The following is a 57671-nucleotide window of genomic DNA, read 5'->3' as shown; positions in this document are numbered from 1 at the left end:
GGCCGACGACAGCGATTCGATCTGTTTCAATGCGTAGGCGACGCGATACTCGTTGATGTATTGGTAGAAAGATTTTCCGGCCAAACCATTCAAGGTCTCCGAGAGGTGGTATTTGTTAATGCCCGTCAGGCTGGCCAGCTTGTCGAGGCTCAGGTCGCAATCGGTGAAAAAGTGGTGCCGGTGCATTTGCTCTTCCAGCGAGGCCCAGATTTCCTCCTGTTTTTCCGCCGGTAACACTGCTTTTTTGGACAATGCCGCTTCCGTCGTTTCGTTTTGCAGCAACTGCGGCGGTGCGGTCGTACCTGTGGTGATCTGTTCGGAAAAAACCGTAACAGCCGACGCTGCACCCGCCACATATTTGTAATACACAATCAGGACGCAGATTCCGCTCAATGCAGTGTAAGTAACGATCCGGACGGGGATCATCAGGTCGGCGTGAAAGAATGTGTTGGCAAAATAGACCGGCGCGGAAATCAGGACCATTCCCAGAAAGCACCATGCAATAATCGATACAATACGTTTCTCCACGACTTTGCTTGCTTCAAAGCTGTTCCGGAGCCGCAGGGCGAGCGTCGCGTAGCCGATGTCGGACGCCAATATGCAGGCGTAACTACCCAGGTTATACCATTTGAGCAGCTTGTACCCCGATGTACCCGAAAACAGGATAACTCCAGCGATGGTAAAATAGGCGATTGCGCCCGTGATGAAGGGGAGGAACACATACCAGCGCGTGGCGGGCACGAAGGTGTCGTCACTTACTTTGCGCGCATACAGGTACACGAGTGGCCCGTAGCAGAAGCCGATAAACGTATTCATCTGCTGCCTTACCTGCTCGTCGCTCACAAAGTTGTAAATCACAAATTTGATCGAAAGATGGCAGGCGATACATGCGATAAACATGATCAGCAGCGTGTCGGCGCTCGTCCGCACTTTGCCTTTCCATAGCATACCCGCGGCGACCACCGCCTGAAAGATGCCGATTGCGATAATGTGATGCATGTATGGGATAGTTGCTCACCTGCAAAGGTACATGCCGAATGTTACCTGGGTGTTAACGAACCGCTTGTCATCAGTTTCCGGGCTGCTCCATTTTGTTTCTTAATGATTTATTAATAGTCGGACAACTGGTTGTTATCCAGTGTGATGCTGGTATCAGCCCAACGAGTGGGACGTTGCTCCGTACCAGTTGTTGGCGTGGGTTGAAGCCGGGTAGGCGCTCCCGCACCTTTGCCGGAAACAATTTCGGACAACGATGTACACTTTTACAAAAAACGGCCCCCTCACCGGAAAACACTTCAAATACCTGCGGCTATCGGCGGTGCTGGTAATGCTCTCATTCGGCCTGCATGCGCAGACGATCAAAGGCGTGGTGATCAGCAAGGAAGGCAGCCTTCCCGGCGCGACGGTCGGGATGCCGTCCCACCAACTGTTTGCCTCCACGGAAATCGATGGCTCGTTTACCCTGAATGCGGCCCGGGAGGGAAGCTCGCGGCTGGTCATTTCTTATGTGGGCTACGGCAGAAAGGAAATCGACATTACCATTGGCAAAGGCATTACTGACCTTGGTAATATCGAACTGCGGCCCGACGAGCAGAATACACTCGGCGAAGTGCTCGTGACAGGCAGCATGGCGCCATCTCAGATCAAGGCGATGAGCATAAAAAGGAACGCGAATGCAATCATCGATGTGATGGCCTCGGACGCCATCGGGAAACTGCCCGACCGCAATATTGCCGAGGCGGTACAGCGCATGCAGGGCGTCGCGGTGGCCAGGTACCACGGCGAGGCCGATCAGGCCACGGTTCGCGGCACGCCTTTCGCGTGGACATCCACACTTTTCAACGGGAGCCGGCTGCCAAGTTCGAATGTACTCGGGAACCGGTCGTCGGTACTGGACGCCGTCCCTTCGGAAATGATCCAGTACGTGCAGGTGGCAAAAGCTGTCACGCCCGATATGGAGGGAGACGCCATCGGGGGCGCTATTAATTTCATCACGAGAACGGCCCCGGCTTACCGGCAGCTCAATGCAAGCCTGGCGGGAGGCTACAATTCGTTTTCAAAAAACGGCACTTACAATGCGTCGCTGATCTATGGCGACCGGTTTTTTAAGGACAAGCTGGGCGTGGTGGTGGCCGGCGCGATCTGGGACCGCCAATGGGGCGCCGATGCCTTTGATGTAAGCTATAATACGAGCCTGGCCGATCCTGTACAGAAGAAATCCATCAATTCGGTGATGTTCAAACGGTATATGGGGAAACGCCAGACCATGGGTTTGAGCTTAGGCATGGAATATAAACTGAATGGTGCCAATAAGCTGTTTTTCAGGGGGATGTTGAATAAATTCAATGATATCCGTCCGGTATCGGAATCCTACATTGACTATTCTAACAGCCGTTATCAGTACAATTACCGCTATTCGCATTACCAGACCGCTATTCGGGGCGGCGAAATCGGCGGGGACCACCAGCTTTCGGCCAGGCTTAAACTGGATTGGTCGGTAAGTGATTATACTTCAAAATACTTCCTAGAAACCCCGCCTACCTACGGGACCAAAGGCTTACCGATCGCGACTTTCCGGCAGAAAATCACGGGCGGGTTCAAGAACCTTTCGTCGGATGGCAAACGCTACTGGGGCTTCGATTCACCCGACGGCTCAGGAGGCGACCCGATGCATTTCGATGCCGGGTTAGCCAATGCCTCTGAAACGATGGACCCGCAAAAATTGCTGCTCCAGCAACTGGTCATCGCGCAGCTCGATAACAGCGAGCACGACCGGAATGCCCAGCTGAATGTGCAAACGGAAGTTTCGAAAACGATCAAACTCAAATTCGGCGCGAAGTACCGGCACAAATACCGGGAAAGCACCTATGGTTCGAGCATTGTGTTCATGCCAGGAGCGGCGCTTGGTGTGCCCAACGCCCCGGCGATGCTGTCCCTGGCCGGTTTGCAAACGGCTAAACCGGCACGCGGAACTGAATTCTTTGGCCAAATGCCCGGCAGCCATAACCAATATCTGATGGACCCGCTGACGAAGGACCAGTTGTTTAACCTGTACCGTACGGAATCGCTTTCGAAAAACGGGTTCGTCGAAGTGACGCCGAAAACCAACCCGACGGCACTCTACGAAGGCTCCGAGCAAGTGGCTGCGGCTTATGTGATGGCCGAATACCAGCTCAGCGACCGGCTTCGCGTCGTGGGTGGCGTGCGCAACGAGTACACCTACATGGACCTCGAGGGCTCGGCAGCTACTATTGCCGGCACGCCGGCCACGACCGTGATCACGCCTACCAACGTGGTGAACCGTTATAATGCGCTGCTGCCGATGCTGCACTTCAAATATGCGGTGAATGCCCAAACCAATGTGCGTGCGGCTTATACCAGGACTTTCATCCGCCCGAACTTCGGCGATATGACGCCGGGCACTTCCATCGACAATACCAAAACGCCGATGACCATCAGCCAGGGTAATCCCGATTTGAGACCTACATTTTCAAATAATTTCGATTTGATGGGCGAGCATTACTTCCGGAATATCGGCCTTCTTTCCGGCGGGGTTTTCCATAAGCGGATCGAGGACGTGGTGTTCTCCAATATGGGAATGCAGAAGATCGACGGGAACGATTACCTGGTGACGCAGGCCAAAAACCTTCAAAATGCGTCACTACTGGGTTTCGAGGCGGGCATTAACAGAAGGCTGGATTTCCTGCCCGGTTTCTGGTCGGGATTCGGGGTGGAGGTCAACTACACATTCATCGACAGCCGCGTAAAGGTGCCGCGGGGGGTGGAAGGGAATGTCAGCACGGACCGTACCCAGTTACCGAACCAGTCGAAAAACCTGTTTAATGCCATCCTGTTCTACGAAAAGAACAATGTGATGATACGGCTCGCCGGGAACTACCGCGGGGCGTCTGTCGAAACCATCAACCAGCAGCTCGGGCCTGACTATTACATCTGGACCGACGCCAATTTCACCATCGACGCTTCGGCCACCTATACGATCAACAAGCGCCTGCGGGCATTCGTGGAGCTTAACAACCTGAGCGATTCGCCTGTCAAAATGTATATAGGCGACCGCCGCCGGACTACCTCCACGGAATGGTACGGCCGCAAAGGACAAGCCGGGCTGCGTTGGGACATCATCAAGTAATTAAATCCATTTCATTAATACTGACTCATGAAAAAACTGATTTTCTGTTTAGCATTTCTCATTCCCCTGATTTCATTCGGCCAGCTCGCCGACAGCACACGCCGGCTCGTACACGTACGCGGGGCTGTTAACTTCCGCGATGTGGGCGGTTATAAAACCACCGACGGTCGGCAGGTAAAATGGAACAGGGTATTCCGCAGCGCATCCATCCAGGGACTGACACCGTCGGACCTCGATACGCTACGGGCAAAACAGATTTATACCGTTATCGATTTTCGCGGCAAGCAGGAATCCGCCCAGGCGCCGGATCGTCTGCTGCCTCAAACCGACTATTTGCTGAGCCCGGCCGGAAGCGACGACGGTATGATGTCGAAAGAGCGTATGAGCCAGATGTTCAAAGGGGACGGCTTTCTGGAAGAGTTTTATGGAAAAGGAGGGATTAAATACTTCGGAGAACGGTACCGGCCTCTTTTTCAGAAATTGCTGGTCATGAATGACACCACCGCGATGCTTTACCACTGCACCGGTGGCCGCGACCGCACCGGGATGGCAACCGCATTGTTTCTGTACACGCTCGGCGTTCCAAGGCAGACAATCAATGAGGATTTCACCGCATCCAATATTTATCTGCGGCCCATGATGGGACGAATGATGAAACCCCTGGCCGAACAGACGGGCATGAGTGTGGAGCAGCTCAATAAGAAAATGGAACTCCGGCCCGAACTGCTGGACATTTTCTTCGAGGCCCTGAAATCCGAATACGGCAGCGTGGAAGCATTTATGCAGAAAGAACTGGGGATTGGGGAGAAGGAACTGGGGGTGCTGCGAGCTAAATACACCATTTAATGCGATACCAAATAAATCCGCCAGCAAAGCTGATTTGCCGGCGGATTTCTATTTTCCTCGCGCGGAGGCGCCTTCATATTCCTTCAAACATGTATCCAGCGGCTTGCCCTGGTTGTAGATGCAGTCGCAAAACTGTTGGCAGGCTTCCGGGCTACTGTTGCCCGGGCAGCCATTCGTGCATTCCTCGGCGGAATTACCGGGGCGGATGTCGTACATGTAAAGGTTGCCGATGATAACCGCCGCAATGACCGCGATCACGAGACCGAAGAATGCGAAAGGGAATTTGTTGCTGCCCGACTTGTAGGTCGGTATGCCCAGGTTGGTCGTTTTAAATGGCATAATGTACCGGATCCTGTCGAAGTACCAGCAAAGCAGGTAGCTATTCGCGAGTAAGATTAGCGTGACAATGCGTGTACCTTCGAAACGGGTGGCATGGACCAGCACGAATATATTGAACATGATAGGGAAAGCCATGAGCGCGCCCAGCACAGCCGTACGCGGAATGAGCAATAGGGCAGCGGTGATCAGTTGCCCGGCGCCGATGAACGTATAATAAAAGCCGGTCAAATGCAGCGCATCGAAATAATGCCCCAGCGGATGGTTGGAGGGCAGTGCCGTGAACCTTTCTCCCATGACCTTCACCATGCCCGAGGGAATAAAGGCCATCGCCACGCCAATGCGGCAGAAAACGGCGAAGTAGCGAAACCATTTGTTCCCTTTCGCTTCCAGGTAAAATGCAGCCAGGCGGTTTAGAAGACGCATATCGGTTTTAAAATTTTTCAAATATTTAAAAAGTACTTTGCAATTCAAAGTAAAATGGAGAAATCTTTTTTGATTCTTGAAAGATAGCATCATGCTTATTGTCTGTGGCGAATTTTCGACAATGAAATAGTATTAATTATTACTCAACTGGTGGTTACAATGGCCTAGATTAGCGGGTCGCAGACTTCTCTAATCAACCGTCATATGCAAAAAACATTTTTACGAACCGCGCTGATAATAACCCTCGGATCAGGCATTCTCAGCACCACGTATGCACAGGTGGGCATTGGCACGCAGACGCCCGATGCCAGCGCGCAGCTAGACATCGTTTCTACCGCCAAAGGCCTGCTCGTGCCCCGCATGACCTCAGCCCAGCGGACAGCCGTGGTGAATCCGGCCGAAGGTTTGTTGGTGTACGATACAGACAGCAAACACTTTTGGTTTTACACGGGCGGAAACGGCTGGGGCAAGCTGGACAATGAGCCGTTCACATTGCCTTATGCCGCCACGCAGAGCAGTGTTCCCGGTTTGATGACGATCACCAACCAGGCTAACGGATATGCCGCAAGTTTTAAGGTGGACCAGATTCTGAGTACCAGTGCGGCCGTGCGAGGGGAAGTGAATTCTCAATTTGCCAATTTCGGAACAGCAGGTATTCTGGGGATTGCTTCGGGCGGAGCCGGAACGGCAGGGACTTTTTACGCCAATAATCCGGACGGGAACGGGGACGCGGTTATTGCGAAAACGGATGGTGACGGTGATGCCATTCTGGCTCAGGCGGGCAAAGAGGGCCATGCAATTCATGCTTATCACGCGAATGCAGGAAATGCTATTACGGCAACCGTATTAGGTGCAGCGTCGGGAAAGGTGGCTTTCTTCGAGAGCACGGCCCAGAACAACACTAACAACGTTGTCGAAATCAATACGCGGGGCAAGGGGAATGCCTTCCTGGCTAATCACAGGGGGACGGCCGGCAATATAGCCGTTTTTCAGACTGCCGGGGCGAACGTCGCCCGCATCGACAGGGCAGGTGTGGGGTATTTCAATGGGGGCACGCAAAACTCCGGTGCCGACCTCGCAGAAGCTTTTGAGGTAACGGACAACATTGCCGACTACGAACCGGGCGATGTGCTGGCAATCGCCACGGAAAAAGACCGGACGGTCGAGAAAAGTGCCGGTGCTTATTCCGCATTGGTGCTGGGCGTGTACGCCACCAAGCCCGGCGTGCTGCTCACAGACCAGCCGGTGGGCGTGGAAGCGATCGGCAGGGTACCTATGGGTGTGGTGGGTGTGATCCCCACAAAGGTGTGTACCGACGGCGGGGCTATTCGCCGGGGCGATTTGCTGGTGACGTCCTCGCGCCCGGGTGTGGCCATGAAAGCCGATCCCGGGCAGGTGAAACCGGGACAGGTGATCGGTAAGGCATTGCAGAACTACGCCGGGGATGGGGTCGGGAAAATCAATGTATTTGTCAATGTCAAATAGGTAAAAGGGCTGCCTGACAGCCGGCAGCCCTTTACTACTCGCTTTTCAGGATTTTTGCCGGATTGCTTCGCGCGGCCCGGGCGGTTTGAGAGCCGATCATGACAAGCGCAAGTAACATGACGATCAACGCACCGCCGAGCATTTCGGGAATGCCGATGGGCTGGCGATAAGCAAAGCGGGTAAGCAGCACTTTGTCGAATAGCAGGTAGGTGGCAGGCAGGGCTATCAGCGCAGCGACGGCCAGCAGCGTGATGAAGCCCCGGCAAAGCAGGTACATCAGTCCCGGCTCACTGGCACCCAGTACTTTACGTATGCTGATTTCCTTCAACTTGGTTTCAGTCGTGAATACGACCATGCCGAAAAGGCCAAGTGTCGCGATGCAGATAGCCAGGAACGCCAGAAAGCCGATGACTTTTACCATCATCGAAAACTGGCTGTATGCGTCTTCAATCTGGTCGTCATAAAAATTCGCTTTCAGCGGGTGTACCTTGTCGAACCGTTTCCAGGCCGCTTCAATTTTTCCCATCGTGCTTTCGAGGTCGGTGGGAGCGATTTTGAGGTTCAGGTAGCCCCATGGTTCGCTTTGGGAATAGCGGAACATCACGGGTTCGATTTTGTTTTCGACGGTTCCGTAATGAAAGTCTTTCATCACACCGACTATCGTCAGGTCTTGCCCGTCGACCGACAAAACATGCCCTAATGCCTTCTGCGGATCGCGCCCGCCTATATTAAACCGTTTCAGAACCTGCTGGTTGACGATCAACTCGCTTTCTTTTCCTTTTTCCGGACGCAGCTTGAAGTTGCTGCCGCTCATCAGTTTGTGTTGGTGAATAGGAAGATAGTTTTCGTCTACCGTATTGACCCAAATCAATGCGGAATCTCCGGGCGACGTGTTGCTCGGACGATATTTTACATCAAAACCATACATGGATCCCACGCTGGGAACCATGCTGGAGTGAGATATCCGTGTCACTCCGGGGATTTCAGAGAGTTCTTTTTTCAATATCGCTGCGTCGGCACCATTAAGTTTGATATTCAGGATGTTTTCGGTCGTGAAGCCAAGGTCGAAATTCAGGAAGCCCTTGTACTGGCTGTACCCTACGAGCGTGGTGGCGATGAATACCAGCGAGAGGGTGTATTGTGCCACAATCAGCACCCGCCGTAACCCGATGTGTTTGAAAATCCGGAGCCCGGAAGCATCTTTCATGGCAGACAATGCATTGATTTTCGAAAAGAAAACCGCCGGAAGAAATCCTGCGACCAGGCCGGTAATGATTGCCAGCGCGATAAACGAAAGCACGGACGGAACTGAAAGGTCGAGTTTGAATATTTCGGGAATATGCGGATCGAGCGCCAGGAATTCACGCCGCAAAAGCAGGTACAACCCGAAAGAAAAGAGCAGTGCCAGGAAGGCGATCATGACCGCCTCGATCATGAATTGCCCCAGTACGTGGCTCCTGTGCGCGCCGATGATCTTGCGTACGCCTACCTCGCGCGAGCGCCTGAGCGACCGTGCGACCGACAGGTTGGTATAATTGAAGCAAGCCGACAAAATGATCACAAAAGCGAGCCCGCCTAATATCCAGAGCGTAATAGGCTCCATACGCGGCCCCATATTGTTGGACAACTTCCGACCCAGGGCGATATCTTTCAACGGTTGGAGCGACAATGTTACTTTTCTATGTAGCAGGGCCTTGTTTTCTTCAGCACTGATTTGATTGAGTGCCCGCTGTATGGCTGCTGTACTGCCGTTTTTGGAGAGGGTCATATAGGTATAGTTGGACCATACATTATCCCAGTTATAAAATCCATCCTGCTTTTTGCCCATCGTTGCATCCGCGCTGGCGAACGACAGAAGGGCATCGAAATGGATGTGAGAAAGATGTCGAACATCCCTGGCGACGCCGGTAATCTGGTAGTCGAGCGTATCGAAGCGCACAGTCTTGCCCAAAACATGGGTATTACCGAACAACCGCTTTGCCGTTTTTTCTGTCAAAACCAGCGAATAGGGCTCTTTGAGCGCCGTTAGCGGATCGCCTTCGACGAGTGGAAAGGTAAATACCTTAAAAAATGACTGATCTGCCCAGGTACCTTCGAGGGGGAACGTGTGTTGTCCCACCTTGGCATCCCCTGAAAAGCCATTCCGCAGTATCGTAAAATTCTCTACACCCGGAACGTCGCGGGCAAGCCTTTGGGCGGTTCTTATGGAGGTGGACGCGAGGTCCGTCGACGCATTGCCGTCGTTCTGATGATGGGTGATAACCCGGTAAATGCGGTCCCTCTTTTCATGGAAATCATCATAGGAACGCAGGTCGTTCACGATGGCGATCACCAGCAACCCGACCGACATGCTCACAGCAAGGCCGACGACATTGATGAACGAAAAGAGTTTGTTGCGGACGAGGTTACGTCTCGAAGTCCTGAAATAGCTGCCGAGCATCATGAAATAGGTTAGAAAAGTGAGAGGTTCTATTTTGCGGATGGTATAAGGCCGCAGAAACTTGATTACGTCGAGCCAATAGGTCAGCCGGGCGCGACGGAGACCTTTCCGGCCCACATTCCGGATAAAGTACTCGTAGAGATCGCCTTCCAGATCTTCGAGCAGCCGGGGCCGGCAATACCATCTCAGGAAAGCCGTGGCCCATTGCGGAGGTTGCGGATCCTTGTTCATATCGAGCCTTCCAAGTTAAAGCCGGGGATATTCCGCCAGATGGCCTCGCGCAGCTCCTTCGCCCGCATGAGCGCTACCTTGCCCGCATGCGTTACTTCATAAAAGCGCTTCCGTTTGCCGCCCCTCGTGGCGCTGGCATCTCCAAGATGGCTTTTAGCCAGCCCTTTTTCTTCCAGCCGGTTGAGCACGGCGTGGACCACACCCAGCTTGGCCGAGCGGCCTGTATACCTCTCCAGTTCATCACAAATCGCCACGCTGTACGCTTCGGTACTGAGTGCTGCTATGGTGAGTAATACCAGTTCTTCAAACTCGCCAAGGTTAGTCCCTTTCATCTGGCCGACAGTATGTTAGTCTATTTAGTCATTAAATGTATGTATTATCGAAATATAAAGTCATGTTTTGTATGTAAAATATTTTTTTGAAACAGTCATTTATATCATCTGTTGATCCTTATCATCTTTATCCCCGGTCTGATGGGATGGGGCGATGGGATTTGTGCAATGGGGTAGGGGCAAAAAAAGAGGTTGCCGATGCCGGCAACCTCGCTGTCAAAAGTCACTATTCATGACAATACATAACTATATCTGACTATTCCTGACGACACCGCACGCTACCAGCCCGGATTCTGGCCCAGGGCCGGGTTTCTGATGCGATCGGGTTCCGGAATGGGGTAGAGGTATTTCTTATCCGCCCATTCGCGTGCGCCGGGGTTCCACATTACCTCACCGGAAGTGCCTTTCGACAGCTGGATACGACCCACGGCTGTCGACGGGCTTACATCCACGAATGCAATACCCGGAGTGGTCGAAGTAGGTTTGGTACCCTGATAGAAATACACGTCATTCTTGCCGTCGCCGTTCAGGTCGTATTCGCCGAGGGCTGGCACATACATCCCGTTCATCGGCGTATCCTGAAACAGGTTACCCAGTTTCCATCTTCTCAGATCGTCGGGACGGAGGCCTTCGAAGACCATTTCCGTTCCTCTTTCGCGCAATACTTCGAGCAATACCGCATTGTTGAACTTGCCGCCGAAGAACGACACCATATAAGGATCGGCTGTGGTAGGAAGGCTCGTCAACGTCGCGCCTGTGATTCCCGCACGTTTGCGGAGTGCGCCGATGGTGCTGGTCCATTCCGCATCGGTCATCTTGTCAAGCTCGGTCAATGCTTCCGCTTTGTTCAGGAGCACTTCTGCCCAGCGCATGATGATATGCGCGTTGTCGTTACGGCTTTCATCGTCGAATGGAAAGCGTTCGTCGTAGCACCATTTGATCGGCTGGTAGCCTGTGTAGGTCTGGCTGAAATTAGGCGGAGCAATAACAGACACGCCGTTTTCGGTACGCGTGTAATCGCCGGTGCGGATGGTTTGCTTCAAACGCAAGTCCCGGTTCTTGACCTCTTCCACGAAAGGAGTTGTTTCGTAACCCTTTTTGCTGGTGAAAGGCGTACCATCCAGGTTCAGGTAGGTGTTTACAAAACGGCGGGTCAGGCTGGGACGGTTGCCGTAGGTAGGACTGATGAACCGGCGGTTGGCCGAGCTGTACACTTGCAAACTGGCGCTCAATGCAACCGAAAGAATGGTTTCGTCGGCGAACGCGCTTTTCGCGATGAACAGTTCGCGGTAAGCCCTGTCCGGCGAGGTCGAATGCAGCGTGTAGCCGGTGATCGCATTGGCTTCCTTCACCACTTCCTCATACCAGGTATTGGCGGTGGCCTGCTTGTTGTCCTCGGTATGGTATTTCCGCCACGATGCCTCGAACAATGCAATCCGCGTTTTGTAGGCGCGGGCCACGTTTTTGGTAATGCGCGTCACCGACGGGTCGGAGGTGAGCGTAATGTTCGCGATCGCGAAGTCGAGGTCCGCAAGTACTTTGTCCATTACTTCGTAACGGTTCATACGCGGGCCGTACAAGGTAGCATCGTCCTTTACGTCGATCGTCTTTTCGATCCAGGGTACATCACCGAACCTTTTTACCTTATCAAAATAAAACAAGGCCCGGAAAAAGCGCGCCAAGCCGAGGTAATGGTTTTTGGTAGCGACGGTGCTTTTTTCTGTGTTTTCTATAAAATAGTTGATGTTGCGCAGCTGTGACCAGCTCCACCCGCTACTGGTGATCGGGCTCAATGCATTCACGGCCAGGTAATCGTCTACGCCATTGCGGGCTACGAGGTCGGAGTTGTCGTCGATCTGAAAAACCCCTACATCCGTGTTGGGGAGCAGGTCGTAAAAGGAGGTGGCGTACAATTCCAGGCCACCTTCCGAACTGAAAACTGCTTCGTTGGTAGCAGTATCTACCGGTACCTCGTTGAGGTCGCAGGAGCTTGCCGTAGCGAGCAGCATGACGGCAAGGGTATAGCTAAGTATTTTTTTCGTCTTCATAAATTCCATTAGAAATTGAGTGACAATCCGACCGATACGGACTTCAACATCGGGTAATTATATCCATCGCCTGAGCCGCCGCCGCCGAGGTCGCGGTCAGATCCGTAAATACTCGTCACGTCGGTGTCGCGCGTCCACTTGTACAGCGGTGACCATGTCCAGAGGTTTTCGCTGGATACGTAGATTTTTAGGTCGCGGGCGTGGATTTTCGAGGTAATGCGCTCCGGAATGGTGTAACCTATTTGCAGGTTTCTCAGACGGATATAGCCTACATTCTGCATGTAGCGATCGTTGGCCACCTGCAAGGCACGGCCCGAGCCTTGTGCGATATAACCTACCAGGCGCGGCAGGTAAGCATCGAAGTTACCCAGCTCCTCGCGGTACATATTATCCTGCTGCCAGCGTGGGTACGAGTTGTAAGGGCGGTTGTATTGCCCCCAGAAACGCGCTTCCGACGATGGGTACCAGTTTTGTTTCAGTACCCCCTGGAAGAAAGCGCCGAGGAAAAAGCCGTTCCAGTCGCCCGACAGGTTCATGCCGTAAGTATAACGTGGCTCGGAGTTACCGATAATGGATTTGTCGCCGGAGTTACCCACGCGGTTCAGTCCCTGGTAAATCACGTTGTCGCCATCCAGGTTCTGGAATTTGAGGTCGCCCACGTAGTTTTTGCGGGTGTTGGTATTGGGGATGTTCGCTTGTGAAGGAGATTCGGCGATTTCAGCATCCGACCGGAACAGGCCCGCTACTTTATATCCCCAGATCTCACCCACACGCTGGCCTTCGTAATAGTCGGTCAGGTTTTTGTCGGGGTTGTTATATTTGGTGATGGTCGCTTTGTAGTCGGCCAATGTGAAGCGGACATTGTAATGGAAAGGCTTCGAAGCCATGTTGAACTGGTCATCCCAGGTGATGGAAAGCTCCCATCCGTTGGTCTTCAGATCGGCGTAGTTTCCTTTTGGAACGGTCGTTCCAAAAACTGCGGGGACGGTTGGTCCTACCGTGAACATATCGGTCGTTTTGCGCTGATAAATGTCTCCCGAGAATTGCAGGCGGCTGCTCAGCGCATGGAAATCAAGACCAAAGTTGGCGGTCGTAGATGTTTCCCAGGTCAAACCGTCGGGTACGACACCCGGCATGCTGGTAGCTTGCGGACGGATACCGTTGATCACACGTCCCGATTGCGAAATGCCGAATTTCTCATAGAATGCATAGGGATCGATATTACCGTTGCCCAATGAACCATAGGAAGCGCGGAGTTTCACATTGGAAAGGATTTTAGGGCTTACCTTCCAGAATGACTCCTCGGATACCCGCCATCCGGCTGATACCGACGGGAAGAATGCCCATTGCTGGTCGGTCGGGAATTTGGAAGAACCGTCGTAACGTCCGTTGACTTCGAGCAGGTAGCGCTCGCGGAAGTTGTAATTCAAACGGAAGAATCCCCCCGCAATGGCCCATCTACGGTAACGGCCGGCCGTTGTAATGCTCTGTCCGAGTGCTAGGTTGATATTGTCGGCGTCGCTGTAAACGATACCGTTACGCTGCGCAAAAATACTGTCGGCCCGCGACCTTTCGTAGTTGAAACCGGCCAGCAAGGTGAAGTTATGCGCGTTGTTGAATGACTTCACATAATCCGCATAGAAGTTGGTAGCGAGGTAGTTGATCGTGTTTCTGCCTTCCGCGATGTCGTTGGTGTTGGTACCGGTGTAGCCGATCACCCCTTTGGCGCGGCTGTATGGCACCGGCACGCGCACCTGGTGCGTAGCAAGGTCGGTGTTTTGGAAGGTCATATTTGCCCGGAGCGTCAGCGCTTTTTCGAAAAACTGGGCTTTCAATGCGGTCTGGTTTTTCAGGAAGCGGCGTGTCTGGTCCTGCGCGTTGCGTCCGTAGTAGTAGTCGCCCACGGTATAAGCCGCCGAGAAGGAGAGTGTTCCGTCCGGGTTGGTCAGCGGTGCCAGCGGGTGGCCTTCGTCGGCGATGTTACGGTAAATACCGCTTCCCTCACCGACGTTCAGCGGCTGGTGGTATTTCATCGACGAGAACTCGGTGTTATTGTCCACGCGCAACCACGGGGTGAGCTGTACCCCGCCTTTACCACGGAAGTTGTACATGCTGTATTTGTCGGTGTTGTAGCGGAACAGACCGTCCTGATTGTTGAAACGGCCGCTCAGCAGGTACGTTGCCTTGTCGGTACCACCCGCGATGGAAAGTGCGTGGTCCTGGGCGCTGAGGCGCTTTTTATACAACTGTTTGTACCAGTCGGTGCTGTAAAAGTATTGGTATTCGCCGGTGTTGGGGTTCACTTCCACGCGGGGCAGCGACTGGTCCTCGTATCTTCTCTTGATCTCGGCCAGGTAAGCAGGAGAGAAAGCGATGGTCTTGTTGATCGCCGTCGGTGTGCTGCCGTTATCGTTCCAGCGTGACCATGCGTCGCTGAAACCCTGCGCCCAGGGATAAGAATCCACGATATTGTCGGGCACTTCGGTTGGAGCTTTAATAGAATAGTTAGCCGAATAAGAAACCCGCATTTTACCTTCGGGAGCCGGTTTTGTAGTAATCAATACCACCCCGAATACCGCACGGGCACCGTAAATGGAAGCCGAAGCCGCGTCTTTCAGTACCGAAATGCTCTCGATGTCCTGCGGGTTCAGCATGCGCGGGTCACCTTCCACACCGTCGATCAGCACCAATGCGCTTCCGTTCTGGCCGATGGACGTCGTACCGCGGACGTTGAACGAGGGCGATTGGGTAGGCTTGCCGTCGAACATCCGGATGTTCAGGTTGGGAACCGTACCTACCAGGCCTTGTGCCAGGTTAGGGACCGGACGGTTCTGTAATACTTCCTGTCCTACTTGATCCACGGCGCCGGTCAGGTTCACCTTCTTTTGGGTACCATAACCTACCACTACGACTTCGTTGAGCGACTTGCTGTCTGCCTTCAATGCAACATCAATGGTCGACCGTGTACCGGTCGCAACTTCCTGGCTCGCATAACCTACATACGAGAATACCAGTACGGCGCCGCCGTCGGAGATTTCGAGGGTATAATTACCACTTGCATCGGTGACCGTACCGGCCTGGCTGCCCTTGATAACGACATTCACGCCGGGGATACCGTCGGGAGTGTCGCCATCCGTTACGCGACCTTTAACCTGGCGATCCGCACTCACAATGCTCTTGTGTACGTTACCGGGTAGGGTGCCGGTTTTAGGGGTCGGGGTTGCCCAGGTCGTGCCGCCGATCATCGCGAGCAGCGCCGCATGGGCAATCGATTTTTGTAAGGTGCCTGCGCCAAGCGGCCACCTTTCTTTACATCGATACATATGGGTGTAGATTTTGGGTATGGTGAATGAATTGAGTTAGTTCCGGTTTTGAGGCGACAAAATTGGGCAATCCGCATTATTTACGGCTGCCGCGAATCGCTATTTAACAATATCATAATCTGGATTGACAGACGCGTTAGGGGGGATTTACGCCTCCAAAAGTCAAGAAAGGCTGAACAAATACTGTATTTGTTTAATTATATGGTGAAAAAATAGTAAAAATAAAATAGAGGAGTGCTCTGGCGGTAGCAATGGGTGACATAGAGGAGAGCAGGTGCGGAGAGGGGCGGTTACGATTGGGAGCCTGCGATAGCGGGTTCTCTACGAATGATTGTTAATTTTAAGCGTGTTTAATGATTAAACTAAACCTTATGCAATTTAAATCAACCTCGCTGGCAGCTGCGCTGCTCCTGTTACTGACTGTTAGCTTCCAATCCCTGGCGCAAACCGGCCGCCCCGATCCCGAGAAGAAGCTGACCGAATTGGGCATTACGATACCGAAAAAGAACCCGGGAAAAGGGAACATTCTGAGCGCGGTGCGCGTGGGTAATCTCATTTATCTTTCCGGCCACGGCCCGGACAAACCGGGTGGCGGGCAAATTCTGGGGAAGGTAGGGGATGACCTCACTGTTGAGCAGGGAAAAGAAGCCGCCAAACTTTGCGGTATCGCATTGCTGGCTTCCTTGAAACAGGAGATCGGCGACCTGAAAAAGGTGAAAAGAATCGTAAAAGTATTGGGCCTGGTCAATTCCACGCCCACTCTGACCCAGCAACCACAGGTCATCAACGGCTTCACCGATTTTATGGTGGAAGTTTTCGGCGAAAGCGGCAGGCATGCCCGTTCCGCGATTGGTGTAGCGTCGTTGCCTTCCGGTATTGCTGTGGAGATCGAGATGATCGTCGAAGTGGAGCCGTAAGCAGTTTTTTTGTTGGAAAAACCTTATTATTGAGTGTATTAATCCAAAACCACCAGCACCATGGCTACCGTAAACATTTACCTCACTTTTAACGGCAACTGCGAAGAGGCCTTTAACTTTTACAAATCCGTTTTTGGCGGAGATTTTCCGTATGTAGGCCGTTTCGGGGAAATGCCACCGGGCGACGCCTCATCGGGAGAAGATGGCAAAAGTATGAGTGACGAGGATGCAAACAGGATCATGCATATCAGCTTGCCGATCAGCAAGGAAACGATCCTGATGGGTAGCGATACCGGCGGAGAATGGGCGGCGGGCTATCAGCCTGGGAACAACTTTTCGATCTCGGTCAATGCCGAAAACCGAGGAGAGGCCGATACCCTTTTCGCCGGACTTTCGGCGGGTGGGCAGGTGACCATGCCGCTGGCTGATATGTTCTGGGGGGCATATTTTGGAATGCTGACCGATAAATTTGGGATCAACTGGATGGTCAATTACGACGATCCGGAAAAAATGCAGGGTAAATGACCGTCGGACAGGTACTAACACAACTTGAAGCGCTCGGATCTGAAAAAGTGCGCGCCATGAACACGAAAAATGGCGCGCACGCTAATCAGTTCGGGGTAAAAATGGGCGATATCAGGGCCATCGCGAATAAAATCAAGGTTGACCATGAACTCGGTCTGGCTTTGTGGGAGACGGGCAATATCGAAGCGCAGCTGTTGGGTATGCTGATTATGAAGTCCAAATTGCTGTCCGTCGGCGAGCTCGACCGGTTGGTGCACGGCGTCAACTACCACTGGGTCGCCGATTGGTTTTCGTCCTATATCATTAAAGACCACCCGCAAAAGGAAGAGCTTCGCGAGGTGTGGATGGATTCGGATTATCCGTGGGCAGCCCGTGCGGGATGGAGCCTTACCGCCGGGCGTGTGACGCGCAACCCCGAGGGGATCGACGTCCCGGGCCTGCTCGATCGCATCGAATCCGAAATGCCCGCAGCGCCGTCGGAAGTGCAATGGACGATGAACACTACCCTGGCGCAGATCGGGATCCATTTCCCGGAGCTTCGCGCACGTGCGCTGGCGATTGGCGAAAAGCTGGGCATCTACCGCGATTACCCGGTTTCGAAAGGCTGTACATCGCCGTTTGCGCCAATCTGGATCAATGAAATGGTGAGCAGGCAGAATAAATAATGGCCGCCTAGCGTCTGATCAGGAAAAATCCTTTATCATAGCCGGCCTTCACGTGGTCGATCTCCATTTCCTGCTCGCCCGCGACGAACGATTCGAACTCCATTTTGATTTCGTAGTCTTTAAAATGTTCGAGGAACCGTTTCTCGTTGAAAAACCATGCAGGGTAATGTGCCTCGTAGATTTCCGGCGGTACTACCTGCAGTGTCAGGCGGTCGGGGCGATCGGCTTTGATGAATGCTGTCCTGTCGATGAGGATGTATTTGAAGTCATATTTTTGGATCTCTTCCAAAAACTCATGCGGCTTTTCGAGGTATTGCACTACGCTCGAAAGCAGCAATAGGTCGGCCTTCCGGGCCTTCATGCTTTCTTCGATCGTGAAATGGAATTTCAGGATGTTATCTTCGAAAAACTTCTGTCCGCACCGCACATAATTTTCTTGCTCAACAACGCTCCAATGCAGCTGCACAGCCGGCGGGACGACGTCCTTTACCTGGTAATAGGTGCTGCCCAATGATCCTCCGAAATCCAGGACGTTCAAATTGTTACCACGTTCGACGGCGGCGTAAAGAAGGGCGGAAATGACCGAGTAGGGGTAAACTTTTTTATCAAACAATACCGAATCGCGCTCGTAAACTGCCTGGCCATTCTTTACTTTCAGGAGCGCGTTCTTTGTTTTGTCCAAAATCGCTTCTGCTTCGTAGCCTCCCGACAGCGCAGTGAGTGCTTCCCATTTCTTATAGTCGCCAAACCAGCCGTACGGATTTTTTTTCTTCGGTTTAAAGAAGCCCATAGTAGTCTTTTAGGATCGCCTGCAATTTAAGGGTTTATTTATTAACTACATTATAATACGATCTTAGCATAGTCAACTCGATGATAATGAGCAGGGTTGCGTATTATATAACTGATAGTCAATTAATTCTGTACATAATTTCCAACCTTGTTTTAGGGAAAATCATCCGTTGTATATTATTTTATCAACCGAATGGGTAACTACATTCGCAATTAATCAGTGATATTTGTAGTAGAAGTTACCCTCTTCTACCCCTAACATACTTTAATGCAGAATTTTTGCACCCTTTTTAATTCGGGCTACCTCTCGCGGGGATTGGCGATGTACAATTCGCTGGTCAGGCTAGGGTCGGATTTTCATTTGTACATTTTCGCTTTCGACGACGCTTGCGACGTTCTGCTGCGCCGTCTCAATTTAGCGAATGCGACGATTATTTCCCTGCACGAATTCGAAACGCCCGAACTGCTCGCCATAAAAAGCAGTCGCACGCCGGGGGAGTATTGCTGGACTTGTACCTCTTTCACGATCTGGCACTGCATTCACCAATTTTCGCTCGATCACTGCACCTATCTTGACGCCGACCTGCTGTTTTTTGCCGATCCAAAGGTCCTGACGGACGAAATGGGTGAAAATTCGGTATTGATCACCGCGCACCGGTACGCCGCGCAGTACGATCAGTCGGAAAACAGCGGTATCTATTGCGTTCAGTTTGTTACTTTCAGAAATACGGACGAAGGGCTTGCCGTGCTGGCCTGGTGGATGAATGCTTGTCTGGAATGGTGTTATGCACGCTTCGAGGACGGTAAATTCGGGGACCAGAAATACCTCGACGACTGGACGGAGCGCTTCGCGGGTGTGCACGTGCTCGAACATGCGGGTGGAGGGATAGCGCCCTGGAACGCAATCGATTATTCCTGCGAAAATGTAAACGGAGCGCTGTTTGTTCAGAAACCAGATGCTGAGAAGGTTCCACTCGTGTTCTATCATTTCCACGATTTCCGGTACTGCGTCGATAAGAGCTTCCGCCTCACCGCCGAACAGTACCGGCTTCCGGAAAGTATGATCCGGCTCGTGTACAGTACCTATATCAAAGCACTCGCCGTTGCGGAGTCCCAAATCCTGCTGGCTGATCCCGAGGCCGTTTTCCATGAGCAGCCGATGGTCCTGAAATGGATCAGTGTCAGCTTGTCGCGACGTATACAGTTTGGCTTACGGGGGCGCTATAAGAATTATACAAAAAAGAATGCACTAACCTAATCTAAATCGTAAACACCCCTTGGCTCGTTTAATCAATCTGAAAACCTTTACGGACACCCGCGGCAGCCTGACCGTGATCGAGCGTGTGATCCCGTTCGAAATCAAACGTATTTTTTACGTCCATGGCCCCGATCATTTCAAAGCCGGCGGAAAACGCCAGCATATGAAGCAGGCGGTTATTTGTCTGAAAGGGAGTTGTCTGATCTCGAATCACACCGGCAGCGAAGAGCAGCACTTCGTCCTGAATACGGCGGATCAATGTCTGTTGCTGGCGCCCGAAGACCGGCACGAGATGCTCGAAATTACGGACGAATCCATCCTGATGGTCCTCGCTTCAGAGCCGTTTGAGCAGGACGAATGCGTGCAGGAGCCCTGCGAGTATGAATTTTCGCTTACCTAACGGGTTGCTAACAAGCCTTCTGCATTGAATATGCTGCCGAAAATTACCATTGTGACGCCCTCGTTCAACCAGGCGAAATACCTGGAAAGCACCATTCTTTCGGTGCTGGGGCAGGGGTATCCCAATCTGGAATACATCATTGTGGACGGTGGCAGTACCGACGGATCACCGGACATTATCCGGAAGTACGAGCGTCAACTGGCCTGGTGGGTAAGCGAGCCGGATGGTGGGCTGTACGACGCCCTGCAAAAGGGTTTCGAGCGGTCGTCGGGTGACATCATGGCCTGGCTCAATGCGGACGATATGTACCATCCCCAATCCCTTTTTACGGTGGCTGAGATATTCAACCGGTTTGAGGACGTGAAATGGATTATGGGGGCCAATACGTTTTTCGACGAATCGGGGCGGGCTTTTCTCTATGACGACCTGCGGTATGGTCAGCGCTGGTCGCGGCTGCGGCTGCAATCATCCGACGGTGGCTTTATCCAGCAGGAATCGGTCTTCTGGCGGCGTGCGCTATGGGACCAGGCAGGCGGTTATATTGATCAAAGCCATGCATTGGCGGCGGATTTCGAGCTTTGGTTACGGTTTTTCAGGTATGAGCGCTTGTACACGACGTCGTTTATGCTGGGCGGCTTCCGCTTTCGGAGCGAAAACCAGAAGAGTTACAACCAGCGCGGGCAATATCTGGCCGAAATGAAACAATTGCTCGCAAAGGAGAAAGGCAATGCGGGACAACTGCCCTTTTACAAGTTTATGCTGGCATTGATTAAAGTGGTTCCAAAAAGAAAATGGCGGAATCGCCTGCTAGCGAGGCTGCTCGACCTTCCACCTAAAATTGTACCCGACAGAAATGCGGGAATGGTTATGCAGGAAGTTTTTTAGTGCCTGAAAAGTCGCTCTTTCAGCCGCTTGAATAGAAACCGCAGATAAATAGCCGGACCGAAATGCTTCAAGATCAGTCCGGCTTTTTCATTTTCAAAAACACGGTCCTTTTGCAGGGAAGATATGCCTGTATCGTTGAAAATGGCAATGTTGAAATCCTTGAAAACGAAGTGATAATGCTTGTCGCCGTGGCATTGCATGTTGAACACATGGTCGGCTGAAATGCGGTAACGGGCGTCGTACCTGCGCGCGGCGAATACTCCGGCCGGGTAAACAATCGCCTGGTGATTGATGCCCGTCTTTGCCTGCTGATAAGGAGTCATTTTGCCGAGGTATATCCGGCCGGCTTTAAGCACGCTGCCGTAATAGATGGCATGAGGATCGGTTAACTCCTCTGCCATGCGGGAGAAGTCGGGGGTGAGGATGTCGTCGGCGCCGATGAAATAGATCCATTGCCCCTGGGCATGATCGAGGGCTTTGTTCATGGCCTCGTAGATGCCGCCGTCTTTTTCGCTTTTCCAGAAGGCAAGCTTGCTGTCGTTCCTGTGGAGTACTGAGGCCGTGCTATCGGTACTGCCGCCATCCATGACGATCACTTCGATATGAGGGTAATGCTGGTCGTAAATGCTGTCGAGGCATCTCTGCAAAAACTTTTCCGCATTGTAAGTCACCAGGATGACGGAGATCAATTGGTTGTTACTCATGCATTAAAGTGCAAATTCTCCCTCGGTCAGCCCAACGGGCTCGGCATGGGCAAGATACTGGTGCAGCCCCTGACAGCAATACACGGTTTTGTTCACCAATGCTTCGGAGAGGTAAGCTTCATTTTTAGGGCAGCGGGCGCGGTCGACCTCGGGATGGTAAATATGGAACACAACCCCGCCGAATTTCGCGGCGCGCTTTTTAATGCCCGAGTTGAGTAGCCGGACTGCAATTTCATTGTCTTCGCGGCCCCAGCCATGAAAAACTTCGTTGTAGCCGTTCACGCGGAGCAAATCCTCCCGCCAGAATGCCATATTGCAGCCGCGTAACGCGAAAATATCGTGCGTTTTATAGCGATCAGCCATGTACAAGCTCAGCCACGCGATGCTGAACCGGTTCGTGAAATTGCCCAGTCCCGACTGGAACGGGGTTACGCGCGCCTGCCGTCGACCCAGCATTTTTTCGGATAGTTCTTTGGTCATCAATACCCGGCTGCCTGCCACAAAGCTGCCGCGTTTGCTTAATGCGAGGTGGTCTTTGATAAAATGCTTATGCAAAATGAGGTCGCCGTCGATCTGGATAACATAGTCGCATGAGCTCATGGCAATGGCCTTGTTCCGGATCTTGGATAACTGAAAACCGTCATCCTCCTGCCAAACGTGGATGAGTTTCACCGGGAATGAAGGCCTCATGGCTTCGATGACGTCCGCGGTTTGCCCGGTAGACCCGTCGTCGGCAATGATCACTTCATCAGGCAACACCGACTGCTCCAACACGCTGAGCAGGCATAGCCGTAGTGCTTCCGGCCAATTGTAGGTGGAGATAATCAGCGAGCTACTAGTGAAGGTTTTCATATCCATTAAGGCATCTTTTGACTTTTGTTAGCAGGGTAGTTTGGATGATCTGGCGATGAAAAGGTTCGTTCGACCGGGGCAATTCGTCGTGGTGCAGGTGGTACTGTACCGCGCCCAGCTTCACGATTTTCTTGATAATGTTGTTATTGATGAAGCGGGCGGCCAGTTCCTCGTCTTCGTGGCCCCATCCGCTGAGCTCGTTGTTATATCCGTTTACGCGCAGGAAATCATCTTTCCAATAGGCAAGGTTGCTGCCGCGGACACTCCGGCAATTCATCTCTTTACGCTGTCCCAGCGATTGCATGACGGGCAGCCTGAGCGCGTTGAGCCGGTTGTAAACACCCTTTGAAAAAAAGCTGACGTGGGTATCGGCATTTCGAAGTAATTCGTCGGTCTTCGCGGGTGTGAGACGCGCGCGTGTCCCCCGAATGAAAGCCCCGTGTTCGGCCGCAGCCAAATGGTCTTGTATGTATGAAGCATGCAACACCACATCGCCGTCCACCTGGATCACGTATGAGCCTGAGCATTGTCCGATCGCTTTGTTAAGGATCTGACTTTTACGGAAGCCCAGGTCCTCGTGCCAGGCGTGGATAATAGGCACGGGAAATGTTTCCCGCATATTGCGGATCACCTCTTTCGTCCGGTAGTCGGAGCCGTCGTCGGCGATGACCACCTCCGTCGGTAAAGTTTTTTGCCTGATAACACTCAAAAGGCTGCAATGCAGCGCTTCCGCCCAGTTATAAGTTGCGATAATGAGCGATGTTGCCGGAGCGGAATCCATCAATAATCTGAGTTATTATTTCCTGATACACCTGGTGTCGGGTCTTCCCGGCCCTGACAGTCGACTGCGTTCTTCTTTCGACAGGATATAGCAAACACGAGACACGCACGGATTGTCCATGGTTGTAACCGATCGGTCGTGATCGGTCAAAAAAGTTGCTGTTCCAACAAAGAGGAAAATAGGCGTTGCTGGCCGGGCGTTTGAAGATTATTTTGGAAACCGCCAGTTACTTGTGCTGCTATACGTGTGCCTGTATTTCGGCCGGAATGGCGGTAACAGGCTAGGGAGTAAATTGTTGATAGGGGACATGCTTTACGTTTGTTAGGGATTGAGCCGCCTCCTTTTACAGAGACGTCATAAAGATCAAAAAAATATAAGAATTACAGCAAGGTGGCTTCCTATTTTTCTAATTTATTTTTAATCTTTTTTTAAGATGGTGGTAAGGTGCGCATAGGAAATCTGCCCGTACGAAATACCGGGCTCACACGCTTGCCGAGACGGGTCGTTTCAGACGCAACACCTTTGATGTGAAAACGACGTTTTGGTCGGCATATTTAGCGAATGAGGCGCATGAAGGGCTATTTCTCCGCTCGATATTGCGTAAGAAGTGTACTTCCGGTGACGTAGCTTTCTCGACGGGATTTACCTAATTCTGAGATCGTATTTCTCTGATTACGAAAGTGCAAAAGTCGTTCGATTGGATGGGCCGCCGGGCACATTACCCGGTTTTTCGATTTCTAAGTGAAGCTGTTTTGTGGTGGTAAAATTTGCAAAAATCGTATAACAGTTGCGGGATCTAAAAATTCACCGGAAGCAACTGTTCTCTGGATTTTTGACTTTGTTAGTGGTCGGCTTGCGACAGTAATGCCCTGAAATGGCACCTTGTGCGTATATGCGTGCTCGTGCGCGCTACCCTCGTGCGCGTTACATGAGATTCGGGTATTCATGCTAATATTCTTCAATCGGGAGCGCCAACGTCTGGAGTAAGCCGGATAGTTTGAGCGGTGCAATGCTGGCTGACTACGCCCTCCGCACTCATCGATCAACTGAAACTGGATGGCGTTTATATAGTGGGTCGCGGAGAAGGAGCAACTGACGGCTTCTAACCGCCAGTGCCACTTCCATGTTCTTTTTTAATCCATAATCAGCGTCACATCCCGCTCTTCCAATACCTCGTTTTTCGCTCCGCGTTCGATCCATTTCGTGCGGATGATGAGGGTCAGCACGGCGAAAATCAAAATGGCATAGCCTGCCCCGAGCCAAACCTGGCTGTCGATCCGGATGCTTTTAACGACAAGGTAGCTGAAAGCGGAGGTCGAAAGAATGTAACCGCCGCCGGCCAGGCCGCTGGCCATTCCGCCGAACTGCGAAAAGCGCGTAAGACAATAGGCCAGCATGCCGTTGAAAATAAACCCCGATGCCGAATGCAGCAAGATCACGTACACCATCAGCGTATACAAGTTGTGAAATTGCAATGTGAGCAGAATGAGTGCGCCGGAGACAGTTAGCTGTACGACCGCCGCTGTGAATAATCTCTTGTAAAACGGCTTGGAAATGAGTGCTTTGGATAGCAGGCTTCCTCCCAGCATGGCCAGTCCGGAGATCATCGAGCAGTTCCCCGTAACCGTTGCCGGGTAGTGCATCACTTCTTCGATCAGAAAGGGGCTCGACATATTGTAGATCATCAGAACGGCATACGACAGCCCCAGTATGAGCAGGCCGGATGTAAAATCCCATGTGCTGAGCATGGAGCGGTAGGCATTACCAATGGTGGCCAGCCGGAGCGGCGCTTTGGAAGCGATGGTTTCACCGCTGAATACGAGTTCCAGCACCAGGAACGCCAATCCGAAGAAGCCCAGAAAGTAAAAGTTGGACTGCCAGTCGAAATGGGTTTGCAGGTAACCGCCCAGGAATGGGGCGATGATCGGCGCCGCCGACCAGATGACGGAAAAGAGGCTGGTGTAATGTTTCAGCTTTTCGCCTTCAAAAAGATCGAAGAAAAAAGACCGCTTGCTAACCACGATCACTGCCGACATCACACCTTGAACTGCGCGCATCACATAGATCATCTGGAGGCTTTCGGTGTTTGCGATGACAAAACTGGCGGCACTGAAACCTGCCAATGCGAAAATATTGGGCCAGAAACGCCCGTAACTATCCAGCAAGCCGCCGATCAGTAGCTGGCTTATGCCATAGGTGGCGAGAAAAATGGAAATACAAAGTTGAACGGCCTCGGGCGTAGCATGCAACCGGGCGCTCATGGCCGGGAGCGAGGGGATGAACACGTCGAGCGCAAAACCCGTGATGGGGATCAGGGCAAGGGCCAGGACGGTGCTCACCGCTTTATTGGATTCTTTAAGTGTTTTCATATGCTTGCTATTTATGTTCCAAAGGTAGGACTGCAAGCAAATCCGCAGGTAATATGAATCAAAGCAATGCTTATATAAATCAAATGTCAGGGGCGTTGCCTTAACTGCTCGCGGAAGAGCAGGGGAGTGGTGTGGGTGTTTTGTTTGAAATACTTGTTGAAATGGGAAGGGTACTCGAAACCCAGGGTGTAGGCTATCTGGGCAGCGTCCCAGTCAGTGTTTAGCAGCAGCGTTTTCGCTTCTTCCACAATGCGTTCATGGATGATCTCCCGTGTGGTTTTTCCCGTCGTTTTTTTGAGTACATTGTTTAAATAGTTGACATGAATGCTCAACTGATCGGCATAGGCGGCGGGCGTGAGCAGTCTCAACGGGTTTTCGGGCGAATCGACGGGGAATTGCTGGTTGAGTAGTCCGAAGAAACGGGAAATCAGGCGGTCATTGGTGTTTTCGCCCGTGACCGGCCCCTGCAACCGGATACCTTCGAGGATAAGCATTTGCAGCAGGCTCCTGATCATATCGAACCGGTAGGTGTACGTGCTTGATAATAAGCCTTCCATCTCATTGAAAAGGCTGGTGAGCCGCTCGCGGCCCGCGAGATCCAGCGGGATGACCGCCTGAATGGCGGGGTTGAACAATGCGCTCCGGTAGCGAACCTCCTGCCGGACGCTATTCAGTAAAAATGTGTCGTTGAAAAGGCAATAAAACCCTGTCTGAGACTCGGAAATCGCGTGGTAGGACGAGGCCACCCCGGGGTTTGAAAAAATAATGCCTGCGCCTTCGATCGGTGTTTCCTTGTCATCGGCCAGGTGTACGCCGTCCCCGACAATCATGCATATTTTGTAATAGTCGCGCCGGTTGTAGGGTGTCATCCGGTTCAGGCAGGTGCGCTGTTTTACATTGAAATGGCTGACATTCGCCTGCGCGGCCAGCTCTGCGGGCATCGGCTGTTTCGTGCGCTCGTAAAATTGTTGCAGCGTTTCGGTATGCATAGGTACTTTGAAGTGTTATACAAATCAAATGCAAAAGGAGGTGGTTAAGTTCCGGGTGCAGTTGACCGCCGACCGCAGACTACCGCCCGCCCGGCTCCGGAGGGCTCCTATTTATAACAAACACATCCGCTTCGTGTATGGCAGACGGTCTAGAATCCGGCGGTCGGCGGTCACATCTGTGCGATAACGGACATTATATTTTGCTGTAAACTATGTAATTAATTGATTATTAAGTACTTAATGTTTTGGCACTCGTTTTTAACAAACCGATACAGTACACTCATTGTTTCCGGCAAAACATCCATCCTATTATGTTCAGAAACTACATCAAAATTGCCTGGCGCAATCTTTGGAAAAGCAAGACTTTTTCCATTGTCAACATCACAGGACTGGCTGTCGGTATTGCCGGTGTGTTGCTGATCACGTTTCACATCCGTAACGAACTGAGCTACGAAGAAGGTTTTGAAAAGGCCGACCGCATTTACCGCGTGACCTATGAAACTACCGGGGAGGATAGCCGGCATTGGGCCGCCACGGCTCCGCCGCTGGTTCCGGCATTGCAACAGGCATTACCGCAGATCGAAGCGGGTGTGCGGCTGCACCGGTTGTTTCCCTACCAGCTTTTCAGCTACACAAGTCCCGCGGGCGAGGTGAAGCGGTTTGAAGAGAAGGGCGGCTTTTTTGCCAACGAAGAAGTGATCAGCACGTTCGATTTGCCATTCGCGACGGGCGACCCGGCCACAGCACTCAAAAGTGCAAACACCATCATATTGAGCGAGGCCATGGCGAAGAAATACTTTGGAACCGCCGATCCGATGGGTAAGACCATCACCGACGACCGGGCGAGGCTGCCTTTGCTGGTCACAGGCGTCGTGAAGGAATTTAGTTTCCCCAGCCATTTCCAGTTCGATTACCTGGTGTCCATGCCCACCATCGAGCGGTATATCGACAAGCAATCGATGGAGAACATCGGCTGGGCCGGGTTTTACAATTATGTATTGCTACGCAAAGACGCCACGCCGGCACAGGTGGAAGCCGCATTGCCCGGATTCGCGACCAAATTCTATGCGCCTTCCGGTGATTCCGAAGAGAAGATTCTTGCCACGCAGCATTTGCATTTACAACGGATCCGTGACATTCACCTGCATTCGAAGCTGGAAAAGGAAATGTACCCTAACAGCGACATTACCTATATCTACATATTTGCAGTGGCCGCGATCTTCATATTGCTGGTTGCGACGGTCAACTTTATCAATATTTCTACTGCGCTGGCGTTCAATCGCATGAAGGAAATCGGCCTGCGGAAAGTAGTGGGCGGCACGCGGGGGCAACTATTGCGGCAGTTCCTGGGCGAGTCGCTGCTGGTTACCCTGTTGTCGACGGCGGTGGCGGTACTGCTATTCAAAATAATTATTCCCTATTATACGAATGTAGCTGCCGGCGGTTTCGTATTCGATAGCATGCTGACCATCCCTAATCTGGCTATCGTCGCATTGTTGGTGCTCGGGATCGCATTGCTGGCAGGGCTTTATCCGGCCTGGTTTGTGGCACGTTTTAACCCCGTGGTGTCGCTGAAAGGCAAACGGTTGGCCGGATCGCCGGTCAATGTGGTCAGGAAAGGACTGATCGTTTTCCAGTTCACCGTGTCGGTGTTCATGATATTCGGTACGATGATCGTCTACCGGCAAATGCAGTTGTTCCATCATCAGGACCTTGGATTTAATAAAGACCAGGTCGTAGCAGTGACGATGTATGACCAGATGCGTGAAAAATACGGTGTGCTCGCCGATGAAATGGAGAAAAACAGCAACATCGCCAGTTTTTCGATAATCTCTACGCTACCGGGCGAGCGTTTTGGAAACTATTCGGCGTCTCCGTTGCATCGCAAAGAGCAGGATCAACTGCCGGAAAACTCAAGAATGCTCTGGTCGGACGATAAGCTGCTCACGACATTGGGTATTCAACTCAAAGAAGGAAGGGCTTTCCGCAGCCAGTTTCCCGAAATCAAGAACCATGAATTTATCCTCAATGAAGCCGCGGTAAAAGCATACCGGCTGCAAAATCCGGTCGGGGAGGCGTTTATTGCCGAGGGTGACACCGGGACCGTGGTTGGAGTGGTCAAAGATTTCAATTTCGCATCCTTGCATGCGGGCGTGGAGCCGCTCGTGATCCAGTATAATCCGTATCGCATCAATTACATGCTGGTAAAAGTGAAAGGCGGTTCGCTGCCGGCAACGATAGGGTTCCTCGAAAGCCGCGTGCGTTCGGTAGCGCCTTCCAGCAAATTCTCCTATTCCTTCCTGGACGAAAACCTGGACAAGCTTTATGTGACCGAGAACCGGATGAGTCAGGTTTTCAATGGTTTCGCGGCGTTGTCGATCTTTATTTCCTGCCTGGGGCTTTTTGGGCTATCGGCCTATTCTGCCAAACTCCGGGTAAAGGAAGTGGGCGTCCGCAAAGTGCTGGGGGCGTCGGTCGGGAGCGTAGCCTTCCTGCTGTCGCGCGACTTTTTGCTGTTGGTGCTGATAGCCATCACGGTGTCGTTGCCGCTGGCCTGGTGGGTAATGGATCGCTGGCTGGGCGTATTCGCCTACCGCATTACTATCGGCTGGGAAGTGCCGGTACTGGCGGCTTTCGCGGCTTTGCTGTTAGCCGTTGTCACAATCAGCTTTCAGGCTGTCAAGACCGCCCTGCTTAATCCGGTCAAGAATCTGCGGGCGGATTAAAACGCCGGGTCATGACCAGCATCATAGTTATTCATGCCGTGTGAATGGTAAATTTCAGTTCCCGCTTGCCTTATATGGGTGAGTTTGAGTTGCGATATTTAGATTTGGAATGGCAGGAGTATCGATTGAAGTGTTCAGGAATTGTATGTTAATCGCGAGTATCGCCACGATACTCTGGGCTTGTGGCGGAGAACAGAATGCCGCGTCGGAAAAGGAAGCCGCGCGTATGGAAACGATCGCGGACCTCGGCGCCTTGCCGCTGACGGTGGCAGATCCTGAGGATAACCCCTCGACACCCGAAAAAGTGGCGCTGGGCAGGTTACTGTTCTTCGATCCGGTGCTTTCGGGAAATAGGGATGTCGCCTGCGCGACTTGCCATCAGCCTGAATTCAACTATGCAGAGTTCCTCGAAACATCCATCGGCGTAAATGGCGTCGGTCGCGGACAGGCTAGGCGATTTGTGGATCCGAACGATATTCCGTTTGTCAAAAGAAACTCCCAGAGCGTGTTGAACACGGCATTCAACGGGCTCCGAAATGGCGAAGAATATGACCCGGCATCGGCTCCGATGTTCTGGGATGTGCGGGCCAAAGGGCTGGAACAGCAGGCTTTGGAGCCTATCAAAACTTTGGAAGAAATGCGTGGGAACGGCTATCATGAGAACGGCATCCTCGACGAGGTAGTGACCCGACTTTCGCACATTCCTGAGTACCGGAAACTGTTTTCGATGGCGTTTCCAAAGGACCAGTCGCCCGTCAGTCAGTTGAATCTCGCCCGCGCGATCGCCGCATACGAGCGCACGCTCATAGCCACGAACACCCGCTTCGACCAGTACATGCGCGGCGACAGCAATGCATTATCCACCGGTGAAAAGGAGGGGATGAACGCATTTCTGGTCACGGGTTGCGCCAAATGCCACTCGGGGCCCATGTTCTCCGATTTCAAACTGCATACCCTGGGCGTGCCCGATACGGAGAACCGGAAGGAAAGCGATTCGGGTGCTGACGCGAAATACGCATTCAGGACGCCATCGCTGCGTAATCTGCGCTTTACCGGGCCGTATATGCACAGCGGGAAATTCGCTACCCTCGATCAGGTATTGATGTTTTATGAAGATATCGCAGGCGGCAAACTGCTGAACCCGCATGTCAAAGAAGGCCAGGTAGATCCGCTGGCAACGCATATGGATGTGAATTTCAAGGACATTTCGCGTATCGTGGAGTTTTTGAATACGCTCAATGACGATTCCTTCGATAAATCCATCCCGGAAAGTGTTCCGAGCGGTCTGCCTGTGATGGGCCGGTAAGGGAGGCGTATCGCACCCCGCTTGGTTTGGAATGTACATTACTTTAACTTGGCCGGTCAGGCCGGGCCAGTGCCCTAATGCTGTATCTTTTCAAAAACCGTCGATTTATGACATTCAATAACAAATTCCTGATTTTCGTGCTCGCATTGCTTGGCGTGGGCGCTGCTTCGGTTTCATCATTTGCGCAGAAAGCGCCGCTGAAAGTGCTCATTGTGGATGGACAGAACAACCACGAGCAATGGCCGAAGATCACGGCCATGATGAAGTACTATCTCGAAGACAGTAAAAAATTCGCTGTGGATATCCAGCGCACGCGTTACACCTGGCAAGGCGACAAGTTCGTGCAGGAGTATCCGGTAAAAAACGGACCGCAAACCGAAGCGTTGAAGCAGCCGAGAATGGACTCTGCTTTTCACCCCAAGTTTTCGAATTACGACGTCGTGATCTGCAACTTCGGGTGGAATGCTGCCCCCTGGTCGGCGGAGGCGCAGAAGGATTTTGAAAAATTCATGAAAAATGGGGGCGGACTGGTGGTCATTCACGCCGCCAACAACTCATTCCCGCAATGGCCTGCCTACAACCAGATGATCGGCCTCGGAGGCTGGGGCGACCGGACCGAGAAGGACGGCCCGTATGTATATTTCGATCAGAGCGGCAAAGAGGTACGCGATATGCAACCGGGCAAAGCCGGTTCTCACGGTGCCCAAATGGAGTTCAAAATCACCGTTCGCGAGCCTAATCACCCTATTACGAAAGGCATGCCCGCGAGCTGGCTGCACAGCCGTGACGAGTTGTACGATCGCCTCCGCGGCCCTGCTGAGAACATGCAGATCCTGGCTACGGCATTTTCCCCTAAAACCAACAACGGTACCGACCGCAATGAGCCCATGCTGATCGCCCTGCGTTATGGCAAGGGACGCATTTTCCATATGGCATTAGGCCACGCCGATTACTCCGTGGAATGCGTGGGCTTCATTACCTGCCTCCAACGCGGCAGCCAATGGGCAGCAACGGGTAAAGTGGATATCCCGATCCCAACCGATTTTCCAACCGAGACAGAAACAAAGCAGCGCAAATTCGCGCAGTAATCGGACAGCGTTACAGATACAAAAGCGCCGCGGAAACACAGTCCGCGGCGCTTTTGTATTTAACGAGTTATTAAACGGTTTTGGGAAACGTCGGGATCCAGTATGTGTCGGTAAATCAGTGAATTACGAAGATAGCCTGCTGCAATGTGGCAGGTATTTGCATGTGAGCGAAGTTCTGGCAACTAGTTGTCCATGTTTTCTATATTGATATTCGATTATTATATAGAAGTATTTCATTTTCATAGTTGTATTTTTGGAAATAGTTGTACTATTTATAACAGCACCTAATCCATCTTTCTATTATGAACCTAAACTTTACCCCCAAAACACCCGGGATTGTTTCGTCGCATACATGCGTGCGACATTCTTTACTTAAAGCATTGATTTGTGCGGCCGTCCTGCCTGCGGGCGCATACGCTCAAAAGACGGATACACTCATGGTTGGGCGGGATGCTGCACAAAATAAGAACATGGTCATTTTTCAAGACGGAACGTTTTTGTTGGGCGGTGTATATAACGGAGACCCCTCAGGAATAAACGTACCTATCGAAGGAGCAGGTACACGCATGATATGGTACCCGGCTAAGGCGGCTTTCCGGGCAGGAGAGGTGATCGGTACGCAGTGGGATGCGGCCAACGTGGGAGATTATTCCGTAGCAATGGGCTATGGAACTCGTGCATCGGCCACAGGCACCACAGCGTTTGGATACAGAACTGTCGCAGCACAAGTGTCGGCATTTGCAGTGGGTGAAGACAATGTCGCGAGTGGAGCCGCTTCGGTTGCAATGGGTTATCACGCACACACCAACGCCCGTTCGGGAAGTTTTGTGTTTGCCGACAGGTCAATCCTTGATACGCTTCGGGCGGGAGTGAACCACTCGGCCAACTGGCGTACCAGCGGCGGATTCCGGATATTTACTTCGTCCAATCTCAGCACAGGCCTTACATTTCAAAGCGGGGCCGTGGTCAGTAACTGGGGACAATCCAATGCGGTTATCTCTACTTCTACCGGCGCTTACTTGTCGACTGGTGGTGTGTGGACGAACGTATCCGATGTGAATAAGAAGCATCGGTTTGAAAAGATTTCGTATGAAGAAATTCTGAAAAAACTACGGGAGTTACCCGTCGCCAGCTGGAGTTATAAAACGGATGGAGAAAATGTCAGGCACATCGGGCCCGTGGCGCAGGACTTCCATGCGGCATTCGGGCTGGGCAATGACAATCGTAGCATCGGAACTGTCGACGCCGACGGCGTGGCGTTAGCGGGTATCAAAGCGCTGGAAGAGCGTACCCGTAACCTCGCAGCTGAACTGGAAAGTCTGAAAGCGGACAATGCCGCACTTCGCCAGCAAATGAAGGACAATGGCAGCAATTCCTGGATGGGTTTTGCAGGCTTCGGACTCCTTGCACTGGTATTGGGAGCTGGTTTAATGATGGCGCGGCGGCGTATGGTACCATCCGGAGACCAGAGGTTCTAGGCCGCAGGTGCGTCAGTTCATTTTTCTGGTTTTTAATCAAAATATTCTATATGAAAGCTATATATATTCTGGCAGCCTTTGTCGGGCTCGGCGGGAGCGCCGTCGCGCAGGGGTTGTCTGCTGTCGACGGGACGGTAGCCGTCAAAGGAGGCATTTTGCAGGTAAAAGGCAACCTGGAATTAGGCGGAGGGGCTTTTACTAATAATGGTAATGTCTTTGTTTCCGGGAACCTGGTCAACAACCAGGCCATGGCGGAAGCCGACACCGGGTCATTGACATTGGACGGGACCACAACACAAACAGTAAGCGGTACCCAAACCTATTTCACCCGCAGCCTGACGATCAATAATCCCATGGGCATTGTACTTGACAACAGCATCAAAGTGGGGGGCAAAGCTACCTTCGCCAACGGGCTCGTCGATGCTACCAACAACCTGGCTGCGCTGGTGATCGGGGATACTGCTTCCGTGGTGGGCATCTCCGATGAAAGACACGTGAAAGGTTATGTGGTTAAAGCCGGGACCGGCAGTTTTGCTTACCCGGTTGGCGACGGACTCCGCTATCAGCCCATTACGCTGGAATTGACCGATAACAGTGCCGGAATGAGCGTTCGTTACTTTGCAGCGGATGCCGGCTCTGCGCCATTCGCTACAACCGGCGCTTCGTCCATTGCCCTCGAAGCCTATAATAATCAGGAGTACTGGGACCTCGCGCCGAAAGGGGCCGCTACCGGCAAGGTAATCATTACCTATGATGACTATAACAATCCATCGATTACTGTTTCAGAAAATCCCAATGTTTTCAGCGTCGCCCACCTCACCGGAGGGAGCTGGCTCAACGAAGGACATAATGTGACCGGCACACTAACGGCCGGAACAGTGACAAGCGAGGTCATATCGGCCTGGAGCCCGTTTACACTCGGTGCGATACCCGAAGCCGGATTGCCCGTCACTTTGATCAGTTTCAATGCGAAAGTGGTTGAAGGCAATGCATTAGTCGAATGGCAGACGACGAGTGAAGAGAATGCCTCGCATTTTGAAGTCGAGCGAAGCCTGGATGCGAGGAGCTTTCAGAAAATCGGGACCGTGGTAGCGGCGGGTAACAGCAACGCCCTGCAGCGGTACAATTTCACAGACCGCTCGTTCGGGAATCAGTCGCAAACCGTCTACTACCGTCTCCGCTCGGTTGACCTGGATGGTACTTTCAGTTTGTCGAGAGCGGTTTCCCTGCAACCGCGGGGTGCGGGTCAGGTTGCGGGCGTATACCCGAACCCGGCGCGCAAGGCAAGTACCGTGACTGTTTCGTCGGGTGTTCCGGCAAGTGAGATCAGCCTCTGGGACATGCTCGGAAGGCAAGTACCTGTCCGGACATCGTCGCAGCCGGATGGTTCGTTGCAAGTGAGCCTGAACGGCGTCTCATCCGGGTTATATCTCCTTAAATTAACCACCAGCCAGGGCATTGTGAATCACAAGCTGGTTATTGAATAATATGTTCCCTCTTAATTCTTTTGACATGAAACGAATCCTGTTAGCGTCTCTATTTGTTACGATTTCCTATTATGCCAATGCGCAAGTGGGTATTGGTACTCTTACACCCCGGGCCGGATTACACGTGGCCGACAGCAGCGTCGTTTTCGCTGCGCCCGGCCCCATCGGTGTACTTAAACCTGTGCCCATAGCGGGAGAGGGGCGCCGCATGATGTGGTATGTGGACAAGGCTGCATTCCGGGCCGGGTACGTAGGTTCATTCGGGACCACCTATTGGGACGGACCTAGTATTGGTAACTTTTCTTTCGCGGCGGGCGAGAATACGCGCGCTTCCGGCGAACATTCCTTCGCAGTCGGCCTGGCGACTACCGCTGCAGGTGATCAATCGGTGGCGCTGGGCAACAACGGTACGGCTTCCGCAGATAGGGCTTTCGGGTTTAACGGAACGGCCAGCGGAGTAGGCGCCGTAGCAATAGGCAGCGGTGCTCAGGCAACCAGTGATGACGCCCTTGCGCTGGGGCCGTCGTCCATCGCCGGCGGGCTCGCGTCAGTTGTGATCGGGCCGTCCATTGCGAATGGCGCATTTGCGGTGGCAATCGGCCTTCAAAACAGCGCAAGGGGGAATTTCTCCGTTGCATTGGGTAAGAATGCGCGGGTAAGACACCAGGGCTCCATTGTGATCAGCGACGGCAGCGCGGGATTCAGCAGTGATAGCGCATACAGCACTGCCAATAACCAGCTAACCATGCGGTTCGCAGGCGGCGCGCGCGTATTCACCAATCAAGGCCTCACCAGCGGTGTCGAAATTGCTGCTGGCGGAGGATCGTGGAGTGCCGTTAGCGACAGACGGAAAAAGGAGAATTTCGAAGTTTTGAATACGGAAAATATCCTTCGTAAAGTGGCGGAGCTGCCGCTTACCAGCTGGAATTACAAAAGCCAGCCCGTTACCACCAGGCACATGGGGCCGATGGCGCAGGATTTCTATGCTGCATTCGGCCTGGACGGGATCGGGAACGACACGACGATCAATTCCTCCGATATCGACGGCGTGAATATGGCAGCCATCCAGGCGCTTGAAAAACGTACCAGACAATTGCAGGAAGAAAACGATCAGCTCAAAGCCAGGCTGGAAGCGATGGATGCAAAAATGGCTTCCATTGAGAAACGGATCATGGGCACGCCGCGGAAAGAAGAGGTTTCGGCTTCCCGGTGATCCCGGCTTTTCAAACCAGTTCTCCAATATACCGGCTGGCCATTTGGTTGGCCGGATAGTTCCTGAATTCTTCGCTGAGCTGTTGTGCCTGCCGCCGGTATTTGTTATCAGACAGCACTGTCGTCACGGCCCGGCGGATTTGGCTTACCTTGGGCGTTTCAGTCCTTAGGTCAATCCCGACACCATTAGACCGGACGCGCGCCGCAATATCGTCTTTGCCTTCGTACACACCGGCTACCACAATCGGCAGCCGGTGTTGCAGGGCGAGCATCACACCTCCATAGCCGCCATTCGTGACGTACACGCTCGCGTAAGGCATTACGGCGTCGTAATCGATGAAGTCTTCAATGAGGAAATGCGGCTGCGGGTAACGTTCGCGCAATGCCGCTGTACCGGAACCGCCGGTGGTGACGATCACCATTGTTTCCGGGTCATTTTTGTAGGCTTCCAATGTAGGGACGATGATTTTGTCGACGTTACGCTCGAATGTCCCCTGTGTGACCAGAATGACCCGTTTATATTTTAAAGTTGTGTCGGCTTGCGTAAACGTAGCCTTTCCGTTCGGTTTGTTGGGCAGCAATGGTCCGACAAACCGGACATTGGGACTCAGTTTTCGGTGCGGATAGTCGAAACCCGGTACGCCGCTTTGCAGATACAAACTGGCGTTCCGGAACACCGCGTCGAACAGGAACCCCGGTTCTTGCTGCAGTCCGTATTGCGCACGTAATTGGTTGAACAACACGCTGCAAGGTTTCATGATCATATTGAACTGAAAATGGATCCTGGCACGTTTGGCCCAGCGGGTCAATGACCTCATGAAGACATTCTGCTCAGGATTATCCGATGGCAGGTTCGATTCACTTTCGAATAAAGGCAGCACACCCACGGCCACCCCCTTGATGGTCAGCAACTCCTGCACAAACAATGCCCCGAGACACGCCAGGTCGTAAACGATCAGGTCGAACGGCCATTCTTCGTGGACTTTCAAGAGGTCGTCGATGTATCCCGGAATAGGACTCAGGAAGGTGTGTTTCACGTCGAACCGGGCGCGGGCGATCGGGTTTTTGATCTTCGCGCGTTCCGGGAACAGCACATCCATATTCTCCTGGTTGATCACGGGCGCTTTTACAGCCGGATAGTGGATAAGCCCAAGCTTCGTGACGCGTGCGCCATAGTGGCCGCCCACATACCAGCGCACGTCGTGCCCGAGCTGTTGGAGGTGAACGGCCAGACCGGTAAGCGGATTGAAATGCCCGTCGAGCGGAACGGTAGCGAAAAGTATACGTTTCAATTTCATGGCTAATTTGACTCGTGTTGAACGAGACAAAAGTAGGAGGGGGCAATCTGGTGGCCTACGCTCACTCAGATGAACCGTCATATGAAGCACATGAAATGCGTTTTATGTATTCTCTTCTGCTAGTCGCAATGAAACTCCGCGATGCCGCCGCGGTGCGCAAGGTCGCCGCATTTGCAGGTATATTTGCCGCCGGGGCAGTCCAGCGTTCTGGTGTCTTTGCCGATCGGCCCGCTGTTATCCAGGATATCGCAGGAGCAAGTGACTTTAACGAGCGGATCATGATCTTTTACGCATGACCAGGGAAGACCGGCGACCATCAGAATGCAAATTGACGCTACCGTTTTGCGAGTAAATAATGCTTTCATGTGAAATGCTGATTTGGGTGGTTGGAAGCGGTTCCGCCTGTGCATGCGGTGATGCGCCAGACGGGATAAATATAATAAAATTCCAATACCTAATACTATTATTCACAGATACTTGGCGTTATTTATTCCCATTATTTACTCAATGGAAAAGCCGTGAGATGGCGTTAACGCGTGGCTCCCGCGTAGTGGAGCGCCGTGTCGCGGAGCGTGTCGAAGTCTTCGTCGATGGAAACAAAATGGGCACATTTGGTACCGACCTGGACCAATACACGCAGAAAGTCTGTTTCTGCTCCCGCGTGGCTGCTATGGCATAGTATCAGCACGTCGCCTTCGCGCAATTCGTTGATTATTTTCGACAGGCCCGGCTGTCCGTCGGCTTTCGTTTCCCTGATGATTTGATGGCACCCGGCCATTTGAAGTTTTTCCAAAAAAGTGTCTTCTGCCTCGTACGGCAAATAGCCTATAAACATTCCCTGTTCTAATGATGAGTGCTAAAAATAGGGCATACAGGGGGCCAGAGTAGACAGATCCCGATTAGAAAAAAATTAAACCTTTGATTCTATCAAAATATTGATAATATTTCTGAGAGCGTTTATGCGTTCTTGAATACTCCTCTAACAGCACCCATAACATGAATTTAAATGAAATCCGGGCCGAATTGGTCACGAAAACCGAGCGTAAAATCCAGGAAATGAAGGCCAGGAACATAGTTCTGCCCGAACGGAGAGTCGATATGTGCGAGCTTTGCGACCAGCTTTCGCAGGAAATTTACGATTTCGCCGTCAAAACAACCCTTCAGATCGCCGACCGGCATCATCTCCGCGGACGGGCAGCCAACTTGCTCGAAGAACTTCAGGAAGACATTTACGGGCTCACCAACGGCGCATTGGATATTCTGGTAGCGGCCTCCGCCGCACAAGGCCCCGGCGCCGGGAATTCGCCGAGCATCCAAACCACGAGCCGGAAGCAGCGAATAGTTCGTACCACGCCCAAATTTTTCCAGGTACTCTACGCCTGGTTTAAAGGCCTGCGCGGCTACAAACAACCTGCGGCTTTATGCTATTAGTTTTTACCTGCCATTCCCGCCCGATCCAGCATAGAACGCGCAATTTTGTTGTCCGGATCTTTCCGGACGGCTTGCTGCGCATATAAAGCCGCCATGTCGTTCTTACCCTGCTGTTTATACGCTTCGGCGATAAACTGGCAGGCGATGGCGTAGTCTTTATCCTGTAAATCCAGAAGGAGACCGAGCGTGAATACTTTGATGGCGTCGTCGATCCGGTTGCGGCGCATGAGAAACTTGCCGGTATTGACGAGGTCGCCGATAGGGAACGAAAGGTCGTACATGTCTTTTTTCTGTTCCGTGGCAGTCCGGTAAAACGCTACGCCGGTGTCGAAATCGGCCAGCATTTCCTCGCGCAGTTCGAGGTAAAGCGAACGTTTGGGGACGGTGTAGGGCTTGTTGTCGAGGATCGAAAGGATGGCTGTCGCAAGCTGGCGTACTTTGAAATTCTGGTTGCTGGTCGTCAATATCACGAACCGGTCGTTTTTCAGGTCGTGTGTGATCAGGGCTTCGTAATTGAAATTGGAACCGTGGTGCTGGTGCCAGACCAGCTCCCCCTGCTCGAACCTCGCTTCGCCCAGGCTGCTTTCGCCTTCCCCGAAATGCTGTGAAAGCTGCTGCACCGACGCTTTGCCCACGAGTTTGTAGCCGTCAACTGCCGCCATGAACCGCAGCAGGTCTTCCGCCGGCAAGCGGGGCCAGCCGGTAGTCGTTTCTTTCGGCTTTTCGTTGACGAATTTGTTATTGAAGGCGATCGCCATGGTGGTGTCGTTCAACGGCAAGTCCATGGCGGTGTGCTTCATTCCGGTCGGATTCAGGATATTTTTCTCTACAAATGTCTGGTATTTCAAACCGGAAACGTTCTCTACGATCCGCTGTTGCAGGTACACGTTGGAGTAGGCGTATTGGTATGCTTTCCCGGGGGTATTCGCGAGGTGTTTAAGCGCCAGCAGCTGATTGAGGACATCCTGATCGGTATTTGCAGCGCCTGCGGGCAATCCGCTGGTGTAGTTGAGCAAATGCGAGATCTGAATGCTGTCGGCCCAGGGCGGGAGTTCGGGAAGGTATTTGCGGATCGGGTCGGTTACCGAAAGTTTCCTTTTCTCGGCGAGCAGCATGATCGACACCCCGTTGAATTCCTTGGCGATGGAGCCGATATCGAATCGTTTTTGCATCGTCAACGGGTGTTGCCTGCTACCGTCGGCGAACCCGACGGCCGCTTGGTAGATCGTTTGCCCTTTGCTTACTACTATTACATTTCCGTTGAAAACACCGATCCGGTGCGCGGCCTGCATCAGGGAGTCGATGCGGCGGGAAAGCAGGTCGTTTTGGGCGTAAAGCGCGTTGGTTAGAAAATTGGAGAAAAGGATGAACGTGAGGAATTTGTTTTTCATAGCATATGGATGGGATAATCGGGCTTGTTCAAGTATTGTGCCAACATGTAACTTGTTGATAAATAATGCTTTTTGATAATAATAGGGCGTTCGGATGCGAACGCTTCTGTCCGTTTTCAGCTCACGGAAGCCGTGCAGTCACGGACAACGGCGTCCGATTTCGGACAGGGGGATTTGATTAATATTTTGATTTCCAAAGTGTTGTAGAGGTGGCATGCATTTGTTAGTCTCCCGTTCCGAACCGACATTCTTTCTCCTTTGCCTGACCAGGGCCCCAAATACTGACAAACATGTTCAAGAATTACCTGAAAATCGCCTTCCGGAACCTGACGAAGCACAAGGCTTTCAGCTTCATCAACATTTCCGGCGTCTCACTCGGACTTACCTGTTTTTTGCTCCTTGCTTTGTATGTGAAGGACGAGTTGGCCTACGACCGTTTTCATGAACATGCTGACCGTATTTACCGGCTGAACCGCACTTTCCTGGCCAACGACGGCACGGTATCGCTGCGGCTGGGGCACGCTGCGCCGCCTTTCGGTCCGCTGGTGAAGCAGGATTTCCCACAGGTAGAACAGGTGGTACGCTTGCTCGAAACCGGGGCGTTGGTGAAGTATGGGGAGAAGCGGTTTTCTGAGGATCAGATGTTTGCCGTCGAGGCAAATATTTTTAAGGTATTTACTTTTAAAATAGACCAGGGAAATCCCGACAGGGCGCTCGAAAACCCTTTTTCAATCATGTTTTCCCGACCTATGGCCGAGAAATACTTCGGAAATGAAGACCCGATCGGAAAAGTGGTGCGGCTGGACAACCAGTTTGATTACACGGTCACGGGCGTTTTTGAGCCATTGCCTTCACAATCGCATTTCCATCCCAATTTCCTGGTTTCTTTCTCGACCCTCAATGATAACCGTGTTTATGGTGCGGAGGGGCTTCGTACCAACTGGGGTAATAATTCGTTCTCGACGTTCCTGCTTTTACCAAAGCATTATGACGCCCGGAAACTGGCTGCGGCATTTCCCGCATTTCAGAACAAGCACATTGATCCCAAAGCTTCGAAATACTCGGTGCTGACGCTGACGAAGCTTACCGATATTCACCTGCGTTCCCACCTGGATTCAGAGATCGAGGCGAATGGGGATATTCAATATGTATATCTGTTTTCGGCGATTGCGATTTTTATCTTGCTGATTGCCTGTATCAATTACATGAACCTCGCAACCGCTAAATCAGCCACGCGTGCGAAGGAAGTGGGTATGCGCAAGGTGATAGGCGCGGTACGTACGCAGCTGGTAAATCAGTTCCTGAGCGAATCGGTGGTGCTGGTCGCAATTTCCGTTGTGATTGCCTTTGTAGCCGTGGTTCTATGCCTGCCATTGTTTAATAATTTTACCCAAAAACAGCTTTCCATGTCGGCATTGCTGGACCCTGCTTTCCTGGGGATTTTGCTAGGTATTACAATCTTCACGGGATTGGTGGCGGGTAGCTATCCGGCATTTTTCATGACGGGTTTTCAGCCAATCGCGGTTTTGAAGGGTAAGATCGCATCGGCGCTCAAAAATGGAAACCTGCGTCAGACGCTCGTAGTGGCTCAATTCGCGATCGCCGTCACGCTGATTATCAGCACGACGGTGGTTTATAATCAAATGCGCTTCATTCAGAATTATAAGCTTGGATATGCCAAAGATCAGGTGATTACGTTCAGCATGCCGGACGATTCAACGATGGATGTGGAGGCGATCCGGCAGCGTTTCAAGGAACATGCGGGGGTGAGGGAAGTGGGGCGGTCGTCGCGTATTCCTTCGGGCCGCTTGCTCGATTCGTGGGATGCTTATGTCATGAAAGGCGATTCGATGACGCCTACACAAATCACGATCAAGTCGCTTTCCGTGGATGAAGACTTCATTCCCGCGTACCAAATCCAGATGGCAGCAGGCAGGAACTTCTCCCGCCAGTACCCGACCGACCGGACCAACGGGTTTATCCTCAATGCAACCGCGGCCCGCCTGCTGGGCTGGAAAAACCCGGCGGACGCCATTGGTAACCGCTTTGGTTATGGTGAAATGCGCGGGCAGATCATCGGCGTCACCACCGACTACCATTTCGAGTCACTGCATCAAAAAGTAGCACCTATTGTGATGTTCTACCAGCCGGGCCACCTCGGGCGGGTATCCGTGCAAGTGGCAGGCAAGGATATCCAGGGCGCACTCGCACACCTCGGGTCGGTATGGAAGGGCCGCTTCCCCGATGTGCCTTTCCAATACGAGTTCCTCGACCAGCGCTTCGGCCAGCTTTACGCACTTGAGCAAACCCAGCAGGTGTTGTTCGGTATATTCGCGGGCATTGCGATCCTTATTTCGTGTATGGGTTTATTGGGCCTTTCGATGTTCATGGCCGAACTCCGGACGAAAGAAATCGGTGTGCGGAAAGTGCTGGGCGCTTCGGTACCAAGCATTGTGGGCCTGCTTTCGAAGGATTTTCTCAAACCGGTCGTTGTGGCGATTCTCATTGCGTCACCCATTGCGTGGTACGGCATGAAAAACTGGTTACAGGATTTTGCCTATCATACCGACATCCGATGGTGGGTGTTCCTGCTGGCGGGTGTCCTGTCGATCGCTATTGCATTGTTCACCGTCAGCTTCCAGAGCATCCGTGCAGCCTTGATGAACCCCGTCAGGAGTTTAAGAAGCGAGTAAATTCTATGGATTTACTATATTGGCGCAGACACAATATAGAGATTCATGGAAATAAAGAAGTTAGAAAAAATCCTGATATGTATTGTGCTGGTAGTCAGTGTGCTGCCGGCCATTGCCCAGCGACGGGCGGCGACGTCGCAACCCAACATCATTGTGATCCTGACCGACGATATGGGTTATGGTGATGTTGGTGCTTATGGCGGACGTTTTGTCGCTACCCCGAATATCGACAGGCTCGCGGCCACTGGGCTCAAACTTACACAATATTACAGCGGCGCGCCGATTTGCTCGCCTTCGCGGGCCAGTATTCTCACCGGCATGCAGCCCGGGAAATGGAACTTCACCACGTTTCTGGACACCCAAAAGCATAACAAAGACGCCGAGCAGATCGATTACCTGACTCCGGAAGCGCCTTCCATGGCACGTTTTTTCAAAGATGCAGGCTATGCTACCGGGCATTTCGGGAAGTGGCATATGGGCGGAGGCAGGGACGTTACCAATGCGCCCGGCTTTGCACAATATGGCTTCGATGAACATGCAAGCACCTACGAAAGCCCCGAACCTGACCCGGCTATTACCGCTACCAACTGGATATGGTCTGAAAAGGACAGCGTCAAGCGATGGGACCGGACGGAATATTTCGTCGGCAAAACGCTGGACTTCATGAAGCGGCATAAGGGTCAGCCGTGTTTCATCAACCTCTGGCCCGACGACGTGCATACGCCCTGGGTACCAGAGCCGGAAGCCGAATACACGGGTAAATCTCCCCTGAAACCGCAGGAAGAAGCCGCATTCAAGGGAGTGCTCAAAGAATATGATGTACAAATCGGTCGGTTGCTCGATGGCCTCAAAGAACTCGGAATGGCTGAAAATACGATCATTATTTTCACCAGCGACAATGGCGCGCTCCCTACCTTCGGTGGTACGCGGAGTGGCGGCTTGCGCGGATCGAAGCTGTCGCTTTACGAAGGGGGTATCCGCATGCCTTTTATCATTAGCTGGCCGGACCACATTCCTGCCAATAAGACGGATGAACGCTCGGAACTCCACGCGACCGATCTTTTACCTACATTATCCCGATTGGCAGGTGTAAAAATTCCGGAAAGTTACCACAGCGACGGCGTCGACCGGTCGGGCATACTACTGGGCAAACCTTCATTGAGGAAAAAAGAAATGTTTTGGGAATACGGACGAAACGACATCGCCTATAACTATCCGAAAGGCAACGACCGCAGCCCGCGGCTCGCCGTGCGCTCGGGCGAATGGAAGTTGCTCATGGATGCAGATGGCAGCAAAATTGAGCTTTACAATATTGTGAAAGACTCCGCTGAAACCACCAATCTTGTGGCAAAGGAAGAGAAAATCGCAAAGGAGCTGAGCGGAAAGCTGGTTGTGTGGTGGAAATCGTTGCCGAAGCTCAACGCCAATTGATAATCCGGTGAAAAAGAGTGTATTACTGATAGCGCTGCTGACTTTGCCGGCGCTTTGTCTGGCGCAGAAGAAGCGGCCGAACATTGTCGTAATTCTCGCCGACGACCTGGGTTTCTCCGATGTAGGTTGTTACGGCAGTGAAATCCCGACCCCGAACATCGACTTCCTCGCTAAATCGGGTGTTCGTTTTACCCATTTCTACAACAATACCCGCTGCTGTCCTTCCCGCGCGAGCCTGCTTACGGGCCTGTACCCGCACGACGCGGGCATAGGGCGTATGGCCGAAGACCCGGAGGATTCAACCATTAACAACGAAGGGGTAGACGGCTACCGGGGGTATCTGACAAAAAACGCGGTGACGATAGCAGAGGTGCTGAAAACTGCCGGGTATCATACCTACATGTCGGGAAAATGGCACGTGGGCATGCATGGGAAGGAAAAATGGCCGCTGCAACGTGGTTTTGAGCGGTATTATGGAATTTTATCAGGCGGGTCGAGCTATTTGAAACCATTTCCGCCACGCGGCATTACGGTGGATAACGGCGAGCCTGGTTACGATGTGCCGGAGGATTATTACACAACCGACGCTTTTGCCGACAATGCGGTCAGGTTTATCCGGGAACAGAAGGATAGCAAGCCGTTCTTTCTTTACCTCGCATTTAATGCGCCGCACTGGCCGTTGCATGCCAAGCAGGCGGATATCCAAATGTTTCAGGACAAGTACCTGGTCGGCTGGGATTCGGTCCGGCATGAACGGTGGCGTAAACAGCTAAAACTCGGCTTGGTAAAACCCGAATGGGGTGTTTCTGAACGGGATATGCGGCCGTGGTCCGGGCTGACCGAACAGGAAAAGAAGGACGTCGCTTACCGTATGAGCGTGTATGCGGCCCAGGTGTATGCGCTCGACTACAATATCGGTAAGGTGATTGAGACGCTGAAAGAAAGGAAGGAGTTTGATAACACGCTGATCATGTTCCTGTCCGACAATGGTGCCGCAGCGGAGCCATATCAGGAGCTGGGCGGAAAACCGATGGAAGAGGTGAACAATCCGGCCAAATTCTGGGCGGTATCGTACGGCGCCGGATGGGCCACCGTGTCCAATACCCCTTATAAAAAGTGGAAGAATACAACCTATGAAGGTGGTACCGCTACGCCCATGATCGTGAGCTGGCCCGCGGGCGGCGTCGGCAACCGCGGCGGACTGGTGCGACTGCCTTACCACATCATAGACATTATGCCGACGGCCATCGAAGCAGCCAATGCGAGGTATCCTGCGACATTTAACAATCATACCATCATCAAATCGACGGGTATTTCCCTGATCCCGGCCATCACCGGAGGCACAGGCAAAACGCATGACTATTTTTACTGGGAGCACGAAGAAAACTGTGCCGTCATCCACGGCCCCTGGAAGGCGGTCAAAAAGCTTCCCGGCGACAAATGGGAATTGTATAATCTCGAAAAAGACCGTACGGAAAGCTCGAACCTGGCCGCCAGCCACCCCGACATTCTAAAAGACCTCGCCGCCCATTGGAACAAATGGGCCAGCGATCACCAGGTGTTTCCCAAAGGCAAAACCTATTTCAAACGTTTCCCGGAAAAATAGCTTCTCACTGTCGGTTAATTAGCCCGAAAGTTGTGGCCAATCGGGCCGTTCTGAGATATTTACAACTCTTGCTATAATCCTTGTACGCCCGGGGCGGGGCTGGTCGGCCACCTTTGTGATGTTCTTTCACATTAAATAAAACGACCATGAACTCGCTCAAAAACAAAGTTGCGGTTATCACAGGATCCGCAAGAGGCCTCGGTAAAGCTATCGCAGAACGCTATGCCGCACTCGGCGCCGATATTGTGATCAACTATTCACGCGACAAGGCTTCGGCCGATGAGGTGGTAAGCAACGTCACCGCCATGGGTGCCCGCGTGATCGCCGTGCAGGCCGACGTCAGCAAAGTAGCGGACATTCACCGCCTGTTCGAAGAAGCTAAAAAAGCATTTGGTAAAATAAATATTGTGGTGGCCAACGCAGGCATCGAAATGGTGGAAACCCCTGTTACGCAATTCACGGAGGAACAATTCGACCGTTTGTTCTCCATTAATACCAAAGGCGCCTACTTCACCATGCAGCAAGCCGCATTGCATGTCGAAAACAACGGGCGCATCATTTACATCGCTTCCAGCACCACCGCATTTCCCGTGGCCGGGATGGCCGTGTACGGCGGCAGCAAAACCACCCCGCGTTACCTCGTAGATGTGCTCTCCAAAGAAATCGGTTACCGCGGCGTAACAGTTAACTCGATCATCCCGTTTGCGGTCGACCATTCAGGGATTTTTGTCGAAGAGGGCAGCTATCCCGAACTGCGCAAATCGTTGCTCGACAGTTGTCCGATGGGCCGTTTGGCCGAAGTGGAAGATGTGGCTAACATCGCCGAGTTCTTCGCCAGCGACCTTTCCTCATTCGTGAACGGCCAGCATTTGCTGGTGAACGGCGGGGCAAATCAATAGGGTGGCCCGGCATTTGACAGGCTTTTAAGAAATCTGGGCTATTTTTCCGGTCAGGAAAAACGGCTCCGGGCATCGTACGCCAGGCCCAGCCCGACGCTCGAAAGTTTATTCTCTTCCGACCAGTCGGCGGCAGGGAAAAGCTCTCGGAAGCGCTCCCGGATCAGCGGGATCTCCGTAGAACCGCCGGTCATGATCACCAGTCCAATGGCTTCCGGCGCGATAGCCGCGCTTTGCAGGCATTGTTTGGCGGCATCGATAATGCGCTGTGTCTTGGTTCCAATGGCTTCGTTGAACACTTCGCGTTCAACATTGATCTGTAAGTTTTCGTCGATAAACGGGAGGGAGGCCACGTAGGCATTGTTTTGCGTGAGACCGATCTTGATATTTTCGGTTTCAGCAAGTACCGCGTGGCCGCTTTCCTGTTCGAGGACGTTGATCAGCCTTCCGTACTTTTCAGGAGAATGTGTTTCGCGGAGCAACTGCTTGGCCTGGAAAATCGTCCGGTTGGTATACAGGAAGTTTACCTTGCTCCATTCCGAAAGGTCGAAATAATGATAGGACGGCACTTCGAGGTTCTTGGCACCATAGGTCGTGCGGAAGCCCAGCTCGGGCATCATGCGGGCGAGGCTGAGGTCCTTATCGAAGTCGTTCCCGCCAAGGCGCACACCGGTATTTGCCAGAATATCGCTGCTGCGGTCGTGCTTGCGGGCATTGTCTTTGGAAAGGCGGATAACGGTAAAATCGGAAGTGCCGCCGCCGAGGTCGACCACCATGGCCAACTTTTCACCGGTTACCTGCGCCTCATGCGCAAATGCCGCCGCAATAGGTTCAAACTGGAAGCCGACGTGCTCGAAGCCCAGGCTCCTGGCGATTGCTTTCAACTCGTTTTCCGCCCGTTCGTCGGCAGCTGGGTCGTTGTCGACGAAATGTACCGGCCGACCCATTACCACATGTTTCAGTTCGGTACCGCAATCGGCCTCCGCCTTTTGCTTCATCTGGTCCAGGAAAGCGGCGACGATCTGATCGAATTTCATCAGTTCGCCATTCACCATCGTGCCCTGGCGCATGGCCGGTGTGCCCAGCACGCGTTTCAGGCTTCGCATTAGCCTGCCCGGATGCCGGCTCAGGAAGCGTTCCATCGCCGCCCGTCCGAAGAATGCCTCGTTATCTTTCCGCGCAAAAAACATTGCGCTGGGGATCGTTTTATGGTCGTTTTCTACCGGGATCAGGAAAACGTCGTCTTGGTTAGCAATTGCGAGGCTGGAATTGGAAGTGCCGAAATCGATGCCGCAGAAAACAGGAGTTGTCATTGTTTTGGAAAATTGGGGGCGCAATTTCTCATTATTTGCCCGGCAATGCAAATTCAATAGGAAAACAATGTGCAGCAGCCGGTGCCTGAAACGCTTTCCTTTTGAGAAAAACCTATCATTTTGGTAAATACGGGAATGGTATAAACGGCTTAATATCAGGTAGTCGCTACGGAGTGGCTCGCCTGGTGCGGCATTAGTGGAAACCCTTCATTTAAATCCTGCAAAAATGAAGGTGATGGTTTTTCAAAGCGACAAAGCGGCATTTTTCTCCGGCCCGTCTGATGATGCCGGCGACGACGAAGACGATTGCGAAGGGGAACATTAGCAAGACTTACGGCCATCTATTCGGCTAACCGCGGTAATCTCGCGGCGACGTTTAATGAGCTGGGTAATCCCGGCGTTTATCATGGCGGCAGGCTAGATCGGTAGCGGGCAACCGGTCAATTGCTGGCCTGGTTCCGGCACGCCCGAATTTTTGGCACGGAATTTGCTGCATTCTTTGCCAAATTGATTTATACCTTACCCATACATGCATTTGAATAGCGACCTGATTCTCCGCAACCTTGCAGAAGGCGTTTTTCTGCTGGACGAAGCGGGCAACATAACGGCTTGCAATGCAGCGGCCATCGCTATCACAGGCTACGACATCGCAGAAATAAAGGCGAAGCCGTTTTGCGCTATCGGCGACGGTCAGAACGATCCTATTCAATACCGGTATGAGTTGGACCAGACCCTGAAAAATAAAAAATTTGTGGCAGAGGGGTGGAAGCTGAGGAAAGACCGCACCAGATATTGGGCAGAAACTTCCTATTCCCCCATTTTCGATGAGTCGGAGCGACCTGTCGGTTACTGCATATTGCTGCGGGATATTACCGAACAAAAAATCATGCAGTTCCAGCTGCTCGAAAGCGAAGAGCGCTACCGTTCCCTGGTGGAGCAGGTGAGAGATTACGGGATATTTATGCTGGACACAAAGGGCCGTATCATCAGCTGGAACGAAGGCGCCCGGCGTATCAAGGGTTATAACGCCGAGGATGTAATTGGAAAATATTTTGCCATTTTTTACCCGGAAGAAGATATACTCAGCGGCAAGCCCGCCTGGGAATTGAAAGTGGCGAGATCGACAGGTAAATATGAAGAGGAAGGTTGGCGGCTGCGCAAAGACGGCAGCCGTTTCTGGGCGAATATCGTTATTACCGCGGTTTACGATTCCGAGGGGCGCCTCAGCGGCTTTTCAAAAGTAACCCGTGACCTCACCGAGCGAAAAATGGCCGAGCAGGCATTGCGGGAGAGTTCCGACCGGTACAGGCAACTGGCCGCGGAGCTATCGGTTGCGAATAGCGAACTATCGTTACTGAACCGTGAGTTGGAACAGTTTACGGCCATTGTTTCGCATGATCTGAAGGAGCCGGTACGAACCGTGCGGAGCTTTTTGCACCTCATGGACCGCCACCTTGATCAGCAAAAATTTGATCTTCTGAAACCGGATATCGGGAAAGGCATTCTTGCAGCGCGGCGCATGCACGACCTGATCGATAACCTGCTGCATTATACGCAATTAAGCAAAGTAGGGCTGCAAAGGCAGAAGCTGAACGTCGAAGAAGTGATCAGTGAAGCTGTTCAGAACCTGAATAACGCCATTGAACAATCGGGCGCTCAGATCCACGTGGATAACGACGTGCCATTTATCTACGGCGATCGTGTCCAGCTTGTGCAGCTTTTTCAGAACCTCCTGGCTAATGCGTTGAAATTTACGAACGGAAGCAGGCCGGAGGTGGCGGTGAAGTCCTGGATGGAAAATGACAGCGTACGGTTCGTCGTGGAGGACAATGGTATCGGTATTTCTCCTGAAAATCTGGAAAAAATATTCGAAATTTTCAGGAGGCTGCATTTTGCGCATCAATACCCGGGTAACGGGGTCGGCCTGGCCGTATGCAAAAAGGTCGTGGAGCGGCACAAGGGTTCTATCTGGGCCGAATCGACGCACGGTAAGGGCGCCAGCTTTCATATTATGTTACCTAAGATCTGAGCTCCGGATATGAGAACATTCAGGCTAGCCATTGTAGAAAATGATGAAGACGAGCGCTTCTTTATGTCGGAGGCGTTCAGAGCTTCCGGGGAATTTGAAATCCTTGGTGAATTCGGGAACGGCGATCAGCTTACAGAGTGGCTCCACGGTTCGCCGCGCGAGCTTCCTGAACTGGTCCTTTCGGACCTGAACATGCCCGGCAAAAACGGTTATGATATAATCGACGAGCTCAAAGTGACCTACCCGGACATTGCCGTATTCGCGACTTCTACGTCGTCCGTAGCGACCACGCGCGACAAGTGCATCCGGGCGGGTGCGAAGGATTTTATCGCCAAGCCCGACATTTTCATTGCCTATGATGCCTTTGTCGCCGAGTTTTATCAGCTTGCCTGCCGATACCTCGGGGCGTGAACGCCACAAAAAGCATTAGCGGATCATCTTCTCATTCACCCTGACATTTGTGAGCGTGAAATCCCTGACCACGGATTTATCGTAAGCAGTGTTTTTTGCAGTGATATCCAGGTTTTCAAAACTAAACTTCGACAGTTTATCATATTCTCCCGGACTCACGTCGAAAAACACCTCGCATTTCAGTTTGATGTTTTTCAGGCTGATATGGTCCGAGTAGGAGAGCGGAACATCTTTTCGGCCTTTCAGGTCGAAGAATTGTTTCCATGGCTTCACATAAATGAGACTGTACGCATAACCATCCACGTTTTCGACACTGATAAACTCGTATCTCTGCGGCGTGTCGGGGCGCATTTTCAGCCAGAGTACGCGCATGGCGTTTTCGATATGGCAGTTGCGCATCACCACATTTTTATTGTGAATAGCCTCGCTTCCGCACGTAAGCGCCGCGTGGCAAAACCCGAAATGGGTGTCCTCGATGATGATATTGGCGTTGGCGCCGTTGCTGGGGTCTTTGTCGGCATACGGACCTTTGCCGCCTTTCAAGGCAATCGCATCGTCGTTTACAGCGAGGTAGCAACCTTTAACAAGCACATTATTGCACACATCCAGGTCGATCGCATCGGTGCTCGGCGCCTTGACCGGTTCATGCGGTGCGGTGATCCTGACATTCAGGATTTTGATATTGTTGCATTGGTAATAATGGCTCGTCCAGAAGCCGGAATTTTGAAGCGTCACATCCTGTACCTGTACATCGTTGCTTTTCCAGATAAAAACCAGCCGTGGTCGCGATACTTCCAGGTTGGTACAGTTGGGGTTTTCCTTCCGGCGTTGCCAGAATGCCTTCCAGTAGTTCAGTCCGTTGCCGTCGATCACACCCTTTCCCGAAATTGTGAAGCCGTTTACGCCGTAGGCATTGACTAATGCGGGAAAATAATCCAGGTTTTGCCCCTCCATGCGCGAGGGCATCATCGGGTAATCGGCAATTTTGTCGGAGCCTTTCAATACAGCACCTTCCGCAACATACAGGTGTGTTTTAGGTTTAAAAAACAGTGCCCCGCTCAAAAAAGTACCCTCGGGAATCACGATCACGCCTCCGCCCTGTTCGCTGGCGCGGTCGATGACGCGCTGGATCGCGAAGGTTTGCACGAGGTTGCTGTCCGTAGAAACACCATGGTCCGTGACCACAAACCGCTTGCCACGGTTTTTAATATCAACTTTGGATGTATCTGAAAACCAGCCCGGTATTTTGCTTCCGTCGGGGAATGTGGAAGATCTGCCAGATTGCGAAAATGCAACCGTTGCAAGGAATAATAGTTGAAGTAAAAGAAAGCAGGACTTTTTCATAACCCCTTGAAGACGGGTTCTGCCTTCTTTTACTCAATTCCAGGGTGGCAACTGCTGACTAAGCCTCTTTGCCGCATCACGCCATCCCGCCATTCAAACCGATGGTTTGCCCGCTGATCCATTTGGCGTCGTCGCTGGCGAGGAAACTGACGGTTTTGGCGATGTCTTCAGGCTCACCAAGGCGGTTGAATGCATTCAGGGAAGCGAGGCGGTCGATGACTTCCTGTGGTTTGCCTTTGGTGAAGAGTTCGGTATTGGTCGGGCCGGGCAGAACGGCGTTGACATTGATGCCGCGAGCGCCCACTTCCTTGGCAAAAACGCGTGTGAGTTGTTCGACAGCACCTTTGGTAGCCACGTACGTCGCGTAGGTAGGCATCATGACGCGCGTCGTGCTGGACGAAAAGTTGATGATACTGCCGCCTTCCGCCAGGCGGGTTGCTGCTTCACGGAGGGTGTTGAACGTGCCACGGACATTTATTTCAAACTGGCGGGTGAAATCTTCGTCGGTGGTATCTTTGAGCAGTTTGGTGATCATAATGCCGGCATTATTCACCAACACGTCGATTCTGCCAAAATGCGCTATCGCAGCGTCGAACATATCTTTTACCTGGCCGGGATTACTGACGTCGGCCTGCAAGGCAATGGCCTCGCCACCCGCCGATTGAATAGCTGCTACCGTTTGCTGGGCCGCTTCCAGCCCGCCGGCGTAGTTTACAATGACTTTGGCGCCTGATTTTGCGAGGTGAAAGGCAACGGCTGCACCTATTCCTCTTGACGCGCCGGTCACGAGTGCTACTTTGTTTTCGAGTGAGTTCATGGTCGTTTTTGTTTAGTGTTAAAGAACATGACAAAGGTGGCAGGTTAGCGTCGCCCCGGGCGTACAAGGATTACAGCAAGAGTTGCAAATTTCTCAGATAAGCGGAGAAACCAAAAAAAGCCGCCGGCGATCCGGCAGCTTTTTGGGTTGGTTTAAAACTACATTCTATTTGAATCCAAAAATCAGTGGGAAAATGAAGATTACCACCGCGCTCCATATGCTGTACAGCGGAAGGAATATCCCGAGCGACGCACCGACGGCCCGGAGTTCCGACTTTTTGCTGAGTACGGCGAAAAGTTTTAACCCCACATAAAACAAATGGGCGAGCATCAGCACATTGGCGCCGAGCACGGCGGCGCGGTTCGGGGTGAGGCCCCACTCCGAAATGCGGAACAGAACGGCCGATAAAGCGATGCAATTGACGAGCAATGTTACTGCAGATAACAGGAGAAGCAGCACAATTTGCGCGCGGCTGCCGGATTGATCGGTTTCGGCCAGCGAAAAGAAGATCAGTGCCATCACAGCAACCAATAGGCCGTTGAACAACACCAGGAACTCGCGGTCGTGGTAAGGACTTTTGCCGGCAATGAGCGTAGCTATCAGGTACGCTACCAGCATCACTAGCGCTACCGGGCTGAACAGCTTCGCGATAACCGGCGGTATTTTGTTCACGAGCGTGGGCTGCACCCGTGTAATGAACGTCGCGACAATAGGCACGGCCGCCAGCCCGCATATGACAATGTATTTTGAAAAAACCCATTGAACGTCCCAGCCGATCAGCCCGAAGAGGTTGATGGTAAGGGCTGTGGTGAGGCCGCCTGCGAGCACCAGAAGCCCCGACATTACGATAAGCTCGCCCGTGTAGCGCAGGAATTCCAGCCAGCTCGCACCGTTTTTCCACTTTCCGCCACTGTATGCCGCGCCCAGCAGCGACCACAGCCAGAGCGGCAGGTGCAGGCAGGAAAGTATCAATGTATCACTGTTTTCATTCTGGGGCAGCCAGTTGATGAACACTACCGACGCCATCAGCAGCAGGATTGCCGTCCCCCGGACCTTCCACGAAACGGTGTTTTTCCAGGCAAAATAGGCCATCAATGCCGGGGCGACGATAAACCCTACGTTGCGCGGGTAATAAAACGCTTCGTCGATGGAAAGGAGCTCGGGCAGCTTGGCCAGCAGCGCGGCGAGAAGCGAAGCTATTACCACAAAGGTCCGCTCGGCAGGTGTACCCCAGGCCGCTCCTTCCTGACTGAAATTGAGCCGCTGATACCATCCTTCGGCCAGCGGATTGTTGCGCAATTCGGGGTACAATGCATTGAAAGCTGCCTTAAAGCCGGGCTTGTTGCCCCGATACAACTTTTCCAGTTGCAGGGCATTGTCTTGGTTCAACAGGATTTCTTCACGCATAAAACATGGATTGAGATGGTGATCAGCTTTTGTGGTTGGCGGGAATTTTTATTGTTAAAAAGTACTTTGTATTTCAAAGTTAAATGAGAATTGAAATTTCGCAATGGGGAGGAGGCATTTTTTTTTCTGATCCGTGTCATTTTGCCGTTTACTAAATTTGATAACCGGTTAATTGATAACACTTTAATTCGCTATTTAGTCGTTTTTATTTTGTGTTGAAAATCAAATCGATACAAAAATGGAATGGACGATTAGCATGTGGGCGGGACTGGCCCAGCTTGGCATTGCAGTGGCAATTGCCGGTATTGGCATCCGGATCGTACTCGAATTGCGGAAGAGCGAATTGACGGACCACCCTGCGAAGTAGGAAGGGGCCGTCGGAACTGAAACGGATCGACATCAGAGGGCGTAATGCCCTTATCAAAGCGTTGGATATGTAAAAAGGTCTGCAACCATACTTGGGTTTGCAGACCTTTTTTTATCGACTTCACTGCGCCGTACAACTATTGGTATTCAAACCGGACAGAGTCGACGCTCTCACCAGCTTTGTAAGACTCTTTCGCTACCATGAGCGTGGGTAGTTTTTTGGTGTTGTAGTGATACACAAAATCAAATTTCCGTGGCGGGATCATATTCGAGTACACGTAACCGAACCGGCTCGACGGATTTTCTTCACGGCTAAGGTAAGTGACGTCTACTTTTACCGGCATGTTTACACCAAACTCGCGGAACCAGTGGGCTGGATGCACACCAAAAACCCGCGTCAATTCATTTGCAAGCCCAAACATGGGATTATTGAAAGGTGACCGGACGTATTTCGTATGTTCTATGTTTAACAGGTCATCGGTCCTAACCAGCTGGCCACTTCTATTGATAAACGTGAATGCCATTTTCACTGGATTCCTTTTTGCGTCGTAAGAAAATGAATAGTATCCGCTCAGCAGACCGCTATTCGATCGGGCCATTTGTACGATTTCATTCTGTTTGTTGATCGTAGCCAGATATTTGTAGTCATCTTCCGACGGATTGATGGGAGGGAAAAACGTGATGTTTTTGGCAGGGGGAACTATTTTTAAAAATGTGCCATCGTTTTCAACAGTTAACCGCGATTCTAGCGGAGCACGGTCTCCTCCGAGGAAATCATAGCGCACGGTAATTTATTGGGAACGCCGCCAGCGTCGTAAGCAAATTTTATGCTCACTTTGACATCGCTTCCCAAAACTTGCCACGCACACGAGGAAAGCCGCTGCTGATCATCATACTCGTAGTGCAATAGCTCTTCTCCACCAAAGGTGGGGGAAGGTGATGAAAGATTATAATAGTTACGGATACGCATGTTTTTGATGAGCGTACCTGTAACGGGCGTAATGGAATCGAATATTTCCGTTTCCGTGGTTGGGTTAATGCCGTCGTCCGGCAATGATTCGGCTGGACCGGGGTCGTTTTTATGTTTACACGAGATGGCAAGCAACAGGAACAGGCCGAAATACAATGTTTTTTTCATGGCAATGATGGAGATTTGCGGTTTTGTTTAAGTCTGTATTTGAATTGAATGGAGATTCCGGCTTGGTAGGGTTGAAGCGTGAAGCCCGCATCCTTGCTTCGCATTTTGTTGACTGAATATTCGATGTAGGGGCCTACATGCAGTAAGCTGCCTGTGCCGAGTGGAATTTCTTTTCCAAAGGTAGCGGTTCCCCACAGCAGATTTTGTTTGGTGGTAAATTCCCTGGACAAATCCGCACCGACTCGGACAAAGTATCCGTTAAACTTTGCTTTATTGAACGACAGTTCTTTTGAAATACCGATATTCCCGAAATGGAGGGTATTATCGACCTGTTCGGAAACACCCTTCCGAACAACCTGATTTTGCTTATCGAATACAAATTCATTGGTGGCAATCTCATAATGAAAATTTTGCCTGGAAAATGCATAGCCGAGATGAAATTGCAATCCGCCCCGCTCGACACCGGCCTGAATTTGATAAGCCATTTTTTTGTTAGAGAAACTTTCCGGGAATTCAAAGTTCTGGTATTGAACGGGTTGATTGCTTCGAATGCGCACCACTTGATAAGTGTTCATCGGTGTGAATTCGAGTAGCAAATTCCAGGCTTCTTTCGGTTTTTCGGTTGTATGATTTTCCTTGGGAACAAGTATGACCGGGAGGTGTAATGTATTGAAAGAAATATAACCGGAGTTATCGAGCAAATCGGGATTTTCCAGCTTGATATCCGGCTTTATAGTGGTCCCGGAAGCCGGTGTTCTTTCTGATAGGGTTTCAACTTCATCAGGAGGTAATGCAATGCTTTTTTGTTCGAATATATCCCGATTTTGTGCGACTGCATTATTTTCTTCAATGGAAAGAGGAGGGTTTATTGATGCGTGGGTAATGCTGTCTATTTCAGTTGAATAGGTGGTTTCTTGCGTACTTGTCGGGCGAGTTGCATGCAGTGTTTGAGGATTGCTTCGCGAAGGAACAGTATATCTCTCAGGGCGCATTGTGGTAAGAAGCACCAAAACAGTCGTCAATGCGATGCGGTAAGGCATAGTGCTTCCTGTCCTGCGATGAATCGAATTCAGGACGATATTTGCCAGTTTGGGATCAGGCTGCTCTTTGGTATTGCTGAATTTATCGGTAAGCGCCCTTCGCAACCGATCGTTTATTTCGTCGTCAGGGAGTTTCATATTTCTTGATTCCGTATTCTTCTAATTTTTTGATAAGCAAATTCCTGCCCCTCAGAAACTGGGAGCGTGACGTGCTCGCGGATATGGAAAGCATTTCGGCTATTTCCACATGCGAAAACCCGTCGATCAGGTGCAAATTGATGATCATGCGATAACCATCCGGCAATGTGCCGATCACCTGCCGCAAATCATTGATATTCATGTAATCTATAATGCGATCATAATCGTCCGAATCGAAATCGAGCCTGTCCGACTCCACCGACCGGTGGCGGAGTTCGCTTTTCGTGGTACGGTGGTAATAGTTAATGGCGGTTCGTATCACAATCGATTTAATCCAAGAGTCAAGCGCAGCAATGTTTTTGAGTTCGGAGAGATGGTTAAATACCTTGATAAATGATTCCTGGAAAATATCTTCTGCCTCCGCTTTCGTTTTGGTGTATCGCATACATATTCCGATCAGCTCTGATTTGTAGCGATCGTAAAATATGGTCTGCGCTTTCGGATCGAGCTCCTGACAAGCTTTTACCAAATCGGCAATACTATCGTACTTTTTACTCTTAAAAATTTCATTAGGGGTTGACGAAGCAATCTTAATGAGGCGGAATATAATTATTTGCCGTGGGACACGACGGGTTAGGTTAAACGTTGCATGACGTATTATCTATATTCATACAAATAGGAGGAAACGAATGCCAATAGCTTGCCATCCTTATCGAAAAACAGGCGATAGCCGGCAAGGTACCCATAGACGAAAATGCTGTAACTTTGGTAATTGTCCTCAAAGCACTCTCCACTGAATACAGACATCTGATATCTCTCATCAATTCCGAATTTTGCCAATTGCTTACGGATAGGATCGGGTATTTCATCAAATGCC

At 51.9% G+C, this 57671-nt stretch carries 48 protein-coding genes (2 of these 48 cut by a window edge); 23 read left to right on the top strand and 25 right to left on the bottom strand.

The genetic code is table 11. From position 1 onward, the window contains the following. A protein-coding gene (locus tag J7619_RS11715; protein WP_291198169.1) for an AraC family transcriptional regulator crosses the window boundary here: on the bottom strand, positions 1-999 show its 5' portion. The gene continues 147 nt to the left of window position 1, outside the view; only the first 999 of its 1146 coding nucleotides appear in the window; it begins with the start codon at positions 997-999; its stop codon lies beyond the left edge, outside the window. Positions 1000-1252: 253 nt separating this feature from the next. Here J7619_RS11715 and J7619_RS11710 point away from each other — a divergent pair, with 253 nt between their 5' ends. Then, on the top strand, positions 1253-4147 hold the full coding sequence (locus tag J7619_RS11710; RefSeq protein WP_291198167.1) for a TonB-dependent receptor: 2895 nt from the start codon (positions 1253-1255) through the stop codon (positions 4145-4147). Between the two features lie 27 nt (positions 4148-4174). Then, positions 4175-4993, top strand: coding sequence for a tyrosine-protein phosphatase (locus J7619_RS11705; protein ID WP_291198165.1), 819 nt, complete (start codon positions 4175-4177; stop codon positions 4991-4993). Between the two features lie 48 nt (positions 4994-5041). Here J7619_RS11705 and J7619_RS11700 read toward each other — a convergent pair whose 3' ends face one another. After that, positions 5042-5755, bottom strand: a complete 714-nt coding sequence (locus tag J7619_RS11700; RefSeq protein ID WP_291198163.1) for a DoxX family protein — start codon at positions 5753-5755, stop codon at positions 5042-5044. A 204-nt stretch (positions 5756-5959) separates the two neighbouring features. On the opposite strand from J7619_RS11700, the gene J7619_RS11695 reads away from it, so the two are divergent. Then, positions 5960-7240 (top strand): hypothetical protein, encoded by a 1281-nt coding sequence (locus tag J7619_RS11695; protein WP_291198161.1) that lies wholly within the window; start codon positions 5960-5962, stop codon positions 7238-7240. Positions 7241-7274: 34 nt separating this feature from the next. On the opposite strand, the gene J7619_RS11690 is transcribed toward J7619_RS11695, so the two are convergent. The 4 genes from J7619_RS11690 to J7619_RS11675 form a co-directional block, all read right to left on the bottom strand. Continuing rightward, a complete protein-coding gene (locus tag J7619_RS11690; RefSeq protein WP_291198159.1) occupies positions 7275-9911 on the bottom strand; it encodes an ABC transporter permease in 2637 nt (878 codons plus the stop codon). Continuing rightward, complete coding sequence (locus tag J7619_RS11685) at positions 9908-10243, bottom strand: PadR family transcriptional regulator (RefSeq protein WP_291198157.1); 336 nt, start codon at positions 10241-10243, stop codon at positions 9908-9910. Before J7619_RS11685 ends, J7619_RS11690 begins: the two co-directional genes overlap by 4 nt. Before the next feature lie 278 nt (positions 10244-10521). Then, entirely contained in the window at positions 10522-12291 is a 1770-nt protein-coding gene (locus tag J7619_RS11680) for a RagB/SusD family nutrient uptake outer membrane protein (protein WP_291198155.1), read from the bottom strand. 8 nt (positions 12292-12299) lie between these two features. Further along, positions 12300-15614 (bottom strand): TonB-dependent receptor, encoded by a 3315-nt coding sequence (locus J7619_RS11675; protein WP_291198153.1) that lies wholly within the window; start codon positions 15612-15614, stop codon positions 12300-12302. A gap of 371 nt (positions 15615-15985) precedes the next feature. On the opposite strand from J7619_RS11675, the gene J7619_RS11670 reads away from it, so the two are divergent. Genes J7619_RS11670 through J7619_RS11660 form a run of 3 tightly spaced genes read left to right on the top strand, consistent with a single transcriptional unit; the run spans position 15986 to position 17721 of the window. After that, positions 15986-16531, top strand: coding sequence for a RidA family protein (locus J7619_RS11670; protein ID WP_291198151.1), 546 nt, complete (start codon positions 15986-15988; stop codon positions 16529-16531). Between the two features lie 60 nt (positions 16532-16591). Continuing rightward, positions 16592-17056, top strand: a complete 465-nt coding sequence (locus J7619_RS11665; RefSeq protein WP_291198149.1) for a VOC family protein — start codon at positions 16592-16594, stop codon at positions 17054-17056. After that, entirely contained in the window at positions 17053-17721 is a 669-nt protein-coding gene (locus J7619_RS11660; RefSeq protein WP_291198147.1) for a DNA alkylation repair protein, read from the top strand. Before J7619_RS11665 ends, J7619_RS11660 begins: the two co-directional genes overlap by 4 nt. A 7-nt stretch (positions 17722-17728) precedes the next feature. Here the strand turns inward: J7619_RS11660 and J7619_RS11655 are convergent, their stop codons facing one another. Further along, positions 17729-18511, bottom strand: coding sequence for a methyltransferase, TIGR04325 family (locus J7619_RS11655; protein ID WP_291198145.1), 783 nt, complete (start codon positions 18509-18511; stop codon positions 17729-17731). A 267-nt stretch (positions 18512-18778) separates the two neighbouring features. Between J7619_RS11655 and J7619_RS11650 the strand changes: the two genes are divergently transcribed. Genes J7619_RS11650 through J7619_RS11640 form a run of 3 tightly spaced genes read left to right on the top strand, consistent with a single transcriptional unit; the run spans position 18779 to position 21053 of the window. After that, complete coding sequence (locus J7619_RS11650; RefSeq protein WP_291198143.1) at positions 18779-19768, top strand: glycosyl transferase; 990 nt, start codon at positions 18779-18781, stop codon at positions 19766-19768. A gap of 19 nt (positions 19769-19787) precedes the next feature. Beyond that, on the top strand, positions 19788-20168 hold the full coding sequence (locus tag J7619_RS11645; RefSeq protein ID WP_291198141.1) for an FdtA/QdtA family cupin domain-containing protein: 381 nt from the start codon (positions 19788-19790) through the stop codon (positions 20166-20168). Positions 20169-20198: 30 nt separating this feature from the next. After that, positions 20199-21053, top strand: a complete 855-nt coding sequence (locus tag J7619_RS11640) for a glycosyltransferase family 2 protein (protein WP_291198139.1) — start codon at positions 20199-20201, stop codon at positions 21051-21053. Here the strand turns inward: J7619_RS11640 and J7619_RS11635 are convergent. From J7619_RS11635 to J7619_RS11615, 5 genes are all read right to left on the bottom strand, one after another. Continuing rightward, entirely contained in the window at positions 21050-21757 is a 708-nt protein-coding gene (locus J7619_RS11635; RefSeq protein WP_291198137.1) for a glycosyltransferase family 2 protein, read from the bottom strand. The two genes, J7619_RS11640 and J7619_RS11635, sit on opposite strands and share 4 nt — an antisense overlap. 3 nt (positions 21758-21760) lie before the next feature. Beyond that, positions 21761-22609 (bottom strand): glycosyltransferase family 2 protein, encoded by an 849-nt coding sequence (locus J7619_RS11630; RefSeq protein WP_291198135.1) that lies wholly within the window; start codon positions 22607-22609, stop codon positions 21761-21763. Further along, positions 22593-23390 carry a glycosyltransferase family 2 protein gene (locus J7619_RS11625; RefSeq protein WP_291198133.1) on the bottom strand — a complete coding sequence of 266 codons (798 nt, stop codon included), beginning with the start codon at positions 23388-23390 and terminating at the stop codon, positions 22593-22595. The genes J7619_RS11630 and J7619_RS11625 overlap by 17 nt, the downstream gene beginning before the upstream one ends. A gap of 1133 nt (positions 23391-24523) precedes the next feature. Continuing rightward, on the bottom strand, positions 24524-25759 hold the full coding sequence (locus J7619_RS11620; RefSeq protein ID WP_291198131.1) for an MFS transporter: 1236 nt from the start codon (positions 25757-25759) through the stop codon (positions 24524-24526). An 86-nt stretch (positions 25760-25845) separates the two neighbouring features. Continuing rightward, on the bottom strand, positions 25846-26748 hold the full coding sequence (locus tag J7619_RS11615) for an AraC family transcriptional regulator (protein WP_291198129.1): 903 nt from the start codon (positions 26746-26748) through the stop codon (positions 25846-25848). A gap of 311 nt (positions 26749-27059) precedes the next feature. Between J7619_RS11615 and J7619_RS11610 the strand changes: the two genes are divergently transcribed. From J7619_RS11610 to J7619_RS11585, 6 genes are all read left to right on the top strand, one after another. Further along, a complete protein-coding gene (locus J7619_RS11610; protein ID WP_291198127.1) occupies positions 27060-29474 on the top strand; it encodes an ABC transporter permease in 2415 nt (804 codons plus the stop codon). A gap of 109 nt (positions 29475-29583) precedes the next feature. After that, positions 29584-30780, top strand: a complete 1197-nt coding sequence (locus tag J7619_RS11605; RefSeq protein ID WP_291198125.1) for a cytochrome-c peroxidase — start codon at positions 29584-29586, stop codon at positions 30778-30780. Between the two features lie 107 nt (positions 30781-30887). Beyond that, positions 30888-31868, top strand: a complete 981-nt coding sequence (locus J7619_RS11600; protein WP_291198123.1) for a ThuA domain-containing protein — start codon at positions 30888-30890, stop codon at positions 31866-31868. Between the two features lie 302 nt (positions 31869-32170). Next, positions 32171-33346 (top strand): tail fiber domain-containing protein, encoded by a 1176-nt coding sequence (locus tag J7619_RS11595; RefSeq protein WP_291198121.1) that lies wholly within the window; start codon positions 32171-32173, stop codon positions 33344-33346. A 50-nt stretch (positions 33347-33396) separates the two neighbouring features. After that, positions 33397-34833 carry a T9SS type A sorting domain-containing protein gene (locus J7619_RS11590; protein ID WP_291198119.1) on the top strand — a complete coding sequence of 479 codons (1437 nt, stop codon included), beginning with the start codon at positions 33397-33399 and terminating at the stop codon, positions 34831-34833. Between the two features lie 25 nt (positions 34834-34858). After that, complete coding sequence (locus J7619_RS11585) at positions 34859-36046, top strand: tail fiber domain-containing protein (protein ID WP_291198117.1); 1188 nt, start codon at positions 34859-34861, stop codon at positions 36044-36046. Between the two features lie 10 nt (positions 36047-36056). On the opposite strand, the gene J7619_RS11580 is transcribed toward J7619_RS11585, so the two are convergent. The 3 genes from J7619_RS11580 to J7619_RS11570 all read right to left on the bottom strand — a co-directional run bounded on the left by J7619_RS11580 (position 36057) and on the right by J7619_RS11570 (position 38178). Beyond that, positions 36057-37343 (bottom strand): glycosyltransferase, encoded by a 1287-nt coding sequence (locus J7619_RS11580; protein ID WP_291198115.1) that lies wholly within the window; start codon positions 37341-37343, stop codon positions 36057-36059. A 119-nt stretch (positions 37344-37462) separates the two neighbouring features. Further along, complete coding sequence (locus J7619_RS11575) at positions 37463-37708, bottom strand: hypothetical protein (RefSeq protein ID WP_291198113.1); 246 nt, start codon at positions 37706-37708, stop codon at positions 37463-37465. A 164-nt stretch (positions 37709-37872) separates the two neighbouring features. Next, positions 37873-38178: a hypothetical protein gene (locus J7619_RS11570; RefSeq protein WP_291198111.1), complete on the bottom strand. Its 306-nt coding sequence runs from the start codon at positions 38176-38178 to the stop codon at positions 37873-37875. A gap of 161 nt (positions 38179-38339) precedes the next feature. On the opposite strand from J7619_RS11570, the gene J7619_RS11565 reads away from it, so the two are divergent. Beyond that, on the top strand, positions 38340-38774 hold the full coding sequence (locus J7619_RS11565; protein ID WP_291198110.1) for a hypothetical protein: 435 nt from the start codon (positions 38340-38342) through the stop codon (positions 38772-38774). Here J7619_RS11565 and J7619_RS11560 read toward each other — a convergent pair. After that, positions 38771-40165, bottom strand: a complete 1395-nt coding sequence (locus tag J7619_RS11560) for a serine hydrolase (protein WP_291198108.1) — start codon at positions 40163-40165, stop codon at positions 38771-38773. The genes J7619_RS11565 and J7619_RS11560 overlap by 4 nt on opposite strands. Before the next feature lie 290 nt (positions 40166-40455). Here J7619_RS11560 and J7619_RS11555 point away from each other — a divergent pair, with 290 nt between their 5' ends. The 4 genes from J7619_RS11555 (at position 40456) to J7619_RS11540 (ending at position 46794) form a co-directional block, all read left to right on the top strand. After that, complete coding sequence (locus J7619_RS11555; RefSeq protein WP_291198106.1) at positions 40456-42858, top strand: ABC transporter permease; 2403 nt, start codon at positions 40456-40458, stop codon at positions 42856-42858. Positions 42859-42903: 45 nt separating this feature from the next. Next, positions 42904-44289, top strand: coding sequence for a sulfatase-like hydrolase/transferase (locus J7619_RS11550; RefSeq protein WP_291198105.1), 1386 nt, complete (start codon positions 42904-42906; stop codon positions 44287-44289). A 7-nt stretch (positions 44290-44296) separates the two neighbouring features. Continuing rightward, positions 44297-45895: an arylsulfatase gene (locus J7619_RS11545; protein ID WP_291198104.1), complete on the top strand. Its 1599-nt coding sequence runs from the start codon at positions 44297-44299 to the stop codon at positions 45893-45895. A gap of 146 nt (positions 45896-46041) precedes the next feature. Continuing rightward, the gene (locus J7619_RS11540; protein WP_291198103.1) at positions 46042-46794 is read left to right on the top strand and encodes an SDR family oxidoreductase; all 753 of its coding nucleotides are present in this window, start codon (positions 46042-46044) and stop codon (positions 46792-46794) included. A gap of 50 nt (positions 46795-46844) precedes the next feature. On the opposite strand, the gene J7619_RS11535 is transcribed toward J7619_RS11540, so the two are convergent. Next, positions 46845-48104: an Hsp70 family protein gene (locus J7619_RS11535; protein WP_291198102.1), complete on the bottom strand. Its 1260-nt coding sequence runs from the start codon at positions 48102-48104 to the stop codon at positions 46845-46847. 529 nt (positions 48105-48633) lie between these two features. On the opposite strand from J7619_RS11535, the gene J7619_RS11530 reads away from it, so the two are divergent. Then, the gene (locus J7619_RS11530; RefSeq protein ID WP_291198101.1) at positions 48634-50133 is read left to right on the top strand and encodes a PAS domain S-box protein; all 1500 of its coding nucleotides are present in this window, start codon (positions 48634-48636) and stop codon (positions 50131-50133) included. Between the two features lie 9 nt (positions 50134-50142). Next, a complete protein-coding gene (locus J7619_RS11525) occupies positions 50143-50544 on the top strand; it encodes a response regulator (protein ID WP_291198100.1) in 402 nt (133 codons plus the stop codon). Positions 50545-50559: 15 nt separating this feature from the next. Here J7619_RS11525 and J7619_RS11520 read toward each other — a convergent pair whose 3' ends face one another. From J7619_RS11520 to J7619_RS11510, 3 genes are all read right to left on the bottom strand, one after another. Beyond that, a complete protein-coding gene (locus tag J7619_RS11520; protein WP_291198099.1) occupies positions 50560-51888 on the bottom strand; it encodes a glycoside hydrolase family 28 protein in 1329 nt (442 codons plus the stop codon). Positions 51889-51964: 76 nt separating this feature from the next. Next, a complete protein-coding gene (locus J7619_RS11515; RefSeq protein WP_291198098.1) occupies positions 51965-52705 on the bottom strand; it encodes an SDR family oxidoreductase in 741 nt (246 codons plus the stop codon). Between the two features lie 165 nt (positions 52706-52870). Further along, positions 52871-54112 carry a hypothetical protein gene (locus J7619_RS11510; RefSeq protein ID WP_291198097.1) on the bottom strand — a complete coding sequence of 414 codons (1242 nt, stop codon included), beginning with the start codon at positions 54110-54112 and terminating at the stop codon, positions 52871-52873. Positions 54113-54350: 238 nt separating this feature from the next. Between J7619_RS11510 and J7619_RS11505 the strand changes: the two genes are divergently transcribed. Next, a complete protein-coding gene (locus J7619_RS11505) occupies positions 54351-54479 on the top strand; it encodes a hypothetical protein (protein ID WP_291198096.1) in 129 nt (42 codons plus the stop codon). Between the two features lie 136 nt (positions 54480-54615). Here J7619_RS11505 and J7619_RS11500 read toward each other — a convergent pair whose 3' ends face one another. The 5 genes from J7619_RS11500 to J7619_RS11480 form a co-directional block, all read right to left on the bottom strand. Next, positions 54616-55263 (bottom strand): hypothetical protein, encoded by a 648-nt coding sequence (locus J7619_RS11500; RefSeq protein ID WP_291198095.1) that lies wholly within the window; start codon positions 55261-55263, stop codon positions 54616-54618. After that, positions 55224-55616: a hypothetical protein gene (locus J7619_RS11495; protein WP_291198094.1), complete on the bottom strand. Its 393-nt coding sequence runs from the start codon at positions 55614-55616 to the stop codon at positions 55224-55226. Before J7619_RS11495 ends, J7619_RS11500 begins: the two co-directional genes overlap by 40 nt. Beyond that, entirely contained in the window at positions 55613-56656 is a 1044-nt protein-coding gene (locus J7619_RS11490) for a hypothetical protein (RefSeq protein ID WP_291198092.1), read from the bottom strand. The genes J7619_RS11495 and J7619_RS11490 overlap by 4 nt, the downstream gene beginning before the upstream one ends. A gap of 124 nt (positions 56657-56780) precedes the next feature. After that, positions 56781-57323: an RNA polymerase sigma factor gene (locus J7619_RS11485; RefSeq protein WP_291198090.1), complete on the bottom strand. Its 543-nt coding sequence runs from the start codon at positions 57321-57323 to the stop codon at positions 56781-56783. 128 nt (positions 57324-57451) lie between these two features. Next, on the bottom strand, positions 57452-57671 hold the 3' portion of the coding sequence (locus J7619_RS11480; protein WP_291198088.1) for a hypothetical protein. The gene runs 743 nt beyond the window's last position; the window shows 220 of its 963 coding nt (coding positions 744-963); its start codon lies beyond the right edge, outside the window; it ends in the stop codon at positions 57452-57454.

The sequence above is a fragment of the Dyadobacter sp. genome, from assembly GCF_017744695.1.
GTDB lineage: Bacteria > Bacteroidota > Bacteroidia > Cytophagales > Spirosomataceae > Dyadobacter.
Note: the sequence above shows the minus strand (reverse complement) of the source record. Positions and strands in the feature narration are given on the sequence as shown.

Bases quoted from the DNA above. Each gene is read 5' to 3' on its own strand.
- J7619_RS11710 (WP_291198167.1), top strand. From the start codon at position 1,253: ATGTACACTTTTACAAAAAACGGCCCCCTCACCGGAAAACACTTCAAA.
- J7619_RS11705 (WP_291198165.1), top strand. From the start codon at position 4,175: ATGAAAAAACTGATTTTCTGTTTAGCATTTCTCATTCCCCTGATTTCA.
- J7619_RS11700 (WP_291198163.1), bottom strand. From the start codon at position 5,755: ATGCGTCTTCTAAACCGCCTGGCTGCATTTTACCTGGAAGCGAAAGGG.
- J7619_RS11695 (WP_291198161.1), top strand. From the start codon at position 5,960: ATGCAAAAAACATTTTTACGAACCGCGCTGATAATAACCCTCGGATCA.
- J7619_RS11690 (WP_291198159.1), bottom strand. From the start codon at position 9,911: ATGAACAAGGATCCGCAACCTCCGCAATGGGCCACGGCTTTCCTGAGA.
- J7619_RS11685 (WP_291198157.1), bottom strand. From the start codon at position 10,243: ATGAAAGGGACTAACCTTGGCGAGTTTGAAGAACTGGTATTACTCACC.
- J7619_RS11680 (WP_291198155.1), bottom strand. From the start codon at position 12,291: ATGAAGACGAAAAAAATACTTAGCTATACCCTTGCCGTCATGCTGCTC.
- J7619_RS11675 (WP_291198153.1), bottom strand. From the start codon at position 15,614: ATGTATCGATGTAAAGAAAGGTGGCCGCTTGGCGCAGGCACCTTACAA.
- J7619_RS11670 (WP_291198151.1), top strand. From the start codon at position 15,986: ATGCAATTTAAATCAACCTCGCTGGCAGCTGCGCTGCTCCTGTTACTG.
- J7619_RS11665 (WP_291198149.1), top strand. From the start codon at position 16,592: ATGGCTACCGTAAACATTTACCTCACTTTTAACGGCAACTGCGAAGAG.
- J7619_RS11660 (WP_291198147.1), top strand. From the start codon at position 17,053: ATGACCGTCGGACAGGTACTAACACAACTTGAAGCGCTCGGATCTGAA.
- J7619_RS11655 (WP_291198145.1), bottom strand. From the start codon at position 18,511: ATGGGCTTCTTTAAACCGAAGAAAAAAAATCCGTACGGCTGGTTTGGC.
- J7619_RS11650 (WP_291198143.1), top strand. From the start codon at position 18,779: ATGCAGAATTTTTGCACCCTTTTTAATTCGGGCTACCTCTCGCGGGGA.
- J7619_RS11640 (WP_291198139.1), top strand. From the start codon at position 20,199: ATGCTGCCGAAAATTACCATTGTGACGCCCTCGTTCAACCAGGCGAAA.
- J7619_RS11635 (WP_291198137.1), bottom strand. From the start codon at position 21,757: ATGAGTAACAACCAATTGATCTCCGTCATCCTGGTGACTTACAATGCG.
- J7619_RS11630 (WP_291198135.1), bottom strand. From the start codon at position 22,609: ATGAAAACCTTCACTAGTAGCTCGCTGATTATCTCCACCTACAATTGG.
- J7619_RS11625 (WP_291198133.1), bottom strand. From the start codon at position 23,390: ATGGATTCCGCTCCGGCAACATCGCTCATTATCGCAACTTATAACTGG.
- J7619_RS11620 (WP_291198131.1), bottom strand. From the start codon at position 25,759: ATGAAAACACTTAAAGAATCCAATAAAGCGGTGAGCACCGTCCTGGCC.
- J7619_RS11615 (WP_291198129.1), bottom strand. From the start codon at position 26,748: ATGCATACCGAAACGCTGCAACAATTTTACGAGCGCACGAAACAGCCG.
- J7619_RS11610 (WP_291198127.1), top strand. From the start codon at position 27,060: ATGTTCAGAAACTACATCAAAATTGCCTGGCGCAATCTTTGGAAAAGC.
- J7619_RS11605 (WP_291198125.1), top strand. From the start codon at position 29,584: ATGGCAGGAGTATCGATTGAAGTGTTCAGGAATTGTATGTTAATCGCG.
- J7619_RS11600 (WP_291198123.1), top strand. From the start codon at position 30,888: ATGACATTCAATAACAAATTCCTGATTTTCGTGCTCGCATTGCTTGGC.
- J7619_RS11595 (WP_291198121.1), top strand. From the start codon at position 32,171: ATGAACCTAAACTTTACCCCCAAAACACCCGGGATTGTTTCGTCGCAT.
- J7619_RS11590 (WP_291198119.1), top strand. From the start codon at position 33,397: ATGAAAGCTATATATATTCTGGCAGCCTTTGTCGGGCTCGGCGGGAGC.
- J7619_RS11585 (WP_291198117.1), top strand. From the start codon at position 34,859: ATGAAACGAATCCTGTTAGCGTCTCTATTTGTTACGATTTCCTATTAT.
- J7619_RS11580 (WP_291198115.1), bottom strand. From the start codon at position 37,343: ATGAAATTGAAACGTATACTTTTCGCTACCGTTCCGCTCGACGGGCAT.
- J7619_RS11575 (WP_291198113.1), bottom strand. From the start codon at position 37,708: ATGAAAGCATTATTTACTCGCAAAACGGTAGCGTCAATTTGCATTCTG.
- J7619_RS11570 (WP_291198111.1), bottom strand. From the start codon at position 38,178: ATGTTTATAGGCTATTTGCCGTACGAGGCAGAAGACACTTTTTTGGAA.
- J7619_RS11565 (WP_291198110.1), top strand. From the start codon at position 38,340: ATGAATTTAAATGAAATCCGGGCCGAATTGGTCACGAAAACCGAGCGT.
- J7619_RS11560 (WP_291198108.1), bottom strand. From the start codon at position 40,165: ATGAAAAACAAATTCCTCACGTTCATCCTTTTCTCCAATTTTCTAACC.
- J7619_RS11555 (WP_291198106.1), top strand. From the start codon at position 40,456: ATGTTCAAGAATTACCTGAAAATCGCCTTCCGGAACCTGACGAAGCAC.
- J7619_RS11550 (WP_291198105.1), top strand. From the start codon at position 42,904: ATGGAAATAAAGAAGTTAGAAAAAATCCTGATATGTATTGTGCTGGTA.
- J7619_RS11540 (WP_291198103.1), top strand. From the start codon at position 46,042: ATGAACTCGCTCAAAAACAAAGTTGCGGTTATCACAGGATCCGCAAGA.
- J7619_RS11535 (WP_291198102.1), bottom strand. From the start codon at position 48,104: ATGACAACTCCTGTTTTCTGCGGCATCGATTTCGGCACTTCCAATTCC.
- J7619_RS11530 (WP_291198101.1), top strand. From the start codon at position 48,634: ATGCATTTGAATAGCGACCTGATTCTCCGCAACCTTGCAGAAGGCGTT.
- J7619_RS11525 (WP_291198100.1), top strand. From the start codon at position 50,143: ATGAGAACATTCAGGCTAGCCATTGTAGAAAATGATGAAGACGAGCGC.
- J7619_RS11520 (WP_291198099.1), bottom strand. From the start codon at position 51,888: ATGAAAAAGTCCTGCTTTCTTTTACTTCAACTATTATTCCTTGCAACG.
- J7619_RS11515 (WP_291198098.1), bottom strand. From the start codon at position 52,705: ATGAACTCACTCGAAAACAAAGTAGCACTCGTGACCGGCGCGTCAAGA.
- J7619_RS11510 (WP_291198097.1), bottom strand. From the start codon at position 54,112: ATGCGTGAAGAAATCCTGTTGAACCAAGACAATGCCCTGCAACTGGAA.
- J7619_RS11505 (WP_291198096.1), top strand. From the start codon at position 54,351: ATGGAATGGACGATTAGCATGTGGGCGGGACTGGCCCAGCTTGGCATT.
- J7619_RS11495 (WP_291198094.1), bottom strand. From the start codon at position 55,616: ATGAAAAAAACATTGTATTTCGGCCTGTTCCTGTTGCTTGCCATCTCG.
- J7619_RS11490 (WP_291198092.1), bottom strand. From the start codon at position 56,656: ATGCCTTACCGCATCGCATTGACGACTGTTTTGGTGCTTCTTACCACA.